At 66.9% G+C, this 55,842-nt stretch carries 53 protein-coding genes (2 of these 53 running past the window's edge); 36 read left to right on the top strand and 17 right to left on the bottom strand.

Going from position 1 to position 55,842, the window contains the following annotated elements:
- The 10 genes from AC3EF3_RS12150 to AC3EF3_RS12105 all read left to right on the top strand — a co-directional run.
- Positions 1 to 386: the end of a Bug family tripartite tricarboxylate transporter substrate binding protein gene (locus AC3EF3_RS12150; protein ID WP_488532409.1), read on the top strand. Its footprint begins 577 nt before the window's first position; only the last 386 of its 963 coding nucleotides appear in the window; the start codon falls outside the window, past its left edge; it ends in the stop codon at positions 384 to 386.
- Between the two features lie 15 nt (positions 387 to 401).
- On the top strand, positions 402 to 1,313 hold the full coding sequence (kdgD, locus tag AC3EF3_RS12145; protein WP_488533781.1) for a 5-dehydro-4-deoxyglucarate dehydratase: 912 nt from the start codon (positions 402 to 404) through the stop codon (positions 1,311 to 1,313).
- Positions 1,314 to 1,333: 20 nt separating this feature from the next.
- Entirely contained in the window at positions 1,334 to 2,293 is a 960-nt protein-coding gene (locus AC3EF3_RS12140; RefSeq protein ID WP_488532408.1) for a Bug family tripartite tricarboxylate transporter substrate binding protein, read from the top strand.
- A 19-nt stretch (positions 2,294 to 2,312) separates the two neighbouring features.
- Positions 2,313 to 3,866 carry a galactarate dehydratase gene (gene garD / locus AC3EF3_RS12135; protein WP_488532407.1) on the top strand — a complete coding sequence of 518 codons (1,554 nt, stop codon included), beginning with the start codon at positions 2,313 to 2,315 and terminating at the stop codon, positions 3,864 to 3,866.
- Positions 3,867 to 3,883: 17 nt separating this feature from the next.
- Positions 3,884 to 5,209: a glucarate dehydratase gene (gudD, locus tag AC3EF3_RS12130; protein WP_488532406.1), complete on the top strand. Its 1,326-nt coding sequence runs from the start codon at positions 3,884 to 3,886 to the stop codon at positions 5,207 to 5,209.
- A 325-nt stretch (positions 5,210 to 5,534) separates the two neighbouring features.
- Entirely contained in the window at positions 5,535 to 7,457 is a 1,923-nt protein-coding gene (locus AC3EF3_RS12125) for a PrkA family serine protein kinase (RefSeq protein ID WP_488532405.1), read from the top strand.
- A gap of 61 nt (positions 7,458 to 7,518) precedes the next feature.
- Positions 7,519 to 8,793, top strand: a complete 1,275-nt coding sequence (locus tag AC3EF3_RS12120; protein WP_488532404.1) for a YeaH/YhbH family protein — start codon at positions 7,519 to 7,521, stop codon at positions 8,791 to 8,793.
- A complete protein-coding gene (locus AC3EF3_RS12115; protein ID WP_488532403.1) occupies positions 8,790 to 10,316 on the top strand; it encodes a SpoVR family protein in 1,527 nt (508 codons plus the stop codon). The genes AC3EF3_RS12120 and AC3EF3_RS12115 overlap by 4 nt, the downstream gene beginning before the upstream one ends.
- 103 nt (positions 10,317 to 10,419) lie before the next feature.
- Complete coding sequence (locus tag AC3EF3_RS12110; RefSeq protein ID WP_488532402.1) at positions 10,420 to 11,997, top strand: hypothetical protein; 1,578 nt, start codon at positions 10,420 to 10,422, stop codon at positions 11,995 to 11,997.
- A 7-nt stretch (positions 11,998 to 12,004) separates the two neighbouring features.
- The gene (locus AC3EF3_RS12105) at positions 12,005 to 12,928 is read left to right on the top strand and encodes a hypothetical protein (protein WP_488532401.1); all 924 of its coding nucleotides are present in this window, start codon (positions 12,005 to 12,007) and stop codon (positions 12,926 to 12,928) included.
- Positions 12,929 to 12,931: 3 nt separating this feature from the next.
- Here AC3EF3_RS12105 and AC3EF3_RS12100 read toward each other — a convergent pair whose 3' ends face one another.
- From AC3EF3_RS12100 to AC3EF3_RS12090, 3 genes are read right to left on the bottom strand one after another with little or no spacing between them, the layout of a single operon-like run.
- Positions 12,932 to 13,225 carry a GYD domain-containing protein gene (locus tag AC3EF3_RS12100; RefSeq protein ID WP_488532400.1) on the bottom strand — a complete coding sequence of 98 codons (294 nt, stop codon included), beginning with the start codon at positions 13,223 to 13,225 and terminating at the stop codon, positions 12,932 to 12,934.
- Between the two features lie 53 nt (positions 13,226 to 13,278).
- The gene (locus AC3EF3_RS12095) at positions 13,279 to 15,252 is read right to left on the bottom strand and encodes an aconitase family protein (protein WP_488532399.1); all 1,974 of its coding nucleotides are present in this window, start codon (positions 15,250 to 15,252) and stop codon (positions 13,279 to 13,281) included.
- Positions 15,249 to 16,151: a LysR substrate-binding domain-containing protein gene (locus AC3EF3_RS12090; protein WP_488532398.1), complete on the bottom strand. Its 903-nt coding sequence runs from the start codon at positions 16,149 to 16,151 to the stop codon at positions 15,249 to 15,251. The genes AC3EF3_RS12095 and AC3EF3_RS12090 overlap by 4 nt, the downstream gene beginning before the upstream one ends.
- A gap of 75 nt (positions 16,152 to 16,226) precedes the next feature.
- Between AC3EF3_RS12090 and AC3EF3_RS12085 the strand changes: the two genes are divergently transcribed.
- From AC3EF3_RS12085 to AC3EF3_RS12075, 3 genes are read left to right on the top strand one after another with little or no spacing between them, the layout of a single operon-like run.
- Entirely contained in the window at positions 16,227 to 17,165 is a 939-nt protein-coding gene (locus tag AC3EF3_RS12085) for a hydroxymethylglutaryl-CoA lyase (protein WP_488532397.1), read from the top strand.
- Positions 17,158 to 18,357, top strand: coding sequence for a CaiB/BaiF CoA transferase family protein (locus AC3EF3_RS12080; RefSeq protein WP_488532396.1), 1,200 nt, complete (start codon positions 17,158 to 17,160; stop codon positions 18,355 to 18,357). The genes AC3EF3_RS12085 and AC3EF3_RS12080 overlap by 8 nt, the downstream gene beginning before the upstream one ends.
- 12 nt (positions 18,358 to 18,369) lie before the next feature.
- On the top strand, positions 18,370 to 19,332 hold the full coding sequence (locus AC3EF3_RS12075; RefSeq protein WP_488532395.1) for a Bug family tripartite tricarboxylate transporter substrate binding protein: 963 nt from the start codon (positions 18,370 to 18,372) through the stop codon (positions 19,330 to 19,332).
- 4 nt (positions 19,333 to 19,336) lie between these two features.
- Here AC3EF3_RS12075 and AC3EF3_RS12070 read toward each other — a convergent pair whose 3' ends face one another.
- Genes AC3EF3_RS12070 through AC3EF3_RS12055 form a run of 4 tightly spaced genes read right to left on the bottom strand, consistent with a single transcriptional unit; the run spans position 19,337 to position 23,461 of the window.
- Entirely contained in the window at positions 19,337 to 20,308 is a 972-nt protein-coding gene (locus AC3EF3_RS12070; RefSeq protein WP_488532394.1) for a Vgb family protein, read from the bottom strand.
- Positions 20,309 to 20,340: 32 nt separating this feature from the next.
- On the bottom strand, positions 20,341 to 21,453 hold the full coding sequence (locus AC3EF3_RS12065) for a 5-methyltetrahydropteroyltriglutamate--homocysteine S-methyltransferase (protein WP_488532393.1): 1,113 nt from the start codon (positions 21,451 to 21,453) through the stop codon (positions 20,341 to 20,343).
- Between the two features lie 11 nt (positions 21,454 to 21,464).
- Positions 21,465 to 22,421 (bottom strand): PDR/VanB family oxidoreductase, encoded by a 957-nt coding sequence (locus AC3EF3_RS12060; RefSeq protein ID WP_488532392.1) that lies wholly within the window; start codon positions 22,419 to 22,421, stop codon positions 21,465 to 21,467.
- Entirely contained in the window at positions 22,418 to 23,461 is a 1,044-nt protein-coding gene (locus AC3EF3_RS12055; protein WP_488532391.1) for an aromatic ring-hydroxylating dioxygenase subunit alpha, read from the bottom strand. The genes AC3EF3_RS12060 and AC3EF3_RS12055 overlap by 4 nt, the downstream gene beginning before the upstream one ends.
- 112 nt (positions 23,462 to 23,573) lie before the next feature.
- Between AC3EF3_RS12055 and AC3EF3_RS12050 the strand changes: the two genes are divergently transcribed.
- The 10 genes from AC3EF3_RS12050 to AC3EF3_RS12005 all read left to right on the top strand — a co-directional run bounded on the left by AC3EF3_RS12050 (position 23,574) and on the right by AC3EF3_RS12005 (position 31,678).
- Positions 23,574 to 24,341: a GntR family transcriptional regulator gene (locus AC3EF3_RS12050; RefSeq protein ID WP_488532390.1), complete on the top strand. Its 768-nt coding sequence runs from the start codon at positions 23,574 to 23,576 to the stop codon at positions 24,339 to 24,341.
- A 105-nt stretch (positions 24,342 to 24,446) separates the two neighbouring features.
- Positions 24,447 to 25,619: an ABC transporter substrate-binding protein gene (locus tag AC3EF3_RS12045; protein WP_488532389.1), complete on the top strand. Its 1,173-nt coding sequence runs from the start codon at positions 24,447 to 24,449 to the stop codon at positions 25,617 to 25,619.
- Between the two features lie 28 nt (positions 25,620 to 25,647).
- Positions 25,648 to 26,526 (top strand): branched-chain amino acid ABC transporter permease, encoded by an 879-nt coding sequence (locus tag AC3EF3_RS12040; RefSeq protein WP_488532388.1) that lies wholly within the window; start codon positions 25,648 to 25,650, stop codon positions 26,524 to 26,526.
- Positions 26,523 to 27,479, top strand: coding sequence for a branched-chain amino acid ABC transporter permease (locus AC3EF3_RS12035; RefSeq protein ID WP_488532387.1), 957 nt, complete (start codon positions 26,523 to 26,525; stop codon positions 27,477 to 27,479). The genes AC3EF3_RS12040 and AC3EF3_RS12035 overlap by 4 nt, the downstream gene beginning before the upstream one ends.
- On the top strand, positions 27,476 to 28,234 hold the full coding sequence (locus AC3EF3_RS12030; RefSeq protein WP_488532386.1) for an ABC transporter ATP-binding protein: 759 nt from the start codon (positions 27,476 to 27,478) through the stop codon (positions 28,232 to 28,234). The genes AC3EF3_RS12035 and AC3EF3_RS12030 overlap by 4 nt, the downstream gene beginning before the upstream one ends.
- Positions 28,227 to 28,931: an ABC transporter ATP-binding protein gene (locus tag AC3EF3_RS12025; protein ID WP_488532385.1), complete on the top strand. Its 705-nt coding sequence runs from the start codon at positions 28,227 to 28,229 to the stop codon at positions 28,929 to 28,931. The genes AC3EF3_RS12030 and AC3EF3_RS12025 overlap by 8 nt, the downstream gene beginning before the upstream one ends.
- Before the next feature lie 4 nt (positions 28,932 to 28,935).
- Positions 28,936 to 29,844, top strand: a complete 909-nt coding sequence (locus tag AC3EF3_RS12020) for a Bug family tripartite tricarboxylate transporter substrate binding protein (RefSeq protein ID WP_488532384.1) — start codon at positions 28,936 to 28,938, stop codon at positions 29,842 to 29,844.
- Positions 29,845 to 29,860: 16 nt separating this feature from the next.
- Entirely contained in the window at positions 29,861 to 30,754 is an 894-nt protein-coding gene (locus tag AC3EF3_RS12015; protein WP_488532383.1) for an NAD(P)-dependent oxidoreductase, read from the top strand.
- Between the two features lies 1 nt (position 30,755).
- Entirely contained in the window at positions 30,756 to 30,989 is a 234-nt protein-coding gene (locus AC3EF3_RS12010) for an AEC family transporter (protein ID WP_488532382.1), read from the top strand.
- Positions 30,983 to 31,678, top strand: coding sequence for an AEC family transporter (locus tag AC3EF3_RS12005; protein ID WP_488532381.1), 696 nt, complete (start codon positions 30,983 to 30,985; stop codon positions 31,676 to 31,678). The genes AC3EF3_RS12010 and AC3EF3_RS12005 overlap by 7 nt, the downstream gene beginning before the upstream one ends.
- Here the strand turns inward: AC3EF3_RS12005 and AC3EF3_RS12000 are convergent.
- The 3 genes from AC3EF3_RS12000 to AC3EF3_RS11990 form a co-directional block, all read right to left on the bottom strand.
- Entirely contained in the window at positions 31,644 to 33,659 is a 2,016-nt protein-coding gene (locus AC3EF3_RS12000) for a TRAP transporter permease (protein WP_488532380.1), read from the bottom strand. The genes AC3EF3_RS12005 and AC3EF3_RS12000 overlap by 35 nt on opposite strands.
- Positions 33,660 to 34,613 (bottom strand): TAXI family TRAP transporter solute-binding subunit, encoded by a 954-nt coding sequence (locus AC3EF3_RS11995; RefSeq protein ID WP_488532379.1) that lies wholly within the window; start codon positions 34,611 to 34,613, stop codon positions 33,660 to 33,662.
- 394 nt (positions 34,614 to 35,007) lie between these two features.
- The gene (locus tag AC3EF3_RS11990; protein ID WP_488532378.1) at positions 35,008 to 35,919 is read right to left on the bottom strand and encodes a LysR substrate-binding domain-containing protein; all 912 of its coding nucleotides are present in this window, start codon (positions 35,917 to 35,919) and stop codon (positions 35,008 to 35,010) included.
- Between the two features lie 97 nt (positions 35,920 to 36,016).
- Between AC3EF3_RS11990 and AC3EF3_RS11985 the strand changes: the two genes are divergently transcribed.
- Genes AC3EF3_RS11985 through AC3EF3_RS11950 form a run of 8 tightly spaced genes read left to right on the top strand, consistent with a single transcriptional unit; the run spans position 36,017 to position 42,555 of the window.
- Positions 36,017 to 36,697, top strand: a complete 681-nt coding sequence (locus tag AC3EF3_RS11985) for a substrate-binding domain-containing protein (protein ID WP_488532377.1) — start codon at positions 36,017 to 36,019, stop codon at positions 36,695 to 36,697.
- Positions 36,698 to 36,717: 20 nt separating this feature from the next.
- Positions 36,718 to 37,752: an amidohydrolase family protein gene (locus AC3EF3_RS11980; protein ID WP_488532376.1), complete on the top strand. Its 1,035-nt coding sequence runs from the start codon at positions 36,718 to 36,720 to the stop codon at positions 37,750 to 37,752.
- Between the two features lie 3 nt (positions 37,753 to 37,755).
- Positions 37,756 to 38,439, top strand: coding sequence for a 4-carboxy-4-hydroxy-2-oxoadipate aldolase/oxaloacetate decarboxylase (gene ligK / locus AC3EF3_RS11975; RefSeq protein WP_488532375.1), 684 nt, complete (start codon positions 37,756 to 37,758; stop codon positions 38,437 to 38,439).
- 2 nt (positions 38,440 to 38,441) lie between these two features.
- Positions 38,442 to 39,365 carry an amidohydrolase family protein gene (locus AC3EF3_RS11970; protein WP_488532374.1) on the top strand — a complete coding sequence of 308 codons (924 nt, stop codon included), beginning with the start codon at positions 38,442 to 38,444 and terminating at the stop codon, positions 39,363 to 39,365.
- A 2-nt stretch (positions 39,366 to 39,367) separates the two neighbouring features.
- Entirely contained in the window at positions 39,368 to 39,742 is a 375-nt protein-coding gene (ligA, locus tag AC3EF3_RS11965; protein WP_488532373.1) for a protocatechuate 4,5-dioxygenase subunit alpha, read from the top strand.
- A complete protein-coding gene (locus tag AC3EF3_RS11960; RefSeq protein ID WP_488532372.1) occupies positions 39,742 to 40,596 on the top strand; it encodes a class III extradiol dioxygenase subunit beta in 855 nt (284 codons plus the stop codon). The genes ligA and AC3EF3_RS11960 overlap by 1 nt, the downstream gene beginning before the upstream one ends.
- Position 40,597: 1 nt before the next feature.
- Positions 40,598 to 41,551: a Gfo/Idh/MocA family oxidoreductase gene (locus AC3EF3_RS11955; protein WP_488532371.1), complete on the top strand. Its 954-nt coding sequence runs from the start codon at positions 40,598 to 40,600 to the stop codon at positions 41,549 to 41,551.
- Positions 41,548 to 42,555, top strand: coding sequence for an aldo/keto reductase (locus tag AC3EF3_RS11950; RefSeq protein WP_488532370.1), 1,008 nt, complete (start codon positions 41,548 to 41,550; stop codon positions 42,553 to 42,555). Before AC3EF3_RS11955 ends, AC3EF3_RS11950 begins: the two co-directional genes overlap by 4 nt.
- On the opposite strand, the gene AC3EF3_RS11945 is transcribed toward AC3EF3_RS11950, so the two are convergent.
- From AC3EF3_RS11945 to dnaG, 5 genes are all read right to left on the bottom strand, one after another.
- The gene (locus AC3EF3_RS11945; RefSeq protein ID WP_488532369.1) at positions 42,556 to 43,059 is read right to left on the bottom strand and encodes a DUF2231 domain-containing protein; all 504 of its coding nucleotides are present in this window, start codon (positions 43,057 to 43,059) and stop codon (positions 42,556 to 42,558) included.
- A 121-nt stretch (positions 43,060 to 43,180) separates the two neighbouring features.
- The gene (locus AC3EF3_RS11940; protein ID WP_488532368.1) at positions 43,181 to 44,404 is read right to left on the bottom strand and encodes a YncE family protein; all 1,224 of its coding nucleotides are present in this window, start codon (positions 44,402 to 44,404) and stop codon (positions 43,181 to 43,183) included.
- A 13-nt stretch (positions 44,405 to 44,417) separates the two neighbouring features.
- Positions 44,418 to 45,200 carry a creatininase family protein gene (locus tag AC3EF3_RS11935; protein WP_488532367.1) on the bottom strand — a complete coding sequence of 261 codons (783 nt, stop codon included), beginning with the start codon at positions 45,198 to 45,200 and terminating at the stop codon, positions 44,418 to 44,420.
- A gap of 51 nt (positions 45,201 to 45,251) precedes the next feature.
- Complete coding sequence (gene rpoD / locus AC3EF3_RS11930; protein ID WP_488532366.1) at positions 45,252 to 47,612, bottom strand: RNA polymerase sigma factor RpoD; 2,361 nt, start codon at positions 47,610 to 47,612, stop codon at positions 45,252 to 45,254.
- 237 nt (positions 47,613 to 47,849) lie between these two features.
- On the bottom strand, positions 47,850 to 49,613 hold the full coding sequence (gene dnaG / locus AC3EF3_RS11925; protein WP_488532365.1) for a DNA primase: 1,764 nt from the start codon (positions 49,611 to 49,613) through the stop codon (positions 47,850 to 47,852).
- Positions 49,614 to 49,685: 72 nt separating this feature from the next.
- Here dnaG and AC3EF3_RS11920 point away from each other — a divergent pair, with 72 nt between their 5' ends.
- Both AC3EF3_RS11920 and AC3EF3_RS11915 read left to right on the top strand, forming a co-directional pair.
- The gene (locus AC3EF3_RS11920; protein ID WP_488532364.1) at positions 49,686 to 51,329 is read left to right on the top strand and encodes an acyl-CoA synthetase; all 1,644 of its coding nucleotides are present in this window, start codon (positions 49,686 to 49,688) and stop codon (positions 51,327 to 51,329) included.
- Positions 51,330 to 51,345: 16 nt separating this feature from the next.
- Positions 51,346 to 52,245, top strand: coding sequence for a YihY/virulence factor BrkB family protein (locus AC3EF3_RS11915; RefSeq protein WP_488532363.1), 900 nt, complete (start codon positions 51,346 to 51,348; stop codon positions 52,243 to 52,245).
- On the opposite strand, the gene AC3EF3_RS11910 is transcribed toward AC3EF3_RS11915, so the two are convergent.
- A complete protein-coding gene (locus AC3EF3_RS11910) occupies positions 52,246 to 53,004 on the bottom strand; it encodes a 3-hydroxyacyl-CoA dehydrogenase (RefSeq protein WP_488532362.1) in 759 nt (252 codons plus the stop codon). It lies immediately after the preceding gene.
- Between the two features lie 237 nt (positions 53,005 to 53,241).
- Positions 53,242 to 53,787, bottom strand: coding sequence for a phasin family protein (locus tag AC3EF3_RS11905; protein WP_488532361.1), 546 nt, complete (start codon positions 53,785 to 53,787; stop codon positions 53,242 to 53,244).
- A 197-nt stretch (positions 53,788 to 53,984) separates the two neighbouring features.
- On the opposite strand from AC3EF3_RS11905, the gene AC3EF3_RS11900 reads away from it, so the two are divergent.
- The 3 genes in view from AC3EF3_RS11900 to AC3EF3_RS11890 are tightly spaced (each overlapping or abutting the next) and all read left to right on the top strand, a layout consistent with a single transcriptional unit that may run on beyond the window.
- Positions 53,985 to 54,914, top strand: coding sequence for a histone deacetylase family protein (locus AC3EF3_RS11900; protein WP_488532360.1), 930 nt, complete (start codon positions 53,985 to 53,987; stop codon positions 54,912 to 54,914).
- Positions 54,911 to 55,351 (top strand): acyl-CoA thioesterase, encoded by a 441-nt coding sequence (locus tag AC3EF3_RS11895; RefSeq protein ID WP_488532359.1) that lies wholly within the window; start codon positions 54,911 to 54,913, stop codon positions 55,349 to 55,351. Before AC3EF3_RS11900 ends, AC3EF3_RS11895 begins: the two co-directional genes overlap by 4 nt.
- A protein-coding gene (locus AC3EF3_RS11890; RefSeq protein ID WP_488532358.1) for a nitroreductase crosses the window boundary here: on the top strand, positions 55,348 to 55,842 show its 5' portion. The gene runs 231 nt beyond the window's last position; only the first 495 of its 726 coding nucleotides appear in the window; it begins with the start codon at positions 55,348 to 55,350; the stop codon falls past the right edge of the window. Before AC3EF3_RS11895 ends, AC3EF3_RS11890 begins: the two co-directional genes overlap by 4 nt.

The following is a 55,842-nucleotide window of genomic DNA, read 5'->3' as shown; positions in this document are numbered from 1 at the left end:
GCGGCCAGACCGACGTGATGATGAACGGCATGCTGGCGACGTATCCGCACGTGCAGAACGGCAAGCTCAAGCTGCTGGCCGTCTCCAAGCGCTCGCGCATGCCGCTGATCGGCACCGTGCCGACCATCGCGGAGCAAGGCGTTCCCGGATTCGAATCGGGCACCTGGCAAGGCGTGCTCGCCGCGCGCGGCACGCCCGACGCCATCGTGCAAAGGCTCAACGCCGAACTGATTCGCGCCATCCGCACACCCGACGTGCGCGCCCGGCTCGCCGGCCAGGGCGCCGAAGTGGTGACCATGACGCCCGCCGAACAGGACAAATTCTTCAACGAGGAGCGAGCGCGCTGGGCCCAGGTCGTCGCGCAAGCCCAGATCAAGCTCGACTAAAGCATCGCCATCATGCTGACCCCGCAACAACTCAAGACCACCATCTCGTCCGGCCTGCTGTCGTTCCCGCTCACGGACTTCGATACGGAAGGCAACTTCAACGCCAAGGGCTATGCCGCGCGCCTGGAATGGCTCGCACCCTACGGCGCCACGGCGCTGTTCGCCGCCGGGGGCACCGGCGAATTCTTCTCGCTGACGGGCGACGAGTACCCGCGGATCATCAAGACCGCGGTGGACACCTGTCGCGGCAAGGTGCCGATCATCGCCGGCGCGGGCGGCCCGACGCGCTTCGCCATTGCTTGCGCGAAAGCCGCGGAAGAAGCGGGCGCCGACGGCATCCTGCTGCTGCCGCATTACCTCACCGAAGCGGGGCAGGAAGGCCTGGCCGCGCACGTCGAGGCCGTGTGCAAGAGCGTGAAGTTCGGCGTGATCGTCTACAACCGCGGCCAATCGAGGCTGATGCCTGCCACGCTCGCGAAGCTGGCCGAGCGCTGCTCCAACCTGGTCGGCTTCAAGGACGGCATCGGCGACATCGAGCTGATGTCCTCGATCTATATGAAGATGGGCGACCGCTTCGCCTACCTCGGCGGACTGCCGACGGCGGAGGTCTACGCGGCGGCGTACAAGGCGCTGGGTACGCCGGTGTACTCGTCGGCGGTGTTCAACTTCATCCCGAAGACGGCGATGCAGTTCTACGAAGCCGTGCGCACCGACGACCTGGCCACGCAGCACAGGCTGCTGCGCGAATTCTTCATGCCTTACCTCGAGATCCGCAACCGCGGCGCGGGCTACGCCGTGAGCATCGTCAAGGCCGGCGCGAAACTCGTGGGTCACGACGCCGGGCCGGTGCGCACGCCGCTCACCGACCTCAAACCCGAGGAGATGGAGCAGCTCCAGGCGCTCATCGCGAAGCTCGGTCCCCAATAAGCATTACCGGAGACACCCCTATGAAAAAAGCACTCGCTGCTTTCGCCGCCGCATTCGCGTTCACGGCATTCGCCTTCGCCGCCTATCCGGAGAAGCCCGTCACGATGCTCGTGCCGTTCCCGCCCGGCGGCTCCACCGACCTGATCGCACGGATGGTCGCGCCCAAGATGCAGGAAAAGCTCGGTGGCTCCTTCATCGTCGACAACAAGGGCGGTGCCGGGGGCACCGTGGGCACGGCGATGGTCAAGCGCGCGCCGGCCGACGGCTACACGCTGCTGGTCACCTCGCTCGGCCCGCTGGTGATCGGTCCGCACCTGATGAAGAACGTCGGCTACGACGCGACCAGGGACTTCGACTACATCACGGTCGCCGTGCAGGCGCCCAACGTGCTGGCCGTGCCGGCGAACTCGCCGCACAGGACGCTGGCGGACGTGCTCGCCTACGAGAAGGCGCACCCAGGCAAGATGACGTTCGCGTCCTCGGGCAACGGCAGCAGCGACCACCTGACGGCCGAGCTATTCTGGCAGCAGACCGGCACCAGCGGCATCCACGTTCCGTACAAGGGCGGCGGCCCGGCCACCACGGACCTGGTCGGCGGGCAGGTCGATGCGTCGTTCATGAACGTCAACACGGCGATGCCGCAGCTGAAGGCCGGCAAGCTGCGTGCGCTGGCCATCACCAGCACCAGGCGGTCACCGCTGCTGCCCGACGTGCCCACGCTGGAAGAAGCCGGCGTGAAAGGCGTGGTCGTGACCTCCTGGCAGGCCTTCGCCGCGCCCAAGGGGATCCCCACCGACATCAGGACGAAATTGCACGATGCGGTCGTCGCCGCCCTGAACGATCCCGCGATCAAGGCCAAGCTGCTCGAGCTCGGCTTCGAGATCGTCGGCAACAGCCCCGAGCAGTTCACCCAGTTCCAGGCGAGCGAATTCGCCCGCTGGAGGAACCTGATCGAAACGCGCAAGATCACGGCCGACTGATCGCGGAGAATCGAGAGCCATGACGGAACCGCGCCGCATCCTCATGCACGAGAGCGACAACGTCGCGATCGTGGTGAACGACGGCGGCCTGGCACCGGGCGCCGTCTTCGCCGACGGCCTGACGGTGCGCGACCGGGTGCCCCAGGGCCACAAGATCGCGCTGGCGGACCTGCGCGAGGGCGACCCGGTCGTGCGCTACAACGTCGTGATCGGCTACGCCCTGCGCGACATCCCGGCCGGCAGCTGGATTCACGAGCGGCTGCTGCGCATGCCCGAGGCGCGCTCGCTGTCGGATCTGCCCAGGCCGCAACCCGCGCCGCGCGCGATGGAGCCGATCGAGGGCTACACCTTCGAGGGCTATCGCAACGCGGACGCCTCGGTCGGCACGCGCAACCTGCTTGCGATCACGCAGACGGTGCAATGCGTCGCCGGCGTGGCGCGCGTGGCGGCCGAGCGCATCCGCGCCGAGCTGCTGCCGCGCTACCCGAACATCGACGGCGTGGTCGCGCTGGAGCACGGCTACGGCTGCGGCGTCGCGATCGACGCGCCCGGGGCGGAGATCCCGATCCGCACGCTGCGCAACATCTCGCTCAATCCGAACTTCGGCGGCGAAGTGATGATGATCAGCCTGGGCTGCGAGAAACTGCAGCCGGAGCGGCTGATGCCGCCGGGATCGTTCCCGGTGTCCGTCGCCACCGAAACGCAGCAGCTCGACGTGATCGTGCTGCAGGACGACAAGCACACCAGCTTCCAGTCGATGATAGCCTCGGTCGTGCAGCAGGCGATCCCGCACCTGGAGCGCCTGAACGCGCGCCAGCGCGTCACGGTGCCCGCGAGCGCGCTGGTGGTCGGCGTGCAGTGCGGCGGCAGCGACGCGTTCTCGGGCGTCACCGCCAATCCCGCGGTCGGCTATTGCACCGACCTGCTCGTGCGCGCCGGCGCGACGGTGATGTTCTCCGAGACGACCGAAGTGCGCGACGCGGTGGACCAGCTCACCTCGCGCGCAGTGGACGACGACGTGGCGCAGGCGATCATCCGCGAGATGGCCTGGTACGACGACTACCTGCAGCGCGGCAGCGTGGACCGCAGCGCCAACACGACGCCCGGCAACAAGAAGGGCGGCCTCGCCAACATTGTCGAGAAGGCGATGGGCTCGATCGTCAAATCCGGCAGCGCGCCGATTTCCGGCGTCGTGCGTCCCGGCGACAGGCTCGATGGCCAGCGCGGCCTGATCTACGCGGCGACACCGGCGAGCGATTTCATCTGCGGCACGCTGCAGCTGGCGGCGGGGATGAACCTGCATGTCTTCACGACAGGCCGCGGCACGCCTTATGGCCTGGCCGAAGCGCCGGTGATCAAGGTCGCCACGCGCACCGAGCTCGCGAACCGCTGGAAGGACCTGATCGACGTCAACGCCGGCACCATCGCCGACGGCAGCAAGACGATCGAGGAGGTGGGCTGGGAGCTGTTCCGCCTCATGCTCGATGTCGCGAGCGGCCGCCGGCAGACCTGGGCCGAGCGCTGGCAATTGCACAACTCGCTGGTGCTGTTCAACCCCGCACCCGTCACCTGATTTCCCCTATTTCCCCAATGACATCTCCGATCGTCCGGCAGATGCGCGTCGTGCCCGTGGCGGGCCGCGACAGCATGCTGCTCAACCTCTCGGGCGCGCACGCGCCGTTCTTCACGCGCAACCTCGTCATCGTCACGGACAACGCCGGCCACACCGGCGTGGGGGAAGTGCCGGGTGGCGAGAAGATCCGCCAGACGCTGGAGGACGCGCGGCCGCTCGTCGAAGGCCAACCGGTGGGCGGCATGAACGCGATCCTGCACGCGATGCGCACGAAGTTCGCGGACCGCGACGCGGGCGGCCGCGGCCTGCAGACGTTCGACCTGCGCACGACCATCCACGCCGTCACGGCCGTGGAGTCGGCGCTGCTCGACCTGCTGGGCCAGCACCTGGGCGTGCCGGTGGCGGCGCTGCTCGGCGAAGGGCAGCAGCGCGAATCGGTGCAGATGCTCGGCTACCTGTTCTACGTCGGCGACCGCCGCAAGACCGACCTCGCGTACGACAACGGCGCGGGCGCCGAGGACGACTGGACGCGCCTGCGCCACGAGGAGGCGCTGACACCGCAAGCGGTGGTGCGCCTGGCCGAAGCCGCGCAAGCGCGCTACGGCTTCCAGGATTTCAAGCTGAAAGGCGGCGTGCTGCGCGGCGAGGAAGAAGTCGACGCGGTGCGCGCCTTGCACGAGCGCTTCCCGCAGGCACGCGTCACACTCGACCCGAACGGCGGCTGGCTGCTGAAGGACGCCATCCGCCTGATGCGCGACATGCACGGTGTGCTCGCCTACGCGGAAGACCCCTGCGGCGCGGAAGAAGGCTTCTCGGGCCGCGAAGTGATGGCTGAGTTCCGCCGCGCAACGGGCCTGCCGACGGCGACGAACATGGTGGCGACCGACTGGCGCCAGCTGGCACACGCGTTGTCGCTGCAAGCGGTGGACATCCCGCTCGCCGACCCGCATTTCTGGACGATGCAGGGATCGGTGCGCGTGGCGCAGACCTGCCGCGACTGGGGCCTGACCTGGGGCTCGCATTCGAACAACCATTTCGACGTGTCGCTCGCGATGTTCACGCACGTCGGCGCCGCCGCGCCGGGCAAGGTGACGGCGATCGACACGCACTGGATCTGGCAGGATGGCCAGCGCCTCACGAAGGAGCCGCTGCGCATTCGCGGCGGCTGCGTCGATGTGCCGAAGAAGCCGGGCCTGGGCATCGAACTCGACATGCCGGAAGTGGAAAAGGCGCACGCGCTTTACAAGCAGCACGGCTTGGGTGCGCGCGACGACGCGACCGCGATGCAATACCTGGTGCGTGGGTGGAAGTTCGACCCGAAGCGCCCCTGCCTCGTGCGCTGACGCACCGGGCACGGTCCTGCAAGCTGCCGTTGACCACACGGTAGCTTAACCACAATCCCGACGGGAGTGTGGTGTATTTCGCGCGCGACATCGGCGTGCGATCAACACTCAACGCACAAATCGCACACTGCGGCGACTCGCGCTTTCCCTAGGCGCGCGAGAGGAACTGCGGCCCCCTTGTTTTTATCTACCGTTCACCTACAGTGAACCCGGAAACGCGCTGACAGACGACAACCCGCGACACGCTGTCTCCAGGAGTACAGTGGTGTGGCATTGACCGGAAGAACGCCAGCGCTCAAGCAGTCGACACGAAGGAGGTTTCTTCATGGATGTGATCCGCAATTTCCTCGAGCGTTACGAACAGACGCGAGAGGAAGAACTGTCGCTCGAGGAGTACCTCGATCTGTGCAAGCGCGACAGGATGGCGTATGCGACCGCGGCCGAGCGCATGCTCGCGGCGATCGGCGAGCCCGAAATGGTCGACACGCGCCATGATCCCCGGCTTTCGCGGATCTTCGGCAACAGGAGCATCCGGATCTATCCGGCGTTCAAGGATTTCTACGGCCTCGAGGAGCCGATCGAGCAGGTCGTCTCGCACTTCCGCCACGCGGCCCAGGGGCTGGAAGAGAAGAAGCAGATCCTCTACCTGCTGGGGCCGGTGGGCGGCGGCAAGTCGTCGATCGCCGAGCGCCTCAAGCAGCTGATGGAGCAGGTGCCGTTCTACGCGCTCAAGGGCTCGCCCGTGAACGAATCGCCGCTGGGCCTGTTCTCCAACGAGGAGGACAGCCCGCTGCTGGAGCAGCAGTACGGCATCGCGCGCCGCTACACGCAGAAGATCATGTCGCCCTGGGCCGTGAAGCGGCTGGAGGAGTTCGGCGGCGACGTGCGCAAGTTCAAGGTCGTCAAGCGCTTCCCGTCGATCCTCAAGCAGATCGCGATCTCGAAGACCGAGCCGGGTGACGAGAACAACCAGGACATCTCGTCGCTGGTCGGCAAGATCGACATCCGCAAGCTGGAGACCTACGCCCAGGACGATCCGGACGCGTACAGCTACTCCGGCGGCCTGTGCCTGGCGAACCAGGGCCTGCTCGAATTCGTCGAGATGTTCAAGGCGCCGATCAAGGTGCTGCACCCGCTGCTCACCGCCACGCAGGAGGGCAACTTCAAGGGCACCGAGGGGTTCGGCGCGATCCCGTTCGACGGCATCGTGATGGCCCACTCGAACGAATCCGAGTGGAAGGCCTTCAAGAACAACAAGAACAACGAAGCCTTCCTCGATCGTATCTACATCGTCAAGGTGCCGTATTGCCTGCGTGTGACGGAGGAAGTGCACATCTACGAGAAGCTGCTTCGCAACTCGTCGCTCAAGGAGGCGGTGTGCGCCCCCGGCACGCTCAAGATGATGGCGCAGTTCTCCGTGCTCACGCGCCTGAAGGAGCCCGAGAACTCCAGCATCTTCTCCAAGATGCTGATCTACGACGGCGAGAACCTCAAGGACACCGACCCGAAGGCCAAGAGCTACCAGGAGTACCGCGACTACGCGGGCGTCGACGAGGGCATGACGGGCATCTCGACGCGGTTCGCGTTCAAGATCCTGTCGAAGGTCTTCAACTTCGACAGCAACGAGGTCGCGGCCAATCCGGTGCACCTGATGTACGTGCTCGAGCAGCAGATCGAGCGCGAGCAGTTCGCGCCCGAAACGGAGCAGAAGTACCTCTCGTACATCAAGGAACACCTGTCGAACCGCTACGCGGAATTCATCGGCAAGGAAATCCAGACGGCCTACCTCGAGTCCTACTCGGAGTACGGGCAGAACATCTTCGACCGCTACGTCACGTACGCCGACTTCTGGATCCAGGACCAGGAATTCCGCGACACCGACACGGGCGAGATCTTCGATCGCGCCGCGCTCAATGCCGAGCTCGAGAAGATCGAGAAGCCGGCCGGCCTGTCGAACCCGAAGGATTTCCGCAACGAGATCGTGAACTTCGTGCTGCGCGCCCGCGCCAACAACGCCGGCAAGAATCCTGTGTGGACGAGCTACGAAAAGCTGCGCACCGTGATAGAAAAGAAGATGTTCTCGAACACCGAGGACCTGCTGCCGGTGATCAGCTTCAATGCGAAGGCCAGCGCCGACGAGCAGAAGAAGCACGAGGACTTCGTGAACCGCATGGTCGAGAAGGGCTACACGACGCGCCAGGTCCGCCTGCTCTGCGAGTGGTACCTGCGCGTGCGCAAGAGTTCCTGAGGCCGCCGGAGAGGGTCGAGACGGAGAAGAAGTGGTTTCCCTTCCCAAGCCGGAGCGTTCCATGCTCCACCAGGTGATCGACCGGCGTTTGTCCGGCAAGAACAAGTCGATCGGCAACCGCGAGAGGTTCCTGCGCCGCTACCGCGAACAGATTCGCGATGCCGTGCGCAAGGCGGTGGGCGACCGCAGCATCAAGGACATCGAGCAGGGCACGGACATCTCCTTGCCCAAGCGCGACGTGTCCGAGCCGGTCTTCAACCACGGCCCCGGCGGCACGCGCGAGATCGTGCATCCGGGCAACCGCGAGTACGTGAAGGGCGACCGCATCCAGCGTCCGCAAGGCGGGGCGGGTGGCGCGGGCGGCCGGGGCGCTTCGCCGGATGGGCAGGGCGAAGACGACTTCGTCTTCCGCATCACGCGCGAAGAGTTCATGAACTACTTCTTCGACGACCTGGCGCTGCCGCGGCTCATCCGTACGCAATTGCTGGCCGACGTGCCGGAATGGAAGACGCGCCGCGCCGGTTACGTCTCGGAGGGCAACCCGACCAGCCTGCACGTGGTGCGCTCGATGCGCGTGGCGCTGGGGCGGCGCATCGCCATGGGCGGGGATGCGCGTCCCGAATTGCGCAGGCTCGAAAAGCTCCTGGACGAATTGAAGGACGAAGACGCTCCCGGCACGCAGATCGCCAAGGTCGAGGAGGAAATCCGCCATGTGCGCGCCCGGCTGGCGCGCGTGCCCTTCCTCGACCCGTTCGACCTGCGCTACCGCAACCGCGTGCGCGAGCCGCTGCCCACCAGCAAGGCCGTCATGTTCTGCCTGATGGACGTGTCCGGCTCCATGGACGAGGCGCGCAAGGATCTGGCCAAGCGCTTTTTCATCCTGCTGTACCTGTTCCTGTCGCGCCATTACGAGAAGACCGAGGTGATCTTCATCCGGCACCACACGCAGGCGGCGGAAGTCACGGAAGACGAGTTTTTCCACGCGACCGAAAGCGGCGGCACGGTGGTGTCGTCGGCGCTCACGCTGATGCACGAAATCATCCGCGACCGTTACACCAGCTCCGAGTGGAACATCTACGGCGCGCAGGCGTCGGACGGCGACAACTGGCAGCAGGATTCGTCCAAGTGCCGCGAGCTGCTCGACGACAAGCTGCTGCCGCTGTGCCGCTACTTCGCCTATGTGCAGGTGGCGGACGAAGACCAGAACCTGTGGGAAGAGTATGCGCGGGTGCGCGACTCGAACATGAACTTCGCGATGCAGAAGATCGTGACGCCCGCTCAGATCTTCCCCGTGTTCCGCGACCTGTTCAAGAAACAACCGGCGGGGACCGCATGATCACCGACGACGTCAGGCCGAAGTCGAAACGCCTGCCCTCTCCATCCGATTGGACCTTCGAGCTGATCGAGGAGTATTTCGAGGCGATCAAGGAGACGGCGCACAGCTTCGGCCTCGATACCTACCCGGTCCAGCTCGAGCTGATCTCGGCCGAGCAGATGCTCGACGCCTACGCGTCGGTCGGCATGCCGGTGAACTACCGCCACTGGTCGTTCGGCAAGCAGTTCATCTCCAGCGAAAAGAGCTACCGCCGCGGCCACATGGGCCTGGCCTACGAGATCGTCATCAATTCCGATCCGTGCATCGCGTACCTCATGGAGGAGAACACGATGCCGATGCAGGCGCTGGTCATGGCGCACGCCTGCTTCGGGCACAACTCCTTCTTCAAGGGCAATTACCTGTTCCGCATGTGGACGGACGCGAGCTCGATCATCGACTACCTCGTGTACGCCAAGAGCTACATCGCCGAGTGCGAGGAGCGTCACGGGCTCGATGCCGTCGAGGAGATCCTCGACGCCTGCCATGCGCTGATGCACCATGGGGTGGACCGCTACCGTCGGCCGCAGAAGATCTCGATGGTCGAGGAAGAGCAGCGCCGCAAGGAGCGCGAGGCCTACCTGCAGCAGCAGGTGAACGACCTGTGGCGCACGCTGCCCAGGGCAGCGGGCAAGCAGTCGAAAAAGGAACACCGGCGCTTCCCGGAAGAGCCGCAGGAAAACATCCTGTACTTCATCGAGAAGAACGCGCCGCTGCTGGAGCCGTGGCAGCGCGAGATCGTGCGCATCGTGCGCAAGATCGCCCAGTACTTCTACCCGCAGCGCCAGACGCAGGTGATGAACGAGGGCTGGGCCACGTTCTGGCATTACACGCTGCTCAACGACATGTATGACCGCGGCATGCTGACCGACGGCTACATGATGGAGATCCTGTCCTCGCACACGAACGTCGTGTTCCAGCCGCCCGTGGGCCACCCGGCGTACAGCGGCATCAACCCGTACGCGCTGGGTTTCAACATGTTCTGCGACCTGCGCCGCATCTGCGAGAACCCGACGGATGAGGACCGCGAGTGGTTCCCCGACATCGCAGGCAGCGACTGGCGCAAGACGCTGGACTACGCCATGCGCCACTTCAAGGACGAGAGCTTCATCGGGCAATACCTCTCGCCGCGGATGATGCGCGACTTCCGGCTGTTCGCTATCGTGGACGACTCCACGCAGAAGGAACTGGAGGTGTCCGCCATCCACGACGCGAGCGGCTACCGGCGCGTGCGCGAGGCGCTGTCGCGCCAGCACGACCTGAACTGGCGCGAGCCGAACATCCAGGTGTGGAACGTCAACCTGCGCGGCGACCGCTCGCTCACGTTGCGCCACACGCGCAACAACGACCGGCCGCTGGACAACGGCGCCGAGGAAGTCGTCAAGCACGTCGCGCGTTTGTGGGGTTTTCGCGTACGCCTGGAAAGCGTCGACAGCCATGACCGCGTGCTGCAGCACTGGGAAGTGACGCCGGTGCCACACGGCTGAGCTGGCGTAACAACTTACTACACCCAACGGGCGAACAGCCGGGCAGTATTCGCGCCCAGCGCTGCGCGGGCGCGCTGCGCGCAACTTCCTGGGAGGAATCCGAATGAAGCTCGCTCATGTTGCGGTGGCGCTGGCGACCGCTACCTTGGCCGCGACGTCGCACGCGCAGGTCGTGATGCAAGGCGCCGAGCAGTCCCCCGCAGTCCACTCGGCCCACCTGCCGAGCTTGCGCGGCGCGATGGCGCAGACCGAAGGCATCGGCGCCGAACATCGCGTGCGCCCCTTGCGCCAGATCCCTCTGGTCGATGCACCCGGCCTGGCTGCCGATCCCGTCGTGCACGGCGCAGGTCCCACGGCCGCGGTGACCCCCGGGCTGGGGTTCGACGGTATCAATGCGGGTGCGTTCGGAACCACCTCGCGTTACGCGCCGCCCGACACCACGGGCGCGGTCGGCGCCACGCAATACGTGCAATGGGTGAACGTGAGCCTCGCGGTGTACGACAAGGCCACGGGTGCGCGCGTGATGGGTCCCGTCGCCGGCAACACGCTGTTCCAGCCGCTGGGCGGCGCATGCGCGACCAGCAACGATGGCGATCCCGTCGTGCAATACGACAAGGCGGCGGGGCGTTGGGTGCTCTCGCAATTCGCGGTGCCCGGCGGCAGCGCCGGCTACTGGCAGTGCGTCGCGGTGTCGCAAACCTCCGACGCGACCGGTGCGTACAACCTGTACGCGTTCCAGTACAGCATGATGAACGATTACCCGAAGATGGGCGTGTGGCCGGACGGCTATTACGTCACGTTCAACATGTTCAACAGCACCTTCCAGGGCGCGAAGGTGTGCGCGTACGACCGCGCGGCGATGCTGGCCGGGCAGCCGGCCACGCAGCAATGCTTCCAGCTCTCGTCGAGCTACGGCGGCCTGCTGCCCGCGGACCTCGATGGATCGACACCGCCGCCCGCCGGCTCGCCCAACTACATCGTGAGCCGTCTGTCGGGTTCCAGCTCGCTGGGCTTGTGGAAGTTCCACGTCGACTGGAACAACGCCGCCAACACGACGCTCACCGGCCCGATCTCGATTCCGGTCGCCGCCTACAACGCGGCCTGCGCAGGCGGCACGTGCGTGCCGCAGCCCGGCACGAGCCAGAAGCTGGATTCGCTGGCCGACCGGCTGATGTTCCGCCTGGCCTACCGCAACATCAACGGCGTCGAGCGCATGGTGGTGAACCACTCGGTGCAGGTGAACAGCACGAACAAGCGCGGCTCGGGCAACTCCGCGGTGCGCTGGTACGAGATCCGCGACATGTCGGCAACGCCGACGATCTTCCAGCAGGCGTCGTACAGCCCCGACACGACCTACCGCTGGATGGGCAGCATCGCGATGGACAAGCAGGGCAACATGGCCGTGGGCTATTCCAAGTCGAGCACCAGCGTGGTCCCGAGCCTGGCGTTCGCGACGCGGCTCGCGTCCGACCCGGCGGGCTCCCTCGGTGCGGAGGCGACCATCATCACCGGGGGCGGCTCGCAGCTGTCGAACCTGAGCCGCTGGGGCGACTACACGCACATGAGCGTGGACCCGGTGGACGACTGCACGTTCTGGTACACGGGCCAGTACCTGCCCGCGAATGGCACCTTCAACTGGAACACGCGCATCGCGTCGTTCAAGATCGCCGGCTGCCAGTGAGGCGGTGATGCGGCCCGGGCTGGCGCCCGCGCTGCTCGGCGTCGTGTGCGCGGGCGCGCTGGCGGTGCTGTGGTGGGCGGATCGCCCGCCGGCCCCGCTGGCCCCGCCGGCACCCGGCGCAGTCGCCCGCAACGCACCGGCGGGCGACGATACGGCGCGAGCGGCGCCGTCCGCTGCGACGGCGCGCACACCCGGTGCGGCGGCGCGAACGGCAGCGGACCCGATCGGCACCGCGCCCGACCTCAAGCGTGTGTTCGACGATTACTCGATCCGCAGCGACCCGGTGTCGCAACGCATCGCGGCGCGCGCGTTCGGCGCGTGCGTTCCCGCGTTCCTCGGCTCGCAGGGCGAGACGCCCTCACCGGAGCCGCTGATCCGCGCGCTGCCTGCCCAAGACCGCGCCGCCCGCGAAGCCGCGTACCGGTCGCTGTTCGCGCGCTGCGCGGGCATCGCGGGTGAGCCGCGCGACGTGGTGCAAGGAACGCTGCGCAGCCTGAAGGACTCCGCGTCCGCCCAAGAGCCCGGCGTGCGTGCCGTCGAGGACCTGCAGGCCGGCCGCTTCGATCGTGTCGACGTGCTGGTGGCCCAAGGCCTGGCCGCGAGCGACCCCGCGGCGGTGGCAGGCATGGCGGGTGTCGCCTCGGCGCTCGCGCAAACGCGGGGAGCCGATGCCGCGTTGGTCCAGCGCGCGCAGGAGGTGGATGCGGCGCTGCCGCTCGTGGCCTGCGACCTCGGCCTCGACTGCAGCGCGAGCGCTCTCGCCGCACTGCAACTGTGCGCGGCCGAGGGCGCATGCGACGGCGACTACCGCACGCGCGTGGCGTCACGCTACGCGAACCTCGACGCGTCGCGTGTCCAGGCCGAACGGGCGCGCCTGCTCGCGCTCATTCAGTCGGGCAGGCCGCTCGCTTCCAGCGACCTGCTGCCCTGATGTTCAAGGCACCTTCTTCAGGATCGCAGACACTTCGTCGCGCGTGAAGGCGCGCAAGGTCTGCATCTTGATGTTGCCCTGGCCGGAGAGAGCAAGCGCGAATGCGACGGCCGATTGCTCGTCATTGGCCTCCAGGAGGGTGACGACGTCGTACTGGCCCTGCGTCCAGAGGATTTCCTTCATCTTGACGCCGAAGCCGGCCGCCGCTTCCTTCGCCGCGTCGGCGCGGCTGACGGTGTTCTTGACGGTGCGCAGACCCTGTTCCGTGAAATTGATCAGGACGACATAGCTGGGCATGGCTCTCTCCTTGCGATCGGGGGCTTGCAGATTAGGCGGCGACCCGCCGTTTTTCAAACCGCGCCAGCTCGACGGCGCAAGGCTTCGAAGGACACCAGCTCGCCCGCCAGGGCGCTGGCCATCACGGTCGGTGGGCTCGCGAGCCACACCTGGCCCGGGCCCGACCGGCCAGGGAAGTTGCGATTGATCGCGCTCACCGTGACCTGCGAGGCCGCGGTCGAGGAGCCCGGTCCGCAGTTCGCGCACGCGCCGCACGACGGCTGCAGGATGCGTGCGCCCGCCGCCGCGAACGTGCGGTCGTAGCCGCGCTCGACGCAGTAGTCCCGCACGGCGGTCGTGCCGTACTGGAGATAGAGCTGCACGTGCGGCGAGATGCGCAAGCCGCGCGCGAGTCCCCAGGCCAGCACCTCGTGATAGTGGTCGAAATCCTCGCGCTTGCCGGCAGTGCAGGAGCCGCCATAGGCGATGTCGATCTTCACGTGTTCGCGCAAGGTGTCGAGCGGCGTTGCGTTGCCCGGGTCGCCCGGCGACGCGACGTACGGGGACAGCCGCGAGCAATCGACACGGATCGTCGCGGCGTAATGCGCGCCTTCGTCGCTGCGCATCCACGGCTCGATGGTGAAGTCGACGCCGCGCCGCTCGCGCAGGAAGCGCGCGGTCTCGTGGTCCGGCGCGACGATGCCGGTGAGCCCGCCGAGTTCGGCCGTCATGTTGGTGAGCGTCGCGCGTTCGTCGATGGACAGCCTGGCGATCGCGCTGCCGGCGAATTCGAAAACCTTGCCCACGCCGCTGCCGGCGCGGATCGGCGGCAGCGCGAGCAGGTGCAGCACGATGTCCTTCGCGGTGACGCCGGGCGCGACCGGGCCGTCGAGCTGGATGAGGAGCGACTCGGCCATCGTGAGTCGCACGGCCCCCGTGACGAAGGCGTTCGCCATGTCGGTGGTGCCGATGCCGAACGCGACGCAGCCCAAGGCACCGCTGTGCGGCGTGTGCGAATCGGTGCCCGCGATCAGCTGGCCGGGCAGGGCGTAGTGCTCGGCCATCATCGCGTGCGAGATGCCGGCGGCATCGCCGCCCGCCGCCGACGCGGCTTCCTCGTCGGTCAGCGTGCGATGGAAGCGCAGCCCCTGGCGCGCGACGAAATCGCGCTGCGCCTGCACCATGGTGCGCATGTTGGGCACCAGCCCCGCTTTCAGGTGCGCGGGGCTCTGCCCGATGTACGAGGTGTGGTCCTCGAAGACCACGATGGACGCCGGATCGCGCAGCGGCACCCCCGCCAGTTCCGAATCCAGCATGTGGGCCGCCATGCCGGTGTAGTACTCGTGGATGAAGCGCCAGTCCGCGCGGACGAAGACACCGTCGCCGGGCCGGGGCTGTGCGGGCGTGACCGGTGTTTCGAGCAGGTGACGCGCGACGATCTTTTCGAACAGGGTGAGCGGACCTTGCGCGGGCTGCGGGGCGGGGCGCGCGTCGCGCAGGTACTGCTGCCCGAAGGCGAGCAGCCCGCCGCTGCGCACGATGCGCGTGGCGAGTTCGTCGCGTCCCGCAAGGATCTCGTCGAGGCCCACGGCTTCGCCCCGTTCGATGCGCGCCAGCAGCGAGAAGTCCGTCGATGTGAGCAGGCCGATGTTGTCGGCGTTCTGGCGGTAGATCCGTTCGAAGCTGCGCGCGACGACGATGCGGATGCCTGCGTAGCTTTCGGCTGCCGGGCTGTGTTCGCGCGACGATCCCTTGCCGTAGCGTGCGCCCGCCACGGTGACGCTGAAACCCGCGGCCTGCACGGTCCCGGCAGCCACTGGCGTCTGCGCCCCGCATTTCAGTCCGGTGTACGCGAAGCGAGCGAGCTTCGCGTCGTAGTGGGACATGATCGCCACCGGCGTGATCTCGTCGGTGGACACGTCGTCGCGCAATTCGCCGGCCTCGCCGGGCGTGAGCCGTTCACCCGCGAGCTGTCGCCGGACCGCCTGCGGATCCGTGCAGAGATAGAGGATGCGTGGCGCAGGGCCGAGGGCCAGGAGTTCGTTCATGGGGCACGGAATCTCGCCAGGTGTTCGACGAGCAGTTGGGCCGCCGGCGGGAGCGAGTCCGCGTCCCGGAACAGCACGATGAAGCGCCGCTCGGCCCAGGGTTCGGCGAGCGGGATGATCTTGAGGCCGTAGGCCTGCGCGTAGATTTCCGCGACCTCGCGCGGCACGATGCTGATCGCCAGGCCCGCGCGCACCACGCGCAGGGCCGCCTCGAAATTGGTGACGATGATGCGCTGGCGCAGCGGCAGCGCCAGTTGGGCGGCGGCGCGGTGCATCAGCACCTGCACGGCGCTGTTCACGGGCAGGCTCACGTGCTCGTACTCGAGCGTTTCCTCGAAGCGCAGCTTCTTGCGGCTCGCGAGCGGGTGGGCGCGGGGCACCACCATCGCCAGGTGGTCGCTGCGATAAGGCCGCGACCGCAAGGTGCCGATGGCTGCCGCATCCCAGCACACACCCAGCGACGCCGCGCCTTCGCGGATGCCGCGAACGATCTCCGGACTGACGCGCTCTTCCAGGTCGACCTGGATGTTCCTGTGCGCCGGGATCTTCAGGAACGACGCGACGTCGTCGGCCAGCGATTCCGCCAGGGCCGACGCCGAGGCGAGGATGCGCACCTGTCCGCGCACGCCGGAAGCGAAGGCGCCCATGTCGCGCTCGATGCGTGCGGCGCTCGCCAGCATCGCGCGCGCGTGCTCGAGCAGCGCATTGCCCGCCTCGGTCGGGACGACGCCGTGCCGCTTGCGTGCGAGCAGGGGCGTGCCCAGCGCCTCTTCGAGTTGCGCCAGGCGCTTGCTGATCGCGGAGCCGACGATGTTGGCCTTCTCGCCGGCGCGCGCGATGTTGCCCGTCTCGCAGACGGTCACGAACAGCCGCAGGGTGGTGAGATCGAGGTCGCGCAAGATATTCCCGATCGGAACGTCAAGGCTTCCAAACGGTCGAAGAAATTTCGTTCAGGAAATTCTAGACTTGCATCCATGCCGCAACAAGTGATCATTCGCGAGATGGGCCTGCGCGACGGCCTGCAAAGCATCGCCACCGTCGTTCCCACCGAAGCGAAGAAGGAGTGGCTGCGCGATGCCCATGCCGCGGGCCAGCGCGAGATCGAGGTCGGCTCGTTCGTGCCGGCACGCCTGCTGCCGCAGCTCGCGGACACGGCCGAGGTGCTGGCCTTCGCGCAGACGCTGCCGGGCCTGAAGGCTTCGGTGCTCGTGCCCAACATGAAGGGCGCCCAACGCGCGATGGAATGCAAGGCCGAGCTGATGCTGCTGCCGCTGTCGGCCAGCCACGCTCACAGCCTGGCCAACCTGCGCAAGACGCCCGACGAGGTCGTGGCGGAGATCGCGCGCATCGTCGACGAGCGCGACGCCTCGGGCTCCAGGACCCGGATCGAGATCGGCATCAGCACGGCGTTCGGCTGCACGATCCAGGGCCAGGTCGATGTCGCCGAAGTCGTGCGGCTGGTGAAGGCCGTGCTGGATTCGGGCGTCGACGCCGTGAGCCTCGCCGACACGGTGGGTTATGCCGATCCCGCGATGGTCAGGCGCGTCTTCGAAGCCGTGCTGCCCATCGCGCGGGGCAAGCTCAATTGCGCGCATTTCCACGACACGCGTGGCCTGGCGCTCGCCAACGTGTATGCCGCGCTCGAGCTCGGCATCACGCGGTTCGACGCGAGCATCGCCGGCATCGGCGGCTGCCCGCATGCCCCGGGCGCGAGCGGCAACGTGGCGACTGAAGACGTGGCGTACATGCTCGCCAGCATGGGGGTCGAAGTGGGCCAGGACTTCGATGCGCTGATCGCCTTGCGTGCCAAGGTCGCGCAATGGTTGAAGGGCGAATCGCTGCACGGCCACGTGTGGCGCGCCGGCCTGCCGAAGACGATGAAGAAGGAATCGAAGGAGGCGGACCATGCGTGACCCGGCCGTGCCGCAGCCGCTCAAGGGCCTGCGTGTGGTGGAGTTCACGCACATGGTCATGGGCCCGACCTGCGGCATGGTGCTCGCGGACATGGGCGCGGAAGTGATCAAGGTCGAGCCTGTCGACGGCGACCGCACGCGCAATTTGCTCGGCGCGGGAGCGGGTTTCTTCCCGATGTTCAATCGGAACAAGAAGAGCATCGCGCTCGACCTGCATTCGCCCGAAGGTGCCGAAGCGGCGCGCAGGCTGTGCGCGACGGCCGACGTGGTCGCCGAGAACTTCAAGCCCGGCACGATGGCCAAGTACGGGCTCGACTACGCGAGCATCAGCGCCGGCAATCCGAAGGTGATCTACGTGAGCCACAAGGGCTTCCTGCCCGGGCCCTACGAGCACCGCACCGCGCTCGACGAGGTCGTGCAGATGATGGGCGGGCTCGCCTACATGACGGGCCGGCCCGGCGACCCGATCCGCGCGGGCACCAGCATCAACGACATCATGGGCGGCCTATTCGGTGCCATCGGCACGCTCGGCGCGCTGGTGCAGCGCGGCATCACCGGCCGCGGCATGGAGGTCCAGTCGGCGCTGTACGAGAACAACGTGTTCCTCGTCGGCCAGCATATCCTGCAGTACGCGGTGACGGGCGAGCATCCCGCGCCGATGCCGGCGCGCAAGAGCCCGTGGGCGATCTACGACGTGTTCACGGTGAAGGACGGCGAGCAGATCTTCCTGGCAGCCGTGAGCGATGCACAATGGAACACGTTCTGCGACGCGCTGGGCTTCGCGGACCTGAAGGCCGAGCCCGAACTCGCGACCAACAACATGCGCGTGCAGCAGCGCCCGCGGCTCCTGAAAGAGCTGGCGGAGCGGCTCGCGCAGCGCAGCGCGACCGACATCGCGGCGACCATGGAGAAGGCAGGCCTGCCGTTCGCGCCGATCCGCAAGCCGGAAGACCTGCTCACGGACGAACACCTGCTCGCCACCGGGGGCCTGGCCGACGTGAAGCTGCCGGACGGGCCGCGCGCGGGCGAGACGGTGAAGACGACGCTGTTCCCGATCACGATGGACGGCGCGCGCCTGCCGGTGCGCATGGACCCGCCGAAAATGGGCGAGCACACCCGCGAATTGCTCGAAAGCCTGGGCTACACCGATGCGCAGATCGACGAGTTGCGCACCAAGGCTGTCATCAACTGAAGGAGACAAGACATGATCAATCGCCGTGACTTCGCGGCTTCGCTCGCCGCCGCGACGCTCGCGCCCGCGGCCTTCGCGCAGATCGGCGAGAAGCCGGTCCGGTTCATCCTCCCCGTCGCGCCGGGCTCGGGCGTCGACACCATCGTGCGCGCGAGCAGCCAGGCACTGTCGAAGTCGCTCGGCCATCCGGTGGTGATCGAGAACCAGCCGGGCGCCGGCGGCGTGATCGGCACGGCCACGATGATCAAGTCGGCGCCCGACGGCCTGACGCTCTCGGTCGTGTCGAACAACCACGTGATCTACCCGAGCGTGCTCAAGTCCGTGCCGTTCGACCCGCTGAACGACATCACGCCCATCGCCGTGATCGGCTCGACACCGCTCGTGCTGGTGGTGAACCCGAAGGTGCCGGCGCGCAACGCGAAGGAGCTGATCGCGCTGATCAAGTCCAGGCCCGATGCGGTCAACTACGGCTCGTCGGGCAACGGCACCATCCTGCACCTCGCGGCCGAGATGTTCCTCGACGAGGCGGGCGTGAAGGCCAAGCACATCCCCTACAAGGGCGTCGGGCCGATGCTCACGGACCTGATGGGCGGGCAGGTGGACTTCGGCGTGCTCGCGCTGCCCTCGATCCAGGGACAGCTGAAGCAAGGCTCGCTGCGCGCGATCGGCACCTCGTCGCCGCAACGGCTCGCCGCCGCGCCGGATATCCCGACCTTCGCCGAGCAGGGCCTGCCGCGCTACATCGTCGACGGCTGGTTCGCCGCCGTGGGGCCGAAGGGCCTGCCCGCCGCCGAGGTCAAGCGCATCCACGATGCGTTCGAGACGGCCTTCGCCACGCCCGAAGTGAGGGAAGCGATGGCCAGGCAGGGGAACACGATCGCGATCTCCACGCCCGAGGCGGCGCAGTCGTTCTTCCGCAGCGAGTTCGCGAAGTACGCGGCGCTCGTGAAGAAAGCGGGCCTGGAACCGCAGTGAACGTTCAGACGGTGCGGATCACCGAGATGTGGTCCGTGCCGCTTTCGGGCAGCCACACCTCGCCATGGCGGCCCTGGATTTCGCGCACGGCGATGCCGGAGCGCGGGAACTTGTAGGGCTCGAACTTCTCGGTGCGCGGATCGAACGACAGCACCGCGTCGCCGCCGAAGTCGCTCACCCACACGATATCGCGGTCGTCGACGAACACCGCGTAGGTCATCGGCTTGGCGCCCGGCAACTTCCATTGCCGCCATTCGCCCGATTTCGGGTCGTGCATGGACAGCTGGCCGGCCAGCCATTCGCTCACCCACAGGCGGCCGCGGCCGTCGCTCCAGATGCGGCGTGCGCCCTGGTCGGGCGTGGGCGGCTCGACCACCGTGGATTCGGCGGTCTTGCGGTCCATGTGCGCGATGAACGATCCGGCCAGCGAACACCACCAGATGTCACCCGCTGGTGTAGCGCAGATGCCGTACGGCCCGCGGCCGCGCGGTGCGGCCTTCGCCGTGACCTGGCCGGTCTTCACCGCGACCTTGCCCACATAGCCGGCCTGGCCCGTGAACCACAGGTCGCCATCACCGTCGAAGGCGCAGGTGTTGAGGTTCGCGTCCGGGGCGTTGGCAGGTAGCGGAAAGACCTTCACTTCGCGCTGCGGCCACGAGACACGCACGATCGCGTTCTGTCCGCTGTCCGTGATCCACGCCGCCTTGTCCGGGCCTTGCACCACGCCGTGGGGCGATGAGCCACGTCCGAGCGCGACCAGTTCGGCATTGCCGGTCTTCGGGTCGAACCACCCGAGATGGCCGCTGCCTTGCGCCGTGAACCACACGCCGCCGTCGGGCGCAGGCGAGACGTCGTGGATGCCGGCCCGACGCGGGGTCTTCAGCGGCCAGGACTGGGTTCGGGGTTGCGCAAGCGCCAGGCTGGGTAGCGCGATGACGCTGGCGCTCGCGACGAAGCCGCGGCGGGAGACAGGCATGGCAGGCTCCTTTCGCCTGCCATGTTACGTCGTCAGGCGTCGCCCCACACCTCGCGCGCGGTCTCCACCACGAGCTGCAACTTCTTGCGCTGGTCATCCACGGCGATCAGGTTGCCGTGCACGGTGCTCGAGAAGCCGCATTGCGGCGAGAGCGCCAGCTGTTCCATCGGCGCGTACTTCGATGCCTCGTCGATGCGGCGCTTGAGCGTGTCCTTGCTCTCGAGCTGGCCGAACTTGGTCGTCACCAGACCGAGCACGACGGTCTTGCCCTTGGGCAGGTAGCGCAGCGGGCGGAAGTCGCCCGAGCGGTCGTCGTCGTACTCCATGAAGTACGCGTCGATGTCCATTTCCTTGAGCAGCGCCTCGGCGACCGGCTCGTAGTTGCCTTGCGCGGCGAAGGTGCTCTTGAAGTTGCCGCGGCACAGGTGCATCGCCAGCAGCATGCCCTGGGGCTTCTGCGCGACCACCTTGTTGATGAACTTCGCATAGCGGTGCGGCAGCTCGTTCGGGTCGTCCCCGCGCTGGCGCGCCGCCTCGCGCATCTTCTCGTCGCACAGGTAGGCGAGGTTGGTGTCGTCCATCTGCACGTAACGCGCGCCGGCCTCGTACAGCGAGCGCAGCTCGTCGCCGTAGGCCTTCGCGACGTCGTCGTAGAACACCGGGTCGAGCTCGGGATACGCCTCCTTGCTGATGCCCGCGCGCCCGCCGCGGAAGTGCAGCATGGTGGGCGAGGGGATCGTGACCTTGGGCGTGTGGCCCGCGCTCACCTGCGACTTCAGGTACTCGAAATCGGCGCGCTGGATGTCCTTGGCGTGGCGCACCTTGTCGATCACGCGGATCACGGGCGGTGCGAGCTCTTCGGTGCCGTCGGGCTTCTTGATCGTGACCGGGATGTCGGTCTTCACGCCGCCGAGCTGCTCCAGGAAATCGATGTGGAAGTAGGTGCGGCGGAACTCGCCGTCCGTGATGCTCTTGAGGCCGATGTCCTCCTGGAACTTCACGATCTCGGTGATCGCCTTGTCCTCGACCTCGCGCAGCTGCGCCGGCGTGATCTCGCCCTTGGCCTTCTTCTCGCGCGCTTCCAGCAGGTACTTGGGCCGCAGGAAGCTGCCGACATGGTCGTAGCGGGCGGGGAGTTTCATCATGGTGGTGTCTCCTAGAGGTCGAGGACGAGCACGGGCGATTTTGCGCGAGAACAGCAGGGCGTGAACTGGTCGTGCTTCGCCTTCTCCTCGTCGGTGAGGTACAGGTCGCGGTGGTCGCATTCGCCTTCGAGCACGCGCGTGAGGCAGGTGCCGCACACGCCTTGCTCGCAGGAGGTGAGGATCTCGATGCCCTCGGCGGCGAGCGCCTTCACGACAGTGGTGTCGGCGGGCACCGGGATCGTGCGCCCGCTGCTGGCGATCTTCACCTCGAAGGCGCGGTCGCCGCTGGTGTCCTGCGGCGCGGCGGCGAAGAATTCCACGTGCACCTGGCCGGGCGGCCAGCCGCAGGCTTTGGCCGAGTCCGTGACGAACTGGATGAAGCCGGCAGGGCCGCAGATGTACAGGTGCGTCTGGGGCTCGACCAGCGCGAGCAGGCGGGCGATCTGCAGCTTCTGGTCTTCCGGGCCGTCGTCGAAGTGGTAGTGCACGCGCGACGCAAAAGGCGAAGCGTCGATCTCGTCCACGAAGGCCGTCTTCGATTTCGAGCGCGTGCAGTAGTGCAGCTCGAAATCCGCGCCGACGGCGGCCAGCCGCTGCGCCATGGCGAGCAGCGGCGTGATGCCGATGCCGCCGGCGAACAGGATCGTGCGCACCGCGTGCACCAGCGGGAAGTGGTTGCGCGGCTCGCTGATCGTGAGCACGTCCCCTTCGCGCAGGGCGTCGTGCATCGCGACCGAGCCGCCGCGCGACTGGGCGTCGCGCAGCACGGCGATGCGGTAGACGTGCCGCGCGGAAGAGTCGTTGCACAGCGAATACTGGCGCGTGAGGCCACCGGGCACGTGCACGTCGATGTGCGAGCCGGCGCTGAAGGCGGGCAGGGGGCCGCCATCGGCGCGTGCGAGTTCGAAACTCGTGATGCCTTCGGCCTCCTGCTTCCTGCGCAGGACCTTGACTTCGAGCTGCGTCACGCGGCGGCCTTCATCGGCTGTTCGGCCGCGACCATCCGGTCGATGATGCGGCGCGACTGCACGCCGCCGGCGTCGATGTTGAGCATGAGCAGGCGCCGTTGCGGCCATTGCAGCAGGTTGCGCTGCTGCGCCTCGAGCACCTGCGTGTCCTCGGCGAACACCTTGCCCTGGCCTTCGCGGATCTGCGCCGTGAGCTGCTCGTCCTTCACGTTGAAGTTGCGCGCCATGCCCCAGAAGTACCACATCGAGGTCTCGGTCTCGGGCGTGAGGAAGTCCACCACGATCGAGTAGACCTTGTCCTTCGGGTCGGCGTGGTAGCCGCCGCGGCCGGCGAGCGCGACGCCGACTTCGATCATCACGTGGCTGGGCGGCGAGAAATGGCAGACCTGCCAGCGGTCCACCGGCTGGTCGTCGGGCAGGCCGTTGCCGCGCAGGTTGGCCTGCCAGAACGGCGGGGCCATCACGTTGTCCATGAAGCGGCTCACCGTCACATGGTCGCCTTCGGTCTTGGTGGTCACCGGCGTCTCGTCGATCTCCTTCTGGCCGATGGAGGTCGAATGCACGTAGGTCTCGTGCGTCAGGTCCATCAGGTTGTCGACCATCAGGCGGTAGTCGCACTTCACGTGGTACAGCCCGCCGCCATAGGCCCAGTCCGGGCTCTCGGCCCACTCAAGATGATGGATCGTCGCGGGATCGGCCAGCGCCGCATCGCCCGGCCACACCCAGATGAAGCCGTATTTCTCGACGGCGGGGAAGGTGCGGATCTTCGGGAAGCCCTGCACGCGCTGCAGCGGCATGGAGACGGTCTTGCCGTCGCAACCCATCGCCAGGCCGTGGTAGCCGCACACGAGCGCGCCGTCGCACACGGTGCCGAGCGACAGGGGCGCGCCCCGGTGCGGGCAGAAGTCCTCGGTGGCAGCGACCTCGCCGGGGCGCGGGCGCCAGAACACGATCTTCTCGTTGCAGATGGTGCGGCCGAGCGGCCGGCCATCGATTTCGTCGGGCGTGGCCGCGACGTACCAGGCGTTCTTGGGAAACATGGCCGGCAGGATACTCGATGTATACAATGCGCTCAAGCCGGAATCGGGTTTCCAGAGTAATAGCTGGTATTCCAAACCCTGAAATCCGGCGGACATGTATACAGGAGCCGCCATGCCGACACGCACGAAAGCCGTTGCCGCCCCCGTCGAGACCGAGGGCTCGCAAGCCGTGAAGGCACAGTTGCGGCTGCGCGAGCTCATCCTCGCGGGCGAGCTGGCCGCGGGTTCGCGCATCGCCGAGCTCGCGATCGTCGACAAGCTCGGCATGTCGCGCACGCCCATCCGGGCGGCCCTGATGCGGCTGGAGCAGGAAGGGCTGCTCGAGGCGTTGCCCGGTGGCGGCTATGCCGTGCGCACGTTCTCCGAGCGCGACGTCTCGGATGCGATCGAGATGCGCGGCACCGTCGAAGGGCTGGCCGCGCGCCTGGCGGCCGAGCGTGGCGCGCCCGCCGTGGTGCTGGCCGAGGCGCGTCAGTGCATTGCGCAGATCGACGCGGTGCTCGCGCAGCCGCGGCTGAATGACGCTGCCTTCAGCCGCTATGTCGAGCTCAACCGGCGCTTCCATCACCTGCTGAGCGAAATGGCCGGCAGCGCCGTGATCGCGCGCGAGCTGGAGCGGGTGGTCAATCTTCCGTTTGCATCGCCCTCGGCCTTCGTGCTGGTGCAGGCGAATTCCGGGCATTCGCGCGACATGCTGGTGGTCGCACAGGACCAGCACCGCGAAGTCATCGAAGCCATCGAGAACCGCGAGGGCGCGCGCGCCGAGGCCATCATGCGCGAGCACTCGCGCATCGCCCAGCGCAACCTGCGCGAGGCCGTGCGCAGCCATCACCTTCACCGCCACATGCCCGGCGTGCGCCTCATCCGGCAGCGAAGCTGATCGCCTGCTCGGCTATTTCAATTTCGCATAACTGCTAGACGGCCCCCCGCTTTGCGGCATGGGAGGGGACGGCGAGAATTGCTCACTTCCCACCAGGAGACAAGCATGCACAAGAGAACGTTCGTGCGCGCGGTTGCCGTTGCAGCCGCCCTGAGCGCCAGCGGACTGGCCTTCGCGCAAGGCGCGCCGTTCAAGATCGGCCTGATCCTCCCGATGACGGGGCAGCAGGCGACCACCGGTCGCCAGATCGAAGCGGCGGCCAAGCTGTGGGTGGCGCAGAACGGCGACACGGTCGCGGGCCGCAAGGTGCAATTGATCGTCAAGGACGACACGAGCTTGCCCGACGTGACGCGCCGCGTCGCCCAGGAACTGGTGGTGAACGAGAAGGTGGACGTGCTCGCGGGCATGGGCATCACGCCCTCGGCGCTCGCCGTCGCGCCGATCGCCACCCAATCGAAGACGCCGCTGGTCGTGATGGCCGCGGCCACGTCGAGCATCACGGAGGCTTCGCCCTTCGTCGTGCGCACCAGCTTCACGCTGCCGCAGGCGTCGGTCGCCATGGCCGACTGGGCGCCCAGGAACGGCATCAAGACGGTGGTGACTCTCGTGACCGACTACGGCCCGGGCATCGACGCGGAAAAGTATTTCACCGAGCGTTTCGCATTCAACGGCGGGAAGATCGCCGACAAGCTGCGCGTGCCGCTGCGCAACCCGGACTTCGCACCCTTCCTGCAGAAGGTGCGCGACCTCAAGCCCGATGCGCTGTTCGTGTTCGTGCCCTCGGGCGCCGGCGCAGCCGTGATGAAGCAGTTCGGCGAGCGCGGCATGGACAAGGCCGGCATCAAGCTGATCGGCACCGGCGACGTGACCGACGACGACCAGCTCAATGACATGGGCGACGTCGCGCTGGGCGTCGTGACTTCGCACCACTACTCGGCGGCGCATCCCTCGCCCGCCAACAAGAAGTTCGTGGCGGAATTCCAGAAGGCCAACAAGGGCCTGCGCCCGAACTTCATGGCCGTGGGCGGCTACGACGGCATGCGCGTGATCTACGAAGCGCTGAAGAAGACCGGCGGCAAGGGCGGCGGCGAAGCGCTCGTCGCCGCGATGAAGGGCCAGATCTTCGAAAGCCCGCGCGGTCCCGTCTACATCGACGCGCAGACCCGCGACATCGTCCAGAACATCTACCTGCGCAAGGTGGAGAAGAAGGACGGGCAGCTGTGGAATACCGAGTTCGACGTCATCAAGGACGTGAAGGACCCGGGGAAATCAAAGTGAAAACGTGGCCTGACGGCCCCGTCCTTCGATGCTGACCATCCTCTTCGACGGCATCGCCTACGGGATGCTGCTGTTCATCCTCGCCGTCGGCCTGGCGGTGACGATGGGCTTGATGAACTTCATCAACCTCGCGCACGGCGCATTCGCGATGGTCGGCGGCTACATCACGGTGCTGCTGATGCAACGGCTCGGTGTGCCGTTCCTCGTGTGCCTGCCGATCGCCTTCGCCGGCGCGGCGCTGCTCGGCGCCGTGGCCGAGCGCACGCTCTACCGGCCGCTGTATCGCAAGCCGCACCTGGACCAGGTGCTGTTCTCGATCGGCCTCGTCTTCATGGCCGTCGCCGCGTTCGACTACTTCGTGGGCTCGACCCAGCAGATCGTCCAGTTGCCGGCGTGGCTGAAAGGCCGCACCGAGATCGGCAGCGACCCGTGGACGCTCGGCATGGGCCACTACCGCCTGTTCATCATCGCGGTGTGCGCGGCCGTCACGGTGCTGCTGCAGTGGATCCTCTCGCGCACGCGCTTCGGCAGCCGCTTGCGCGCGTCGGTCGACGACCAGCGCGTCGCCGCGGGCATGGGCATCAATGTCAACGTGGTGTTCCTCTCCACGTTCGCGTTCGGCTCGGGCCTGGCCGGCCTGGGCGGCGCGCTCGGCGCGGAAGTGCTGGGGCTGGACCCGACGTTCCCGCTCAAGTTCATGATCTATTTCCTCATCGTGGTGGCCGTGGGCGGTACGTCGTCGATCACCGGCCCGCTGCTCGCGGCGCTGCTGCTGGGCATCGCCGACGTCGCGGGCAAGTACTACATCCCCAAGATGGGCGCCTTCATCGTGTACGCGCTGATGATCGCGATCCTGCTGTGGCGTCCGCAAGGCCTGTTCACGCGCCAGGGCGGCAGGGCAGCATGACAGCGGCGCAGAAGTCCTTGCTCGGTGCGAGCCGGATCAAACCCTGGGAGCCGGTGCTGTGGCTGCTCGCGTTCGCCGTGCCGGTCGCCATGCCCAGCGAGGCGCTGATCGTCAACGAGATCGCGATCGTCGCGCTGTTCGCCGTGTCGCTCGACCTGGTGCTCGGGTTTTCCGGCATCGTGTCGCTGGGCCATGCGGCGTTCTTCGGCCTGGGCGCGTACACCGCGGCGCTGTTCTGCAAGCATGTGTCGCCCGATCCGCACCTGGGCCTGCTGGTCGCGATGCTGGTGACCGCGGCGCTGGGCCTGGTGGCGAGCTTCACCGTGTTGCGCGGCTCGGACCTCACGCGCCTGATGGTGACGCTGGGTGTGGCGCTGATCCTGCTGGAGCTGGCGAACAAGCTCGACTGGCTGACCGGCGGCACCGACGGCATCCAGGGCCTCATGTTCAAGCCGCTGCTCGGCCTGTTCGAGTTCGACCTGACGGGGCGCGTGGCGGCGTATTACTCGCTGACGGTCCTGCTGGTGCTGTTCCTGGTGGCGCGGCGCATGGTGAATTCGCCCTACGGCGCGACGCTGAAGGCGATCCGCGACAACCGCCTGCGGGCCATGGCGATCGGCATCCCGGTCCACGCGCGCCTCGTGTCGGTGTACACCGTCGCCGCGGCGATGGCGGGCGCCGCCGGCGCGCTCTTCACGCAGACCTCCGGCTTCGCGTCCCTTGACGTGTTCGAGTTCCACCGCTCGGCCGACCTGATGCTGATGCTGGTCGTCGGCGGCACCGGCTGGTTGTACGGCGGCGTCACCGGCGCGATCGTGTTCAAGTTGCTGCAGGACTTCCTGTCGTCGCAGACGCCGCAGTACTGGACGTTCTGGCTGGGCCTGTTCCTCGTCGTGCTGGTGCTGGTCGGGCGCGACCGGCTCTTCAAACCCTGGACCTGGTGGAAACGATGAACGACGTCGTGCTCTCGGCCCAGGGCCTGGTCAAGAAGTTCGGCGGCATCACGGCGACGAATGACGTGACGCTGAACGTGCGGCGCGGGGCACGCCACGCCTTGATCGGCCCGAACGGCGCCGGCAAGACGACGCTGGTCAACCTGCTCACCGGCGTGCTCACCCCGACGCAGGGGCGCATCGTGCTCGAAGGCGAGGACATCACCCAGCTCGCCCCGCACAAGCGAGTGCGGCGCGGCATGGTGCGTACCTTCCAGATCAACCAGCTGTTCGCGTCGATGACGCCGCTGGAAACGCTGGCGCTCGTCGTGTCGCAGCAGGCCGGCATCGGCACGAGCTTCTGGCGGCCGCTCGGCGCGCGGGCGCAGGTGGCGCAGCGCTGCGAGCAACTGCTGCAGCAGTTCCATCTTGCTGAAGTGATGAACCAGCGTACCGAGCACCTCGCCTACGGCAAGCGCCGGCTGCTGGAGATCGCGATCGCGCTGGCGTGCGAGCCGCGCGTACTGCTGCTCGACGAGCCGGTCGCGGGCGTGCCCGCGGGCGAGCGCGAGGAATTGCTGCAGACCGTGGGCGCGCTGCCCGCCGACGTCTCGGTGCTGCTGATCGAGCACGACATGGACCTGGTCTTCAGCTTCGCGGACCGCATGACGGTGCTGGTGAACGGCGGGGTTCTGACCGAAGGCTCGCCCGAGGAGATCGCGGCCAACGACGACGTGAAGGCGGTGTACCTGGGGCACGAGGTGGCACATGGCTGAACTGCTTCGGGTGGAGAACGTCAGCGCGGGCTACGGTGAAGCCGTGGTGCTCAATGGCGTGTCGTTCTCGCTCGGCGAGGGCCAGACCCTGGCGCTGCTCGGGCGCAACGGCACCGGCAAGACGACGCTGATCAACACGCTGGCGGGTGCCACACGCCAGCATGGCGGCACGATCGCGCTGGGCGGCCAGCCGTTGCACACGCTGCCTTCGCACCAGCGCGCGGCGGCGGGCATCGGCTGGGTGCCGCAGGAGCGCAATATCTTCAAGTCGCTGACGGTGGAGGAGAACCTCACCGCCGTCGCGCGGCCCGGGCGCTGGAACGTCGCTCGCGTGTACGAGATGTTCCCGCGCCTGGCCGAGCGCAAGACCAACCTCGGCACGCAGCTGTCCGGCGGCGAGCAGCAGATGCTGGCCGTGGGCCGCGCGCTGGTGGTCAACCCGAAACTTCTGTTGCTCGACGAGCCGCTGGAGGGCCTCGCGCCCATCATCGTCGCCGAAATGCTCAAGGCGATCGAGCGCATCACGCGCGAGGAGGGACTGGCGGCCATCATCGTGGAGCAGCATCCGCAGGCCATCCTGCGCATCTCGCAGCGCGCGGTGGTGCTCGATCGCGGCACGGTGGTGCACGTCAGCGGCGCCGACGAGCTGCTGGCTTCGCCCGACCTGCTGGACAAGCTGCTCGGTGTGGCACGATGAGCGGATGCTGAATCGCCGCCGGATCCTTTCTCTCGCCGCCGCCTTCTCCGGCATGGCCACGGCTGCCGAACCGGGCTGGCCGGCGAGGCCGATCCGCGTCGTCGTGCCTTTCGGCCCGGGCGGGATCGCCGACCTGACCGCGCGCGCGGTCGGTGAGGCATTGTCCACGCGGCTCGGCCAGCCCGTGGTCATCGACAACCGCCCGGGTGCCGGCGGCGTGACGGCGGGCGAGCTGGTCGCGCACGCGCAGCCGGACGGGTACACGCTCCTGCTCGTGAGCAACGGCACGGCCGTGAGCGCAGGGCTTTTCAGCCACCTCCCGTTCGATGCACGGAAGGACTTCGCGCCGGTGTCGTTGATCGGCACCTTCGACCTCGCGGTCCTCGTGCCGTCGAACTCGCCGCTGAAATCCATGGACGACCTGGTCGCGGCCGCGAAGGCCAGGCCCGGAAAATTGAACGTCGCAACGGTGAACGTCGGCAGCACCCAGAACCTCGCGGCCGAGTTGCTCAAGTCGCTCGTGGGTGTCGACGTCCAGGTGGTGCCGTTCAATGGCACGCCTGCCGTGGTCACGGCTCTGCGCGGGGGACAAGTCGATGCGGCCGTGGAAATCCTCGGGCCGGTGAAGGCGCAGGTCTCCTCGGGCGCGCTGCGCGTGCTCTCGACGATGGCCAGGTACGACGTGAGGTCGTGGAACGGGCTCGCCGCACCCGCGAAGACGCCGGGTGCCGTCATCGAGCGCCTCAATCGGGAGATCAACGCCGTGCTCGCGATGCCGGAAGTGAAGCAGAAGCTGGCGGCCCTGGACGTCGAGGCGCACGGCGGCACGCCGCAACAGCTCGCCGCACTGCTGGCGAGCGAGACCCGCCGCTGGGGCGAGGTGATCGCCCGCGCAGGCATCCCGAAGCAATGAAATGGGAGTCGACGGCATGAACCCGAAACGCATCGGCCTCATCGGCTACGGCGAGGTCGGCAAGATCTTTTCGAACGGCCTGAAGGCGCGCGCGGAAGCGGTGGGCGCCTGGGACCTGAAGTTCGCGCTGGGCCCGATCAGCGTCGCCGAGCTCGCGCATGCGGCCGGCGCGGGTGTCACGGCCCATGCATCGATGCGCGAGTTGTGCGAGGCCAGCGAGCTGGTCATTTCGGCCGTGACGGCCTCCAACACGCTCGTCGTGGCACAGGAAGCCGCGCAATGCATCCGTCCCGGCGCCGTGTTCCTCGACCTCAATTCCGCTTCGCCCGGCACCAAACAGAAGGCCGCGGCGGCGATCGACGCGGCCGGCGCGCATTACGTCGAGGCGGGCGTGATGACCTCGGTGCCCCCCTACGGCATCAAGGTGCCGATGCTGCTGGGCGGGGCACGCGCGAACGAACTCGCGTCGCTGCTTCAGTCCTGGGACATGGACGCCAGGGCGGTGAGCGAGAAGCTGGGCGTGGCGAGCGCGATCAAGATGTGCCGCAGCGTGATGATCAAGGGGCTGGAAGCGCTCGTGATCGAAAGCTACACGACCGCGCGCGCCTACGGCGTGGAGGACCACGTGCTGCCGACGCTGCAGGAAACCTTTCCCTCGATCGACTGGTCGCAGCAGGGCGCGTACTTCTACAGCCGCGTGGTGCAGCACGGCCAGCGCCGCGCCGAGGAGATGCGTGAGTCCGCCAATACGGTGAGGGAGGCCGGCTTCGAGCCGTTCATGGCCTCGGCCATCGCGGACAAGCAGCAGTGGGTGGCCGATCAGGCGAAGCAGGGCCTCTTCAAGGACGTCGCGAAGGGCGCGCGCTGGCAGGACTACGCCGACAAGCTGCTCGGACAGCGCAAGCGCTGACGTGCCGGGCGTCCTCGCGCTCACCGGTCCCATCTTCCTCGTGATCGCCGCGGGCTATGTGGCCACGCGCCTGGGCCTGTTCGAGCGCGCCGAGATGCGCGTTTTCGGCAAGTACGTCATCAACATCGCATTGCCGGCGCTGTTGTTCAACGCGCTGTCGCAGCGCAGCGTGGGCGAGGTGATCGAGCCGGTGTTCATCGCCGCATACGCGATCGCGGCGTCGCCAACATGCTGATGGGCATCGTGTGGGCGCGCCGGTTCGCGCACAAGTCGGTCTCGGCCAGCGCGATCGTCGGCATGGGCATGTCCTGCCCGAACAGCGGATTCATCGGCTTTCCACTGGTGGCGCAGCTGTTCGGGCCCGCCACGGCGGGCGTGTGCCTGGCGCTCGCCATGGTGGTGGAGAACTTCCTCCTGCTGCCGCTGGCGCTGGCCATCGCCGACAGCGAAGCGGACGACGTGAAGTCGGCGATCGCGCAGTCGCTGAAGGCGCTGGCGCGCAACCCGATGATCCACGGCATCGCGATCGGCTTCCTGTTCTCGCTCGCCGGCTGGCATCTGCCCGAGCCGCTCGCGAAGGCCGTGAACCTGTTCGCGGCATCGACGGCCGCGATCTCCCTGTTCGTGATCGGCGGCACGCTGGTCGGCATCCAGGCGCACGGCCTCAAGCGCGACGTGACGGCGATCGCGATCGGCAAGCTGCTGGTGCACCCGCTGCTGGTGCTCGCGCTCGTGCTGCTGCTGCCGCCCATGCGGCGCGAGCTGCAGGTCGCGGTGGTCCTGATGGCGGCCGTGCCGATGTTGGGGATCTATCCCATCCTCGCGCAGAAGCACGGGCACGACGCGATGGCCGCGGGCGCCCAACTGGGCACCACGGTCGCTGCCTTCTTCACGCTGACGGCGCTGCTCTGGGTGATCGCCTGAGCACCTGCATCCCCGCTGCGGCGATGAACAGCGCGAGGCCGACCAGGTCGGCCGTCGTCGTGGGGTAGACCAGCGCGAAGCCCGCCGCGATGAACAGCGCGCGCTCGATCGTCGTGGTCCGGCGCAGCGCCCAGCCCTGGAAACCCGCGGCGATCGCGGCGATGCCGATGGCGGCCGTGATCGTCACTTCGGCAATCGACCACCAGTTGGCGTTCGCGAGGGCTTTCGCCGATCCCATCAGCAGCAAGCCTTGTCCGCTGGGATCGAGCACGAACATGAAGGGCACGAGGAAGGCCGGCACCGTGTACTTCCAGCACTGCATCGTCGTCTTGTACGGATCGCCCCCCGTGATCGCGGCTGCGGCAAAAGGCGACAGCGCCGTGGGGGGCGAGACTTCCGACAACACGGCGTAATAGAAGATGAACATGTGCGCCGCGAAGTCGGGCACGCCGAGCTTCGTCAGCGCCGGCGCGGTGATGACCGCGCAGATGATGTACGAAGCCGTCACCGGCACGGCCAGCCCGACGATCCAGACCACGAGCGACGTGAAGACCGCCGTGAGCAGCAGCGAGCCATGGGCGTAGTCGATCACGATCGTGCTGAACTTCAGGCCCAGGCCCGTGAGCGTGACGACGCCGACGATGATGCCGGCGCCCGCGCAAGTGGCGCCGACGTTGAGCATGCCGACCGAGCCGCCTTCCAGCGCCTTGACGAAGCCGGAATCCAGCACCTTCCGCCACAGCGCGCCCGGAGCCTTGAAGATGTCGTACGGGATCAGCGAGGTGTCGCGGCGCAGGAAGCTCGTGGCGAACGACACCAGCGTGGCCCAGAACACCGACAGCACCGGCGAGAAGCCCCACAGCATGAAGACGATGATGGAGATGAGCGACAGGAAGTGGAACCAGTACTTGCGCGTGAGGTTCCAGACCGTGTCGACCTTCGCGAAGGTGGTGTCCTTCATGCCGAACTTGCGCGCGTCGATCTCCACCATCAGGAACAGGGCGAAGTAGTAGAGCAGCGTGGGCACCGTCGCCATCAACAGCACGTCGATGTACGAGATCTTCAGGAACTCGGCGATGAGGAAGGCCGCGGCGCCGAGCACGGGCGGCGAGATGATCGCGCCCAGGCCGCCGGCCGCGAGCAGGCCGCCCGCGGCGTTCTTCTCGTAGCCGACCTTCGCAAGCATCGGGTAGGCGACGGAGCCCAGCGTCACGGTCGTCGCCACGCCCGAGCCCGACGGCCCGCCGAGGAGGAACGACGCGAGCACCACCGTCCGACCCGCGCCCGTGGGCTTGCCGCCCATCGCGGAGAAGGAGAAGTCGATGTAGAACTTGCCGGCCTGCGAGTACTGCAGGAACGCGCCGAAGATCGTGAACAGGATGATGAGCGACGAGGAAACATCGACGGCCGAGCCGAAGATGCCTTCGAGCGTCATGTACATCACGCCCACCAGCCGGTCGACGTCGTAGCCCTTGTGCGTCCACGGTGCCGGCAGCCACGGGCCGGCGAGCGCGTAGGCGATGAACCCGCTGGTGATCACCGGCATGATCCAGCCGTTGGTGCGTCGCATGGCTTCCATCACCAGCACGATCAGGGCAGCGCCGAACACGATGTCCCAGGTCTCGGGCGAGGTGTTGCGGTCGGTGAAGTCGTCGCCGCTGTAGAGCGCGTACACGGCGATCGCGACGGCGAGGATCGCGGCGACCCAGTCCCACCACATCGCGCGATGGCGAAAGCGCGGGGCGATCGGGAAGACGAGGAAGCAGAGGAACAGCACGAACGCCACGTGGATGTAGCGCAGCTGCTGCGTGGGCACGATCCACGCGGCGGCATACAGGTGGAACACCGACATCGCCACCGCGACCAACGTGACGAAGACGGCCATGGCGCCGCGGAACTTGTTCGCGGCGCCTTCCTCCTGCTCGATGAATTCCTCGGCCTTGGCGAGCGCCTCGCCGGTGATAGCGACGGCTTCCGCCATTTATTGGACCTTGATGCCTTTTTCGGCGAAGTACTTGATGGCGCCGGGGTGGAAGGGGATCGGCGTGGCCGAAGCCTTCTGGTTCTCCAGCTTGATGTTCTCGGCTTCCTTGTGCACGGCCACCAGTTCGGGCTTCTTCTCGAAGATCGTCTTGACGATTTCGTAGGCGGTCTTGTCGTCCATCTTCTCGTGGGCGACGAGGATGTTCATCACCGTGGCCTGGTGGTTGTCGGCGTCCATCCCGTGGTAGGTGCTCCTGGGGATCACGTCCTCGACGTACAGGTTGCCGTATTTCTTGTTCATCACGGGCACGAGCTGGGCGTGGTCGATCAGCTTGATCTTCGTGCCGGGCGTGTTGGCGAGGTCCTGCACGGCCGCCGTGGGAAGGCCCCCCACCCAGAAGAACGCGTCGATCTTGCCGTCCTTGATCGCGTTGACCGATTCCGCGGCGCCCAGGCGCTCGCGCTTGATGTCCTTGTCCTTGTCGATGCCGGCAGCCTCGAGCAGGCGGAAGGCCATCACCTCGGTGGCGCTGCCCGGCGAGCCGGTCGAGACGCGCTTGCCCTTCAGGTCCGCGAACTTCGCGATGCCCTTGCCGTCGATGGCGACGACGTGCATGCGGTTCGGGTAGAGCACGGCCAGGGTCTTCACCGGCACCTTGTGCCCCTTGAACTTGTCCTCGCCCTTGGCGGCATCCAGCGCGGCATCGGCCATCGAGAAGCCAACGTAGGGCTTGCCGCTTTCGATCAGTTTCAGGTTGTCCACGGACCCGCCGGTGACTTCGGCCGTGGCCTGCATGCCGGGGACGTACTTGGACAGCACCGCGGCAAGGCCGCCACCCATCGGGTAATAGACGCCCCCGGTGCCGCCCGTCGCGATCGAGATGTTCTGGGCGAATGCCGCGGACGCCACAAAGGCCAAGAGAGCCACGAGAAAGGACCTGAACAATTTCATCCGTTGTCTCCTTGCTGTGGGGCCATTGTGTTGGCATGCCATCGTGGTCGCAGCGGGGATTTCCCCGTACGCCAAAGGGTGTCATGCCAAGGCCGGGAGAGCTCGCGTCAGGCGGTGCCCGTCAGGCCTCATCTAGAAATCGGCCAGCCGGGCACCGCCTGACGCGAGTGACGCGCCGCGCTCGATCGACCCTCTCCACATACCAGCGATGCAGGGTCGGCGGTCGGGGAGGGCTTTTCGCAGGGCCATTCGCGTACCCCAGCGGACAGTTCTGGCGCGATGGTGGCGGGAGGGCGGGACCTCCAGACGACGCGATGGTCGTCGCGAGCGTGTCCCGGAGAAAAGCCCTCCCCGGCCGCCGACCCGGACCACCGTCGACCCCGCTCGCGTCCCTTCAGTGGTGCGCGACGACCTTCGGCACGATCTTCTGGATCAAGTCCAGCGTGGCCTTCTGCACCGGCGTCGCGGGCCGCTGCAGGCTCGTGGCCAGCGAGAGCGCGATGCGCAGCGGCGGCACGCCTATCTGCTGCGCGGTGTAGGCCGAGGGACGGGGCGAGTTCAGCAGCGCGTTGTGCGACAGGATGGCGCAGCCGGCGCCATCGAGCACGAGGTCCAGGATCGCCGACACGCCATCGATCTCCAGCGCCACGTTCGGCTTGCAACCGATGCCGGCCAGCGCCGATTCGACGTGCAGCCGGATCGCGTTCGGCCGGCTGGGGATGACGAGCGGCATGCGCGCGACTTCCTCGAGCGGCACGGGGCCCGGCGGCGGATCTTCGTGCAGGCCCGGCGGCCGCGCGCGCACGAGCAGCAGTTCCTCCTCCAGCAGCGGCAGGACGTCCAGCTCGCGCGAAGGCTGCGCGTTGTAGAGCACCGCGATGTCCAGCCGCCCGCTGGCCAGGCCCTCCTGCAGGCCGGCCGACAGTGCCTCGCTGATCGAGAGCCTGGCCTCCGGCATGGCCTCGCGGAACGCGCGCATGAGCGGCACCGCGAGGACGCGAGCGACGCTGCTGGGCAGGCCCAGCGCCACCCGGCCCGACAGGCCGCCGCGCAGCCGGCCGAGGTCATCCCGCGCACGCTGCACCTGGTGCAGGATGCCGCGGCCATGCTCCAGCAGGACCTTGCCCGCTTCCGTCGGCACCGCGCCGCGACCGTTGCGCAGGAGCAGGGTCTGCCGTAGCTCGACTTCCAGCAGGCGCACCTGGCGGCTGAGCGCCGGCTGCGCCACGTCGAGCTCCACGGCCGCGCGCGTGAAGCTGCCGAGCTCGGCGACGCGGACGAAATACTCGAGCTGCTTGAGGTCCATGATCTTTGATGGCAGACCTGCCATTATGCTGATCTGCTATAGCTGCTAGAGGCGGTCCGGACTGTCCTTTGCACCGGCGGCTCACCACAATGGCCGCATGACCGTGATCCGCGGAATCTCCTCCATGGCCACGCGCCAGCTGCTGGGCGAGCTGGCCGCGATGTACCGCAACGTGGCCGACGTGCAGATCGAATCGATCGGCGGCGTGGATGCGGCCCGGCGCGTGCAGGCCGGCGAAGCGTTCGACGTGGTGATCCTCGCTTCGGACGCGATCGGCAAGCTGGAAGAAGCGGGCAAGGTCGTCGCCGGCAGCCGGGTGGACATCGTGCGCTCGGGCGTCGGCGTCGCCGTCAAGGCGGGCCGCCCGCGGCCCTACATCGGCAGCGAGGAAGCCCTCAAGCGCGCGGTGCTCGATGCGCCCGCGATCGGCTATTCGACCGGGCCGAGCGGCACGGCGCTCGTGAAACTGTTCGAGCGCTGGGGCATCGCGGACCAGATGCGCGAGCGACTCGTGCAGGCCACGCCCGGCGTGCCGGTCGGCTCCATGGTCGCCGAAGGCAAGGTCGCGCTCGGGTTCCAGCAGCTCTCCGAACTGATCCATGTGCGCGGCATCGAGATCGTCGGGGCCATGCCCGAAGCCGTGCAGATCATCACCACCTTCTCCGGCGCCGTGTGCACGACCTGCACGCAGCCCGCCGCCGCTCGCGCGCTGCTCGCGTTCATGGCTTCCCCGTCCACCGCCGAGGCCAAACACCGCCAGGGCATGGAGCCCGCCTGATTTCCCTTCAAGACCAGACCATGAGCATCATCATCGATTGCCACGGCCACTACACCACGGCGCCCAAGGCGCTCGAGGAGTGGCGCAACCGCCAGATCGCCGGCATCAACGACCCGGCCGCCATGCCGAAACCTTCGGAACTGAGGATTTCCGACGACGACATCCGCGAGTCCATCATCAACAACCAGCTGCGCCTGATGAAGGAGCGCGGCAACGACCTGACGCTGTTCTCGCCGCGCGCGAGCTTCATGGCGCACCACATCGGCGATTTCAACGTGTCGAGCACCTGGGCCGCGATCTGCAACGAGCTGTGCTTCCGCGTGTCGCAACTCTTCCCGGAACACTTCGTGCCGGTGGCGATGCTGCCGCAGTCGCCGGGGGTCGATCCGAAGACCTGCATCCCGGAGCTGGAGAAGTGCGTGACGGAGTACGGGTGCGTAGGGATCAACCTGAACCCCGATCCCTCGGGCGGGCACTGGAAGGAGCCGCCGCTCACGGACAAGTGGTGGTACCCGATCTACGAGAAGATGGTGGAGTACGACCTGCCGGCCATGGTCCACGTCAGCACGAGCTGCAACCCGGCATTCCACACGACCGGCGCGCATTACCTGAACGCCGACACCACGGCCTTCATGCAGTGCATCCAGGGCGACCTGTTCAGGGACTTCCCGACCCTGCGCTTCATCATCCCGCACGGCGGCGGCGCGGTGCCTTACCACTGGGGGCGTTTCCGCGGGCTCGCGCAGGAGATGAAGCGGCCGCCTCTCGCCGAGCACGTGATGAACAACATCTACTTCGACACCTGCGTGTACCACCAGCCGGGCATCGACCTGCTGAACAAGGTGATCCCGGTCAGGAACGTGCTGTTCGCCAGCGAGATGATCGGCGCGGTGCGCGGCATCGACCCGACCACCGGCCACTACTACGACGACACCAAGCGCTACATCGACGCCTGCGAGCTGCTCTCGCCCGAGGACAAGCACGCGATCTTCGAGGCCAACACGCGACGTGTCTTCCCGCGCCTGGACGCGCGACTCAAGCAACAAGGACGCTGACCCATGTACGAACTCGGAGTCGTTTACCGCAACATCGAGCGCGCGGACCGCGAGACGGCCGACGCGCTGGCGAAATTCGGCGCATCCACGGTGCACGAGGCCATGGGCCGCGTGGGCTTGATGAAGCCCTACATGCGGCCCATCTATGCCGGTGCGCAGGTCTCGGGCACGGCGGTGACGGTGCTGCTGCAGCCGGGCGACAACTGGATGCTGCACGTCGCGGCCGAGCAGATCCAGCCTGGCGACATCGTCGTGGCCGCCTGCACTACCGAGAACACCGATGGCTTCTTCGGCGACCTGCTGGCGACGTCCTTCAAGGCACGGGGCGCGCGCGGCCTGGTCATCGACGCCGGTTGCCGCGACGTGAAGACGCTCACCGAGATGGGCTTTCCCGTGTGGACGAAGGCGATCAGCTCCAAGGGCACCGTGAAGGCCACACTGGGGTCGGTGAACATCCCCGTGGTGTGTGCCGGCGCGCTGGTCCATCCCGGCGACGTGATCGTGGCAGATGATGACGGCGTGGTGTGCGTTCCCAAAGCGATGGCGAAGAAGACGCTCGACGCGGCCATCGCCCGCGAGGCGAACGAGGGCGAAAAGCGCGCCAAGCTGGCGTCGGGCGTGCTGGGCCTGGACATGTACAAGATGCGCGAGCCGCTGGCCAAGGCGGGCCTGCGATACATCGACTGAAGATGAGCAAACCCACTACTGGCGGATTCGAGAAGACCCCGGGCTGGCTCGACTGGTATGCCAACCCGAGCAAGCCGAAGTTCCAGTTGCCGCCCGGCAGCGTCGATGCGCACTGCCACGTGTTCGGCCCCGGCGCGCAGTTTCCCTATGCGCCGGAGCGCAAGTACACGCCTTGCGACGCGAGCAAGGAGCAGCTGTTCGCCCTGCGCGACCACCTCGGCTTCGACAGGAACGCGATCGTGCAGGCCACCTGCCATGGCGCGGACAACCGCGCACTGGTCGATGCGCTGAAGTCGTCCAATGGCCAGGCGCGCGGCGTCGCGACGGTGAAGCGCAGCGTCACCGACCGTGAGCTGGAAGAGATGCATGCTGCCGGCGTGCGCGGCGTGCGCTTCAATTTCGTCAAGCGGCTGGTCGATTTCACGCCGAAGGACGAGTTGATGGAGATCGCCTCGCGCATCGCGCCCCTCGGCTGGCACGTCGTCATCTACTTCGAGGCACAGGACCTGCCCGAGCTGTGGGACTTCTTCACCAGCCTGCCGACCACCGTGGTGGTGGACCACATGGGCCGGCCCGACGTGAAGAAGCCCGTCGATGGGCCCGAGTTCCAGCTGTTCCTGAAGTTCATGCGCGAGCACGGCAACGTCTGGAGCAAGGTGAGCTGTCCCGAACGCCTGTCGGTGAGCGGCCCGCCGGCGCTGAATGGCGAACGCAATGCCTACCGCGATGTCGTGCCGTTCGCGCGCAAGGTGGTGGAGACTTTCCCCGACCGTGTGCTGTGGGGCACCGACTGGCCGCACCCGAACCTGAAGGACCACATGCCGGACGACGGGCTGCTGGTCGACTTCATCCCGCACATCGCCCCGACCGCAGAACTGCAGCGCAAACTGCTGGTCGACAATCCGACGCGCCTCTATTGGGCCTGACCATGTCACTCGACAAACCCTACAGGAACGTGCCCGGCACGACGATCTTCGACGCCGACCAGAGCCGCATGGGTTACTGGCTCAACCAGTTCTGCATGTCGCTGATGAAGGCCGAGAACCGCGAGCGCTTCAAGAAGGACGAACGCGCCTATCTCGACGAATGGCCCATGACGGAGGCGCAGAAGGAGGCCGTGCTCGCGCGCGACCTCAATCGCTGCATCGCGCTGGGCGGCAACATCTACTTCCTCGCGAAGATCGGCGCGACGGACGGCAAGAGCTTCCAGCAGATGGCCGGATCGATGACCGGCATGAGCGAGGACGAGTACCGCAACATGATGATCGCCGGCGGCCGCGATCCCAAATGGGGAAGGAAGTAATGGCCCGTATCACCGCATCCGTCTACACCTCGCACGTGCCGGCCATCGGCGCGGCGATGGACCTGGGCAAGACACAGGAGCCGTACTGGCAGAAAGTGTTCGCCGGCTACGACTTCTCGCGCCAGTGGCTGAAGGAGAACAAGCCCGACGTCGTGTTCCTCGTGTACAACGACCACGCGACGGCGTTCAGCCTGGAGATCATCCCGACGTTCGCGATCGGGACGGCCGACAAATTCAAGGTCGCCGACGAAGGCTGGGGGCCGCGGCCGGTGCCCGACGTCGAGGGCGCGCCCGACCTCGCGTCACACATCGCGCAATCCGTCATCCAGCAGGATTTCGACCTGACCATCGTCAACAAGATGGACGTGGACCATGGGCTGACGGTGCCGCTCTCGCTGATGTGCGGGCAGGTGCAGCAGTGGCCCTTCAGGGTGATCCCGTTCGCCGTCAACGTCGTGCAGTACCCGGTGCCAAGCGGCATGCGCTGCTTCCGGCTCGGCCAGGCGATCCGCAAGGCGATCGAGAGCTTCGACGAAGACCTGAATGTGCAGATCTGGGGCACGGGTGGCATGAGCCACCAGCTGCAAGGGCCGCGCGCGGGCCTGATCAACAAGGAGTGGGACAACCGTTTCCTCGACCGCTTGATCGCCGAGCCGGAAGAACTTGCGAAGGTTCCGCACATCGAGTACGTGGAAGAAGCCGGCAGCGAAGGCATCGAGCTCGTGATGTGGCTCATCGCACGCGGTGCCATGGCCGACGTGAACGGCGGCGGCAAGCCCCAAGTCAAACACCGCTTCTACCATGTGCCCGCGTCGAACACGGCCGTCGGCCACCTGATCCTGGAGAACAACTGAGATGGCAAACACAGTGAGAGTCGCCCTGGCCGGCGCGGGCGCATTCGGCCAGAAGCACCTCGACGGGCTCAAGCTGATCGAGGGCGTACAGGTCACGTCCCTCATCGGGCGCGAGCTGGACAAGACGCAGGAAGTCGCGAAGAAATACGGCGTCGGCCACGTGACGACCGACCTCGCCGAAAGCCTCGCGCGCAAGGACGTCGACGCCGTGATCCTGTGCACGCCCACGCAAATGCATGCCGAACAGGCGCTCGCGTGCCTGAAAGCGGGCAAGCATGTGCAGGTGGAGATTCCCTTGTGCGACAGACTCGCCGACGGCGTCGCCGTCAACGAGATGCAGAAAAAGACCGGCCTGGTGGCGATGGTGGGCCATACGCGCCGCTTCAACCCGAGCCACCAGTACGTGCACAAGAAGATCGTGGCGGGCGAGTTCAACATCCAGCAAATGGACGTGCAGACCTACTTCTTCCGTCGCACGAACATGAACGCGCTCGGCCAGCCGCGCTCGTGGACCGACCACCTGCTGTGGCACCACGCGGCGCACACCGTGGACCTGTTCCAGTACCAGACCGGCAGCCGCGTCGTGAAGGCCCATGCGGTCCAGGGCCCGATCCATCCCACGCTCGGCATCGCGATGGACATGAGCATCCAGCTCAAGGCCGAGAACGGCGCGATCTGCACGCTGTCGCTCTCGTTCAACAACGAGGGGCCGCTGGGCACCTTCTTCCGCTACATCGGCGACAGCGCGACCTACATCGCACGGTACGACGACCTGTTCAACGGCAAGGACGAGAAGATCGACGTGTCCAGGGTCGACGTGTCGATGAACGGCATCGAGCTGCAGGACCGCGAGTTCGTCGCCGCCATCCGCGAAGGACGCGAGCCCAACGCCAGCGTCGCGAAGGTGCTGCCGTGCTACGAGGTGCTGGACCAGCTGGAGAAGCAGCTGCAGTGAAGACGCGCAAGCTCGGGCCCTTCGAGGTCTCCTGCATCGGCCTCGGCTGCATGAACCTCAGCCACGCCTACGGCACCCCGCCGTCGGCGGAGCAGGGCGAGCGCGTGCTGCGGGCGGCGCTCGATGCCGGCGTGACGCTGTTCGACACGGCGGCGCTGTACGGCTTCGGGGCCAACGAGACGCTGGTCGGGCGGGTGCTGAAGCCGTATCGCGAACAGATCACCTTGTGCAGCAAGGGCGGCATGGCCGGCGTGACCGGCGACGATGGCGTGACCCGCCGCGTGATCGACGGACGGCCCGAGGCGATCCGCCGCAATTGCGAGGACAGCCTCAGGCGCCTGCAGACCGAAGTCATCGACCTGTATTACCTGCACCGCTGGGACAAGAAGGTGCCGATCGAAGAGAGCGTCGGCGCGATGGCCGACCTGGTGCGTGCGGGCAAGGTGCGGGCCATCGGCCTGTCGGAGGTGTCGGCCGCGACGATCCGCAAGGCGCATCGGGAGCACTTGATCACGGCGATACAGACCGAATACTCGCTGTGGACGCGCAACCCCGAGATCGCCGTGCTCGATGCCTGCCGTGAGCTCGGCATCGCGTTCGTCGCGTTCAGCCCGGTCGCGCGTGGATTCCTGTGCGACGCCGTGCATGACGTCGCGGCATTCGACGCGAAGGACATCCGCCGCTCGATGCCGCGCTTCGAGCCGGCGAATCACGTGGAAAACCTCAAGCTGCTGGCCGGCTACAAGGCGTTGGCGCGCGAAGCGGGCTGCACGCCGGCTCAACTCGCGCTGGCGTGGCTGCTGCACAAGCGCGAGGACATCGTTCCCATCCCCGGCACGACCAGCGCCGATCATCTGCGCGAGGACCTTGCGGCGGCAGATATCGAACTCGCGCCGGACCTCGTCGCCCGCCTGGAGGCGCACGTCAACGAGCGCACGGTGCACGGCCATCGCTACGGTGCGCAGGCGCGCACCGAAGTCGACACCGAGGAATTCGAACCCTGACTACTTGCCGGCCACGTGGGCGTGGCGCGTGGCGTGGTGCGTACCGAGCGAGCTCGACGCGTCGAGGTTGGCGTCTTCATCCACGCCGACACCGAGGCGGTCGACCAGCTCGCCGCCCAGCCATCCGGTGAAGAGGGCGAGGATCGCGCCCGCGAACGACCAGATCATCACGTTGGCCGCCGGCGCATAGTCCGTGTCGCGCATGAACCAGCTCGCGACGAACAACAGGACGACGACGAGGTTGCCGCCGCCGTGCATCGCGCCTATGCGCTTGGCGCGCGTGCCGCTGGGGATGGCCAGCCAGTCGAGGAAGCCGAACGGCGCGGCCAGCAGCCCGCCAATGATGCCGGCGACCATCATCCAGTAGGACACCGCGGCCATGACCTCGTCGTGGCGCGCGAGATAGATGATGTCGAACAGCACCGCCGTCGCCAGCAGACCGAGCGGGAAGACGACCAGCATCTGGTGCAAGGAGTGGCCGAACAAGCGAACCCTGGCTTTCATGGAGCCTCCACAAGTGAACGGTGTGAGCTCATTGAATGCCCCGGCAGGTCCCGGATGCGCCAGCGCAGCTCTTTAACCGCTGTCGGCAAGCGCCGACGACGGCCGGGCTGGAGCGAGCCGGTCAGCGCAGGTTGCCCGTATGGCCGAGCGAATAACGGCCCGGCTGCGGCCAGACGGTCAGGCCGTGCGGCTCCTGGCCGACCTTCACGCGCGTCACGGCGCCGTTCGCCGTTTCGATGCGGTACACCTCGTCGTCGTAGCGCCCGGACAGCCACAGCCATTTGCCGTCGGCGCTGACGTTGCCCATGTCGGGGCTGCCACCGCCGGGGATCGGCCACGTCTGGACGACCTTGCCGGTGGCGAAGTCGATCACGCTGACGCTGCCGGGGCCCTTGCCCTTGCCGTGGATCTTGTGCGTGCTGCGGTTCGCCACGTAGAGCTTCGTGCCGTCGCGGCTGGGGTACAGGCCGTGTGCGCCCAGGCCCGTCGGAATGAAGCCGACCTGCTTGAATGCGTCGCCGTCGATCACGTGCACGCCATCGGCGTGCATGTCGGCGATATAGAAGCGCTTGCCGTCGGGCGAGATGCGGATGTCCTGCGGCATGCCCTTCGTCGCGGTGCAGATTTCGGTGAGCGGGCTGTCCACCGAATAGGCGCCTTCCTTGAACCGGGTGTCGGGCATCTGCAGCTTGAGATACCCGAGCACCTTGCGCTCGGCCAGGTCGATCTTCGCGACCGTGCCGTCGAATTCGCAGGTGAAGATGGCGAACTTGCCGTCGATCGAGAAATCCGCGTGGTTCACGCCGCCGCACTTGGGCACGTCGATCGAATACTGCGGCTGCATCGTGTGCGGGTCGCGGAAATCGAGCCGCCTCTTCGCCTCGGCGACCACGATGGCCGACTTGCCATCGGGCGTGAAGTACATGTTGTACGGATCGTCGACGGGGATGGCCTTGCCCGGCTTGCCGGTCGCCGGGTCGATGGGCGTCAGGCTGCCGTCGGTCCGGCCTTCGGCGTTGTTGGCGACCCAGAGCGTCTTCAGGTCCCACGCCGGAACGACGTGCTGCGGGCTGCGGCCGACCTTGAACTTGTCGACGACCTTCGCGGTTGCGGGATCGATCACATAGACCTCGTTGGAGCGCAGGTTCGGGACGTACACGCGCTCGAGGTGGTCCTTGACCGTGGGGCTGAATTTGCCCGCGCCGGTTTCGGCATAAACGCTCGTCGCAGCCGCGGGCGCACTGGCGGCAGGCTGGGGGCCTTGGCCCATCACATGGGTTGCGAGGAGGGCGCCCGTGCCCGCGATGACGGCGGAGGCGACAACAAGAAGGTGTTTCTGCTTCATGAGGGAAAGTGCCTTAGCGGCGGGTCAGCCGCTGGATCTCGGCCACGGATGTTTCAACGATTTCGCGCACGCCCAGTTGACCCAGGTCAGCATTTGCGCGCCGTGGATCGCCGTGCACGCCATCCTTGTCGGGCGCGGTGTGCGCGAGCGCCTCGCTGCGGACGAGCGACTTGTCCACGGCGAGCGCCAGCGACGTGTCGGCCAGTCCTGCGTGCGTGCCGATCTCGGCCGGGGAATGGCCGCGCTGCTTCAGCGCGGCCGGATAGCGGGTTTCGGTGACGCGGTAGTACTCCGGCAGGGCATGCGCGCGTGCGGGCCCGGACTGCCATTCGCGGTTCAGCCGGGCAGCGACATGCTCGATGTCCTTCAGGTAGCCGCCATGGTCGCCGAGGAAAACCACGTCGCGAAAGCCGTGCTGCCTGAAGCTGCGGGCCGCGCCTTCGAGCAGGGACTCGAACGCGGCGTCGGGGATCGAAATCGTGCCGGCGAAACGCATGTGCGCCTGCGGCGGGGTGACACCGCCCTCCGGCACGTAGCTGACGACCGGCGCCACGACGGCATTACCGAGGCGCTTCGCGATCTCCTCGGCCAGAAGGCGGGCGCGGACGTTGTGCTTGCCCAGCACCATGTGCGGCCCGTTCTGTTCGGTGCCGCCGATGGGAACGAGGATGGTGGTCGCGCCGGCCGCGATGCGCTCGCGCAGCTCGGGGGAGGTCATCTCCTCGAGCCGGACCGTCGCCTGCGCGAACACCAGCGCGGGAACGAGGGCGGCCACCGCCACGAGCGACTTCAGCATGACGGCAGAGTTTAGCCATGAAAAAAGCCGGAACTCGGTCCGGCTTTTTTGTTACAGCGTATCGATGAACGAGCGCAGCTTGTCGCTTCGGCTGGGGTGCTTCAGCTTGCGCAGCGCCTTGGCCTCGATCTGGCGGATGCGCTCGCGGGTGACGTCGAACTGCTTGCCGACTTCCTCCAGCGTGTGGTCCGTGCTCATCTCGATGCCGAAGCGCATGCGCAGCACCTTGGCCTCGCGCGGCGTGAGCGAATCGAGGATGTCCTTCACCACGTCGCGCAGGCCGGCCTGCATGGCGGCTTCGATCGGCGCGGTGTTGCCGGTGTCCTCGATGAAATCGCCCAGGTGCGAATCGTCGTCGTCCCCGATCGGCGTCTCCATGGAGATCGGCTCCTTGGCGATCTTCATGATCTTGCGGATCTTGTCCTCGGGGATCTCCATCTTCGCGGCCAGGATCGAGGCGTCCGGCTCGAAACCGAACTCCTGCAGGTGCTGGCGCGAGATGCGGTTCATCTTGTTGATCGTCTCGATCATGTGCACCGGGATGCGGATCGTCCGCGCCTGGTCCGCGATCGAGCGCGTGATCGCCTGGCGGATCCACCAGGTCGCGTAGGTCGAGAATTTGTAGCCGCGGCGGTACTCGAACTTGTCCACGGCCTTCATCAGGCCGATGTTGCCTTCCTGGATCAGGTCCAGGAACTGCAGGCCGCGGTTCGTGTACTTCTTGGCGATCGAGATCACCAGGCGCAGGTTGGCCTCGATCATCTCCTTCTTCGCCTCGCGCGACGAGGCCTCGCCCTCGTTCATGCGCTTGTTGATCTCCTTCAGCTCGGTGAGCGGCACCACCACGCGCGACTGCAGGTCCGCGAGCTTTTGCTGCAGTTCCTGGATCGGCGGGATGTTGCGCGCGATCACGGCGCTCCACGGCTTGCCGGCGGCGGCCTGCTTCTCCACCCACTTGAGGTTCAGCAGGTTGGGCGGGAACTCCTTGATGAAGGTTTCCTGCGGCATGCCGCACTTGTCCACGATGATGCGGCGCAGCTCGCGCTCCTTCTTGCGCACGTCGTCCACCTGGGCGCGCACCATGTCGCACAGCTTCTCGATCGTCTTGGCGGTGAAGCGGATGGTCATCAGCTCCTCGGACAGGGAATGCTGCGCCTTCACGTAGCCGGGCGTGCCGTAGCCTTCCTTGTCGTAGATCTTGTGGATCTTCTCGAACAGGAGGGCGATGCGGTCGAAGCGCTCGAGCGCCTGCGACTTCAGCTCCTCGAGCTTCTTGGTCAGCGCCTTGCTGCCGCCCTGGCCGTCGTCGTCGTCATCGGCGTCGAATTCGTCGAAGTCTTCCTCGGCCACGTAGTCGTCGGCCTCGTTCGGGTTCGAGAAGCCGTCCACCACCTGCGAGATGACGACCTTGCCTTCGCGGATCTCCTGCGCCAGGCGCAGGATCTCGGCGATCGTGGCGGGCGAGGCGGAGATGGCCTCCATCATCGCCATCAGGCCGCCTTCGATGCGCTTGGCGATCTCGATCTCGCCCTCGCGCGTGAGCAGCTCCACCGTGCCCATCTCGCGCATGTACATGCGCACCGGGTCCGTGGTGCGGCCGAATTCGGAATCGACGGTGGACAGGGCCGCTTCGGCTTCCTCTTCCGCTTCCTCGGCCGTCGCTGCCGTCGGCGTCGTGTTGTTCAACAGCAGCATCTCGGCGTCGGGCGTCTGCTCGTACACCGCCACGCCCAGGTCGTTGAGCATGGTGACCACGACTTCCAGCGTCTCGGCATCGACCAGCTTCTCGGGCAGGTGGTCGGTGATTTCGCCGTGCGTGAGGTAGCCGCGCGTCTTGCCGAGCGTGATCAGCGCCTTCAGGCGCTGGCGGCGCTTGAACATTTCCTCTTCGGACAGGATGGTCTCGTCCAGGCCGAATTCCTTCATCAAGGCGCGTTCCTTCGCCTTGCTGATCTTCATGCGCAGCGGCTTGACCTTTTCGACCACGGCCTCGGCGGGCGCGTCGTCGCCCCCCAGGTCGTCGTCCAGGTCCGTGAGGTCGACGTCGTCGTCCGACTTCGGCGCCTCGGCCGCATTCTTCGGCTTGCGGCCGCGCTTGGCGCCCTTGGCGGGCGAATCAGCCTCCGGAACCTGAGCCTTGGGCGGGCGGCCGGGCTTCTTTTTCACCACCTCCTCGGTGGCGACGGCTTTCAGGGACTTCTTCGGCTCTTCCTTGGCGGTGGCTTTGTCTTTCGCGATGGTCTTGGTGGCGGGCACGGGCTTGTCTTTCGAAACTGCTTTTTTGCCGGCCTTCGCTGGCGCCTTGGCAGGCGCGGTCTTCACGACCTTCAGCGGGGCCTTGGCGGCACTGCTTGGTTTGACCGGTTTTCGGGCAACGGGTTTCGCGGCGGGCTTGGACTTTGCGGCGGGCATGAAAAGTACCTCGGGACCTTCGGAAAGGACAGAAACACAATAAATGCGCCACTACTACCCGGCGCGGGTGATGACGGCGGGGCCGTCAGGGGCAAGATGGGTGGGCGAACATTTGGTGTGCAGCCCTTGCGGGGAGTTGGCTCGGTTGCGCGCATGGCGTCGGTCGGCCGGTGTCCGGAGGTGCTGCTGTCGCTCTTGCCGCTAGCAAACCCTACATTATACCGTCATGCGGAAAATTCAAGAGGGTGATTTGCTGATGTCGATCAGCCGGCGCAGCTCTTCGTAAGCCGCCGGATCGGTGGAGGCACGCTCGGCCAGGGCCTTCTTGCGCTCGTCCAGCAAGCGCTGGCGCTCCTTGCCGAGGATCTGCCTCAGCTCGTCCAGGTCGTGCTCGATGTCCGGCAACACGCGGGCGGCCTGCTCGAACAGGAAAGGAGCCTGCGGATGGCCTTCGAGGGCCTCCCGCAGGGTTTCCCATGGCTCGGGGCCATGTTCATGCACGTGGCCGTCGAGCCAGGCGAAGAGCGGCCCGTGCGGTTCGGCCAGCTCGCACAGGAGGTGGTGGTCGTCATTGCTCAGCGTCGACCAGGCGCCGGGGTTCATGAAGGTGATTTGCAGGGCTCGGTCCGCGCGGCCGGGGGGCAGGGTGCGCGTGGGCCGGCGCGCCGGCGCCCAGGTCGACGGGCGCTGCGGCGCCCGCGCGGGGGGACGGATGCCCCACAGCGACGAGAGTTCGCCGGGATCCAGCTGCGCCAGTTGCGCGATCTCGCCCAGCAGCTGGCGCCTGAGCGCGCCATCGGGCAGCGCGAGCCACAGCGGCCTCGCGTTGGCCGCCATGTGGGCGCGGCCTTCGGCGGTCGCCAGGTCGCAGCCTTCACGTGCCGCCTCGATGAGGAAGCGGCTCAGCGGTGTGGCCTCGCCCACGTAGCGCGAGAACGCGTCGCGCCCGTGCTCCCGGATGTAGCTGTCGGGATCGTGTTCGGCCGGCAGGAACAGGAACTTGATGCTGCGCACGTCGGTCGCGAAGGGGATCGCGATGTCCAGCGCCTTGCGCGCGGCGCGCCGGCCGGCCTCGTCGCCGTCGAAGCTGAAGACGACCGAGTCGGTGAAGCGAAAGAGCTTCTGCACGTGGTCGGTGGTGCAGGCCGTCCCCAGCGTCGCGACCGCGTTGGGAAAGCCCAGCTGTGCCAGCGCGACCACGTCCATGTAGCCCTCGGTCACCAGCACGAAGCCGTGCTCGCGCATGTCGCCGCGTGCCTCGAACAGGCCGTAGAGCTCGCGCCCCTTGGAGAACACGGGCGTCTCCGGCGAATTCAGGTACTTCGGCTTCTCGTCGCCCAGCACGCGCCCGCCAAACCCGATGCATTCGCCCTTGACGTTGCGGATCGGGAACATGATCCGGTCGCGGAAGCGGTCGTAGCGCTTGTCGTCGTCCCCGGCGATGACGAGGCCGCTTTCCTCGAGGAGCGCGTCGTTGTAGTCGGGAAAGACACTGGCCAGGCTGCGCCAGCCTTCGGGCGCGTAGCCCAGGCCGAAGCGCTTGGCGACCTGGCCCGAGAGGCCCCGGCCTTTCAGGTAGTCGACGGCGCGCGGCGAGTTCCGGAGGTGCTTGCGATAGGCTTCGCCCGCCTTTTCGAGGACGTCGGTGAGCGTGAGGTGCTTTTCGCGCGCCTTGGCGGCACGTTCGCGTTCCGCGGGTGAAACCTCTTCCTCGGGCACTTCCATGCCGTACTGGCCGGCCAGGTCCCGGGTGGCCTCGACGAAATTCATGCCGGCGTGTTCCATCAGGAAGCGGATCGCGTCGCCGCTCTTGCCGCAGCCGAAGCAGTGATAGAACTGCTTGGTGGGGCTCACGGAAAACGATGGCGATTTCTCGGCGTGGAAGGGGCACAGCCCCATGTAGTTCGCCCCGCCCTTCTTGAGCTGCACGTAGCGGCCGACGATCTCGACGATGTCGGCACGCGCGAGCAGCTCCTGGATGAAAGACTGGGGGATCGCCATCGTCTCGGTATTCTTACTTAATGGGCCGAAGCACCCGAAAGATTTACGCTGTCGGCCTTCAGGAGACAAGCCATGCCGGGTATTTTTGACCAGGACCTGCCGCGCAACGAAGCCAATTTCGCGCCGATCACGCCGCTGTCGTTCATCGAGCGGGCCGCGGAGGTGTACCCGGACCGGCTTGCGGTCGTGCATGGCGAGCTGCGCCGCACCTGGCGCGAGGTCTACGCGCGTTGCCGCCAGCTCGCGAGTGCACTGCAGAAGGCGGGCGTGGGCAAGGGCGACACGGTCGCTGTGATGCTGCCGAACACGCCGCCCATGGTCGAAGCGCATTTCGGCATCCCGATGGCGGGGGCGGTGCTGAACACCCTCAACACGCGGCTGGACCCCGAAACGATCGCTTTCATGCTGGATCATGGCGAAGCGAAGGCCGTGATCGTCGATCCGGAATTCGCGGCCGTCATGAAGCGGGCCATCGCGTTGCGGCAGGCGCCGCGCGAACTGCTCGTGATCGATGCCGAAGACGCGGTGTACGGCCCGGGCGAGCGAATCGGCCGCATCACCTACGACGATTTCGTCGCCGGCGGCGACCCGGATTTCGCCTGGCAGATGCCCGGCGACGAATGGGAGGCCATCGCGCTGAATTACACCAGCGGCACGACAGGCAACCCGAAGGGCGTCGTCTATCACCACCGCGGCGCGGCGATCAATGCCGTCTCGAACATCCTCGAATGGGACATGCCGAAGCACCCCGTCTACCTCTGGACGCTGCCGATGTTCCACTGCAACGGCTGGTGCTTCCCATGGACCATTGCTGCCCGTGCGGGCGTGAACGTGTGCCTGCGCAAGGTCGAGGCGAAAGCCATGGCCGACGCGATCAAGACGCACGGTGTCACGCATTACTGCGGCGCGCCGATCGTGCATGGCCTGCTGGTGAACGCGCCCGACGAGCTGAAGCAGGGCCTGCCGCGAGGCGTGAAAGGCATGGTCGCGGGCGCTGCGCCACCGGCTTCGATGATCGAGGGCATGGAGAGGCTCGGCTTCGACCTGACGCACGTGTACGGCCTGACCGAGGTCTACGGGCCGGCAACCGTGTGCCCCAGGCACGAGGAGTGGAACGCGGTCGACATCGGCGAGCGGGCCCGCCTGAACGCGCGCCAGGGCGTGCGCTACCACCTGCAGCGCGACGCGCGCGTACTCGATCCGCAGACGATGCAGCCGGTGCCCTGGGACGGCGAGACCATGGGCGAGATCATGTTCCGCGGCAACATCACGATGAAGGGTTACCTGAAGAACCCCGCGGCGACGCAAGAGGCCTTCGCGGGCGGCTGGTTCCACACCGGGGACCTGGCCGTGCAATACCCCGACGGCTACATCAAGATCAAGGATCGCAGCAAGGACATCATCATCTCGGGCGGCGAGAACATCTCGTCGATCGAGGTGGAGGACGTGCTCTACCGCCATCCGGACGTGCTCGCGGCGGCGGTGGTGGCCAAGCCCGATCCCAAGTGGGGCGAAACGCCTTGTGCCTTCGTCGAGCTCAAGGCCGGCGCGCAGGCGACGGCGCAGGAGATCGTCGCGCACTGCCGCAAGCACCTGGCGGGCTTCAAGGTGCCGAAGGCGGTGGTCTTCGGCGAACTGCCGAAGACGTCGACCGGCAAGATCCAGAAGTTCGAGCTGCGCAAGAAGGCCGGCTCAGCCACCGCCATCGACGTGTAGGACCGAGAATCCGCGGATGCTGAGTCCGCGCATGACGCACGTCCTGCAGAACCCGGGCGCGTTCGCATGGAACGTGCTGAAGCAGTTCAAGAAGAACCAGGGGCTGTTGCTCGCCGGCGCCGTGGCCTACTACGCGCTGCTCTCGGTCGTGCCGCTGCTGATCCTGCTGGTCATCGCGCTGTCGCATGTGGTCGACCAGGCACTGCTGCTCAGCACGCTGGGACGCTACCTCGAACTGTTCGTTCCCGGCCAGTCCAGGGCCATCATCGAGGAGTTGCGCGAATTCCTGGCCAACCGGGACGTCATCGGCTGGCTCCTGCTGGTCACGATGCTGTTCTTCAGCTCGCTCGCCTTCACGGTGCTGGAGAACGCGATGTCGGTGATCTTCCTGCATCGCATCCTCGCGAAGAAGCGCCGCTACATCGTCTCCGCGGTGCTGCCGTACATCTACATCCTGTGCCTGGGGCTGGGCGTGCTGATCGTGACGCTGGTCTCGGGCAGCCTGCAGGCGATCGGGCAGGAGCGCGTGGACGTCCTGGGGCACGAGTGGTCGCTCAAGGGCGTTTCGGGCGCGCTGCTGTACCTGCTCGGGCTGGCGGGCGAGATCTTCGTGCTCAGCTCGGTCTACATGGTGATGCCGGTCGGGCGCCTCTCGTGGCGGCACGCATTCATCGGCGGCGCAACGGCGGCGCTGCTGTGGGAGATCACGCGCCACGTGCTGGTGTGGTACTTCAACACGCTGTCGCAGGTGAGCGTGGTCTACGGCTCGCTCACGACGGCGATCGTCGTGCTGTTCACGCTGGAGATCGGCGCGACCTTGCTGCTGCTGGGCGCGCAGGTGATCTCGGAATACGAGCGTATCGGCCTGCCGGAAGGGCCCGACGTGTCGAACCCTTTCCGGGAAACCCAGTTCTGATCAGCGCGGCGCGAGGCGGATCGCGCCGTCGAGGCGGATCACCTCGCCGTTGAGCATGTCGTTCTCGAAGATGTGCTTCGCGAGCTTCGCGTAGTCCTCGGGCGTGCCCAGGCGCGAGGGGAAGGGCACGCTGGCGGCCAGTGCATCCTGCACTTCCTTGGGCATGCCGAACAGCATCGGGGTGCCGAAGATGCCGGGGGCGATGGTCATGTTGCGGATGCCGTTGCGTGCGAGGTCGCGGGCGATCGGCAGCGTCATGCAGACCACGCCGCCCTTGGACGCGCTGTAGGCGGCCTGGCCGATCTGGCCGTCGTAGGCCGCGACGGAAGCGGTGGAAATCATGCAGCCGCGCTCACCGGTCTTCTCGGGCTCGTTCTTCGCCATCGCGTCGGCGGCGAGGCGGATCATGTTGAACGAGCCGACCAGGTTGACCATGATGGTCTTCGTGTAGAGCGCGAGATTGTGCGGGCCGTTCTTGCCCACGGTCTTCTCGGCCGGCGCGATACCGGCGCAGTTGACCAGGCCCATCAGCTTGCCCAGGGAGACGGCCCTGGCGACGACGGCCTGGCCATCGGCTTCCTGGCTCACGTCGCACTTCACGAAGGCGCCGCCGATCTCCTTCGCGATCGCTTCGCCCTTGTCGGCCTGCATGTCCGCGATGACGACCTTGCCGCCGTTGGCGGCGAGCATGCGCGCCGTGCCTTCGCCGAGGCCGGATGCGCCGCCGGTGACGATGAAGACCTTGCCGCTGATGTCCATGGGTTCTCCTGATGGTTGACGTTTACGTAAACGTCATTATCGCGGAGGAAATAAAAAAAGCCCGGTGCGAACACCGGGCTATGAAGGATCCCTGAACCCGTGAGGGTGTCGAAAGGACCCGAGGAGACAACCTGAAGAACTCTCGTTCGCCTGAAGGAGAGTATCGGATAGATGCTCCGCGTCTTCTAGAGTTCCTGCCCCAGCCGGGGCAGGCGGCCTCGAGTTTGCGTGAACTGCTTAGCGCTTCTTGGCGGTCGTCGTCTTCGTCGCGTTGACGGCTTGCGCGGCCACGGCGTTGAAGTTGGCTTCGGCGACTTCGGTCGCCTGCTTCACGGCCTTCTGGACCGATTCCAGCGCGTTGTTGCCTGCGGCAACGGCGCTCTTGAACACGGCAACGGCGGTTTCGCTGCCGGCCGGCGCGTTCTTGGCGGCGTTGTCGACGATGGCCAGGAACTTCTTCTGGGTCTCAGCGGCTTGCGATTCGAAGGTCTTGGCGAACTCGGCGCCCGTGCTCGACGTGATGTCGTACAGGTGGCGGGTGTAGGCAGCGGTCTTCTCGGCCAGGGGCTGGAACAGCGAGGCCTGCAGGGCCAGCAGCTCTTGCGCGTCCTTGACGTTCAGCGCGGCCTGGCTGGTGCCGGCGGCTTCGGCCAGCGCGGCCTTGGTCGCGGTGACGTTCAGCTCGACGAGCTTCTCGACGCCTTCGAAGGCCTTGGAGGTCAGGCCGAAGAGGGTTTCGACGTTGGCTTTCTGGGAAGCCAGGATTTGTTCAGCGGTCAACATAGCGGTTCTCCGTTACGAGCAGGGTGGGTGGATCGATATCTGCCCTGAACCCCGGTGGCCCGGTTCATGTTGCAGCGCAGCATGGTCCAAAGTATAGGGGTACCAGCGAGCTTTGCAAGTCATTTTTGCTGCATTGCACCATTCTAGGTGGGGCTACCTAAGGAGCGGCTCGGCGGGGACGCCGACACAATCCTGCCATGCAGGTCTATTACTCCACGCAATTCGTCCTGCCTCTGCCGCCGGGCCACCGTTTTCCGATGGGGAAGTACCAGATGCTGCGCGACCGGCTGGCTGCTGAGCTGCCGGAGGTGGAGTTGCGGCAGGCACCGCCGGCCAGCGATGGCGAGCTGGCGCTGGTCCATACGCCGGGGTACATCCAGGCGATCAGTGACGGGTCGGTCGACCCGAAGGTCATGCGCGAGATCGGTTTCCCGTGGAGCCCGCAGATGGTGGAGCGCTCGCGCCGCTCCGTGGGGGCGACGATCTCCGCCTGCCGCGCCGCCTTCACCGAAGGCGTCGCCGCCAACATCGCCGGCGGCACGCACCACGCCTACGCGGACAAGGGCGGCGGCTTCTGCGTGTTCAATGACGCGGCCGTGGCCACACGGCTGATGCAAGCCGAATGGCGCCGGTCGCACCGGGGGACCTTGAAGGTCGCGATCGTCGACCTGGACGTGCACCAGGGCAACGGCACGGCCCGCATCTTCCAGGGCGACGATTCGGTGTTCACGCTGTCGATCCACGGCCAGAAGAACTTCCCGTTCCGCAAGGAGGCGAGCGATCTCGACGTCGATCTTCCGGACGGCTGCGGCGATGGCGAGTACCTCCGCGCCCTCGACGGGGCGCTCGAGGAACTCGAAGGGCGCTTCGACCCCGGGCTGGTGATCTATCTCGCGGGCGCGGACCCGCACGAGGGCGACCGGCTCGGGCGATTGAAGCTCACCTGGGATGGCCTCGAAGCGCGCGACCGCGTTGTCTTCGAATGGGCGTGGCAGCGACGCTTGCCGCTGGCCTTCGCGATGGCGGGCGGCTATGGCACGCGCCTGGAAGACACGGTGCAGGTCCAGGTGAACACCTTCCGCGTCGCAGCGCAGTACGCGGCCCGCTGGCAGAATCGTCCGCGATGAACGAGAACACGAAGCCCCAACCCGAGCCGCGCGGGGCCTACCGCGCCTTCCACGACATCACCACCCGCTGGATGGACAACGACGTGTACGGCCACGTCAACAACGTCGTGTACTACAGCTGGTTCGACACCGCGGTGAACGGCCACCTGATCCGGCAGGGCGCCCTCGACATCCACCGGGGCCAGGTGATCGGGCTCGTGGTCGAAACGCAATGCAATTACTTCGCGCCGATCGAGTTCCCGCAGCAGGTCGAGGCGGGCGTGCGGGTGGCGCGGCTGGGCCGCTCGAGCGTGCGCTACGAAGTCGGCCTGTTCGTGAAGGGCACGGAGATGACGGCGGCGAAAGGCCATTTCGTGCACGTGTACGTCGATCGCGAAAGCCGCCGGCCGGCCGAGCTGCCTGCCAGATTGAAATCGGTGCTGGAGGCCCTGCAATGACTTACAGCGCCGTCACCGCGGTCGTCGCGGACCCCGCGAGCGTGGACACCGCCATCGAGTCGCGCTTTTCCACGCGGGCCTTCCTGCCGCGGCCTGTGGAGCGCGACAAGATCGAGCACATCCTGCGCCTCGCCCGCCGTGCCCCTTCGGGCACGAACACGCAGCCGTGGAAGGTGTACGTGCTGCAGGGCGCGAGCCGTGACACGCTGGTCGAGAAGGTGTGCGCGGCGCACGACGCGGTCTACATGAACCCGGCGCTCGCCGTCGAGTACCAGGAGGACTACGACTATTACCCGCAGAAGTGGGTATCGCCGTACATCGACCGCCGCCGCGAGAACGGCTGGAGCCTCTATGGGCTGCTGGGCATCGCGAAGGGCGAGAAGGACAAGATGCACGCCCAGCACCACCGCAACTACCGGTTCTTCGATGCGCCGGTGGGGCTGATGTTCACGATCGACCGCATCCTGGGTGTCGGGTCGTTCGTCGATTAC

The sequence above is a fragment of the Ramlibacter sp. GS1-15 genome (assembly GCF_057785015.1).
The sequence above is the reverse complement of the archived record's forward strand: the minus strand, read 5'-3'. Positions and strand labels throughout refer to the sequence as shown.

Excerpts from the sequence above, each read along its gene's own strand:
- AC3EF3_RS12140 (WP_488532408.1), top strand. The coding sequence starts at position 1,334 with ATGAAAAAAGCACTCGCTGCTTTCGCCGCCGCATTCGCGTTCACGGCA.
- garD (WP_488532407.1), top strand. The coding sequence starts at position 2,313 with ATGACGGAACCGCGCCGCATCCTCATGCACGAGAGCGACAACGTCGCG.
- gudD (WP_488532406.1), top strand. The coding sequence starts at position 3,884 with ATGACATCTCCGATCGTCCGGCAGATGCGCGTCGTGCCCGTGGCGGGC.
- AC3EF3_RS12125 (WP_488532405.1), top strand. The coding sequence starts at position 5,535 with ATGGATGTGATCCGCAATTTCCTCGAGCGTTACGAACAGACGCGAGAG.
- AC3EF3_RS12120 (WP_488532404.1), top strand. The coding sequence starts at position 7,519 with ATGCTCCACCAGGTGATCGACCGGCGTTTGTCCGGCAAGAACAAGTCG.
- AC3EF3_RS12115 (WP_488532403.1), top strand. The coding sequence starts at position 8,790 with ATGATCACCGACGACGTCAGGCCGAAGTCGAAACGCCTGCCCTCTCCA.
- AC3EF3_RS12110 (WP_488532402.1), top strand. The coding sequence starts at position 10,420 with ATGAAGCTCGCTCATGTTGCGGTGGCGCTGGCGACCGCTACCTTGGCC.
- AC3EF3_RS12105 (WP_488532401.1), top strand. The coding sequence starts at position 12,005 with ATGCGGCCCGGGCTGGCGCCCGCGCTGCTCGGCGTCGTGTGCGCGGGC.
- AC3EF3_RS12100 (WP_488532400.1), bottom strand. The coding sequence starts at position 13,225 with ATGCCCAGCTATGTCGTCCTGATCAATTTCACGGAACAGGGTCTGCGC.
- AC3EF3_RS12095 (WP_488532399.1), bottom strand. The coding sequence starts at position 15,252 with ATGAACGAACTCCTGGCCCTCGGCCCTGCGCCACGCATCCTCTATCTC.
- AC3EF3_RS12085 (WP_488532397.1), top strand. The coding sequence starts at position 16,227 with ATGCCGCAACAAGTGATCATTCGCGAGATGGGCCTGCGCGACGGCCTG.
- AC3EF3_RS12080 (WP_488532396.1), top strand. The coding sequence starts at position 17,158 with ATGCGTGACCCGGCCGTGCCGCAGCCGCTCAAGGGCCTGCGTGTGGTG.
- AC3EF3_RS12075 (WP_488532395.1), top strand. The coding sequence starts at position 18,370 with ATGATCAATCGCCGTGACTTCGCGGCTTCGCTCGCCGCCGCGACGCTC.
- AC3EF3_RS12070 (WP_488532394.1), bottom strand. The coding sequence starts at position 20,308 with ATGCCTGTCTCCCGCCGCGGCTTCGTCGCGAGCGCCAGCGTCATCGCG.
- AC3EF3_RS12065 (WP_488532393.1), bottom strand. The coding sequence starts at position 21,453 with ATGATGAAACTCCCCGCCCGCTACGACCATGTCGGCAGCTTCCTGCGG.
- AC3EF3_RS12055 (WP_488532391.1), bottom strand. The coding sequence starts at position 23,461 with ATGTTTCCCAAGAACGCCTGGTACGTCGCGGCCACGCCCGACGAAATC.
- AC3EF3_RS12050 (WP_488532390.1), top strand. The coding sequence starts at position 23,574 with ATGCCGACACGCACGAAAGCCGTTGCCGCCCCCGTCGAGACCGAGGGC.
- AC3EF3_RS12045 (WP_488532389.1), top strand. The coding sequence starts at position 24,447 with ATGCACAAGAGAACGTTCGTGCGCGCGGTTGCCGTTGCAGCCGCCCTG.
- AC3EF3_RS12040 (WP_488532388.1), top strand. The coding sequence starts at position 25,648 with ATGCTGACCATCCTCTTCGACGGCATCGCCTACGGGATGCTGCTGTTC.
- AC3EF3_RS12035 (WP_488532387.1), top strand. The coding sequence starts at position 26,523 with ATGACAGCGGCGCAGAAGTCCTTGCTCGGTGCGAGCCGGATCAAACCC.
- AC3EF3_RS12030 (WP_488532386.1), top strand. The coding sequence starts at position 27,476 with ATGAACGACGTCGTGCTCTCGGCCCAGGGCCTGGTCAAGAAGTTCGGC.
- AC3EF3_RS12025 (WP_488532385.1), top strand. The coding sequence starts at position 28,227 with ATGGCTGAACTGCTTCGGGTGGAGAACGTCAGCGCGGGCTACGGTGAA.
- AC3EF3_RS12020 (WP_488532384.1), top strand. The coding sequence starts at position 28,936 with ATGCTGAATCGCCGCCGGATCCTTTCTCTCGCCGCCGCCTTCTCCGGC.
- AC3EF3_RS12015 (WP_488532383.1), top strand. The coding sequence starts at position 29,861 with ATGAACCCGAAACGCATCGGCCTCATCGGCTACGGCGAGGTCGGCAAG.
- AC3EF3_RS12005 (WP_488532381.1), top strand. The coding sequence starts at position 30,983 with ATGCTGATGGGCATCGTGTGGGCGCGCCGGTTCGCGCACAAGTCGGTC.
- AC3EF3_RS12000 (WP_488532380.1), bottom strand. The coding sequence starts at position 33,659 with ATGGCGGAAGCCGTCGCTATCACCGGCGAGGCGCTCGCCAAGGCCGAG.
- AC3EF3_RS11995 (WP_488532379.1), bottom strand. The coding sequence starts at position 34,613 with ATGAAATTGTTCAGGTCCTTTCTCGTGGCTCTCTTGGCCTTTGTGGCG.
- AC3EF3_RS11990 (WP_488532378.1), bottom strand. The coding sequence starts at position 35,919 with ATGGACCTCAAGCAGCTCGAGTATTTCGTCCGCGTCGCCGAGCTCGGC.
- AC3EF3_RS11985 (WP_488532377.1), top strand. The coding sequence starts at position 36,017 with ATGACCGTGATCCGCGGAATCTCCTCCATGGCCACGCGCCAGCTGCTG.
- AC3EF3_RS11980 (WP_488532376.1), top strand. The coding sequence starts at position 36,718 with ATGAGCATCATCATCGATTGCCACGGCCACTACACCACGGCGCCCAAG.
- ligK (WP_488532375.1), top strand. The coding sequence starts at position 37,756 with ATGTACGAACTCGGAGTCGTTTACCGCAACATCGAGCGCGCGGACCGC.
- AC3EF3_RS11970 (WP_488532374.1), top strand. The coding sequence starts at position 38,442 with ATGAGCAAACCCACTACTGGCGGATTCGAGAAGACCCCGGGCTGGCTC.
- ligA (WP_488532373.1), top strand. The coding sequence starts at position 39,368 with ATGTCACTCGACAAACCCTACAGGAACGTGCCCGGCACGACGATCTTC.
- AC3EF3_RS11960 (WP_488532372.1), top strand. The coding sequence starts at position 39,742 with ATGGCCCGTATCACCGCATCCGTCTACACCTCGCACGTGCCGGCCATC.
- AC3EF3_RS11955 (WP_488532371.1), top strand. The coding sequence starts at position 40,598 with ATGGCAAACACAGTGAGAGTCGCCCTGGCCGGCGCGGGCGCATTCGGC.
- AC3EF3_RS11945 (WP_488532369.1), bottom strand. The coding sequence starts at position 43,059 with ATGAAAGCCAGGGTTCGCTTGTTCGGCCACTCCTTGCACCAGATGCTG.
- AC3EF3_RS11940 (WP_488532368.1), bottom strand. The coding sequence starts at position 44,404 with ATGAAGCAGAAACACCTTCTTGTTGTCGCCTCCGCCGTCATCGCGGGC.
- AC3EF3_RS11935 (WP_488532367.1), bottom strand. The coding sequence starts at position 45,200 with ATGCTGAAGTCGCTCGTGGCGGTGGCCGCCCTCGTTCCCGCGCTGGTG.
- rpoD (WP_488532366.1), bottom strand. The coding sequence starts at position 47,612 with ATGCCCGCCGCAAAGTCCAAGCCCGCCGCGAAACCCGTTGCCCGAAAA.
- dnaG (WP_488532365.1), bottom strand. The coding sequence starts at position 49,613 with ATGGCGATCCCCCAGTCTTTCATCCAGGAGCTGCTCGCGCGTGCCGAC.
- AC3EF3_RS11920 (WP_488532364.1), top strand. The coding sequence starts at position 49,686 with ATGCCGGGTATTTTTGACCAGGACCTGCCGCGCAACGAAGCCAATTTC.
- AC3EF3_RS11915 (WP_488532363.1), top strand. The coding sequence starts at position 51,346 with ATGCTGAGTCCGCGCATGACGCACGTCCTGCAGAACCCGGGCGCGTTC.
- AC3EF3_RS11910 (WP_488532362.1), bottom strand. The coding sequence starts at position 53,004 with ATGGACATCAGCGGCAAGGTCTTCATCGTCACCGGCGGCGCATCCGGC.
- AC3EF3_RS11905 (WP_488532361.1), bottom strand. The coding sequence starts at position 53,787 with ATGTTGACCGCTGAACAAATCCTGGCTTCCCAGAAAGCCAACGTCGAA.
- AC3EF3_RS11900 (WP_488532360.1), top strand. The coding sequence starts at position 53,985 with ATGCAGGTCTATTACTCCACGCAATTCGTCCTGCCTCTGCCGCCGGGC.
- AC3EF3_RS11895 (WP_488532359.1), top strand. The coding sequence starts at position 54,911 with ATGAACGAGAACACGAAGCCCCAACCCGAGCCGCGCGGGGCCTACCGC.